Genomic DNA, 57,671 nt, shown 5'->3' with positions numbered 1-57,671 from the left:
GGCGCGAACGACATTCGCGTCGAAGAGCGCCCCAAGCCGGGCATCCTTGGCCAAGAGGGCGTCGGCATCGTCGAGGCCGTCGGCGATTCGGTCAAGAACGTGAAAGTGGGCGACAGGGGCATCATTTCCTGCGTCAGCCGCTGCGGCACCTGCGAGAACTGTCAGAAGCAGTTGTATTCCCGCTGCCGCAACGGTGACGGCTGGATCATGGGCTACATGATGGACGGCACCAAAGCCGAGTACGTGCGCGCACCCTTAGCCGACAACTCGCTGTACCTGCTGCCTGAAAGGCTCAACGAAGACGCGGCGGTGCTGCTCTCCGATACGCTGCCGAGCGCCCACAAGATCGGTTTGCAGAACGGCGACGTCAAGCCCGGCAACACCGTGGCCATCGTCGGTGCCGGGCCAGTGTGCATGGGCTGCCCGCTGACCGCGCAGCTCTATTCGCCGAGCCAGATCATCGTGATCGACATGGACGACAACCGCCTGGAACTGGCCCGCGAACTGGGTGCCACGTACACCGTCAATTCTGCGAAGGACGACACCATCGCACAAATCTTGGCGCTGACCGAGGGGCGAGGCGTGGACTGTGCGATCGAGGCGGTGGGCATGGAGCCGACCTGGAACATCTGCCAGCACGTGGTCAAGGAAGGCGGCCACCTGGCCAACGTCGGGGTGCATGGCAAGCTGGTGAGCTTCGCCATCGAGAAAATCTGGATACACAACCTGACCATCACTACCGGGCTGGTGAACACCAATACCACCGGTATGCTGCTGAAGTCCTGCAGCTCGGGCAAGCTCGCGGTGGAGAAGATGGCTACGCACCGCTTCGGCCGCGATGAGATCGAAAAGGTCTACGACGTCTTCAAGCATGTGGCCGATGAGAAGGCTCTGAATATCATCATTAATTACTGACCCGGGGCGGCGCGGTTGTGTTGCCATGGGGGAGCGAAACTTATGGAAATTGGCATCTACACGTTCGCCGACGTGGGCTTCGGAGAGCCAGGCGTCGGCGCTGCCCAGCGGATTCCCGAGATCATTGAAGAGGTGGTGCTGGCCGACCAGGTCGGCTTGTCCGTCTTCGGGCTTGGGGAGCATCATCGCCCGGAGTTCGGCTCGCCAGCGGCTCCGGTGATCCTGGCCGCCGCCGCCTCGCGAACCCGACAGATTCGTCTAAGCAGCGCGGTCACCGTGCTGAGTTCGGACGATCCGGTGCGGGTATTCGAGCAGTTCACGGCCCTGGATCTGGTCTCCCAGGGTCGCGCCGAGATCATGGCCGGTCGCGGCGCGTTCGTGGAATCGTTCCCGCTGTTCGGCTATGACCTGAACGACTACGAGGCGCTGTTCGAGGAGAAGCTCGAGCTGCTGCTCGCGCTGCGTGAGGACAAGCCCGTCACCTGGTCGGGGCGGTTCCGAAGCCCGCTCGAGAACGTGGTGCTCCATCCGCGCCCGGTGCAACAGCGGCTTCCGGTCTGGCGTGCGGTGGGCGGCACGCCCGAGTCTGTGGTGAAGGCCGCGCAGGCGGGTATCCCGATGGCGTTGGCCATGCTGGGCGGCAAGCTGCGGCAGTTCGCGCCGCAGTTCGAGCTGTACCGGCGCGCGCTGGCGCACTACGGCCATGCACCGCAGCCGGCGGCCATCACCACCCACGGCTTCGTTGCGCCGACGACGCGCGAGGCCGCGGATCTCTACTTTGACGGTGATTCTGCGTTGATGAACCGGGTCGCCGTGGAGCGCGGCATGCCGCCGATGCGCCGGGCTGACTTCGAGCAGAAAATCCAGCCGGACAGCGCCTACCTAGTCGGCGCGCCGGAAGACGTGGCAGCGAAGATCGTGCGGATGCACGAACTGTTTGGCCACCAGCGCACGCTGATCCAGCTCGCAGTGGGCTCCATGCTGCACCAGGACATCATGCAGGCGATCGAATTGTTGGGCACGCGCGTGTTGCCGCTGGTACGCCAGCAAATCTCCAGAAAGTGAGGCCGGCGCTCACGCTGTACGCATTCCAGGCTTCAACTCAACGCTTTGCGAATCTTTGCCACGTTGGGCTAAAGACGCCACTCGCCAGAAGGTTGGAGATGCGACAGTATGCCGCCACGCGATCCCCACTGCCTTCGTCGATGGTGCGAAAAGTCGTCCGCCAGTTTGGCGAAGGCAGGGTCTGGCCTCTGCCCTTGGCCATCGCGGCAAGAACGCTCTCCGTCACCTGATTGCGCAAGACTAACCGCCACGCGGTATCCATCACGCGGATGTCGATCAGCAAGCGTCCTCTAATACGCTATACGATCGGGTGTGTGTTCGATGAAATGAACCTGAACCTCCACGCGCGCCGGGGGGCGGTTGGCCTGCTTCGGGTACAAGCACTGCGTTGGTCAGCAGGTCGTTGGACAAGCACGCTGCCAGATCCAGATGGCCCCTGATTGTGCAGGCGGTCCAGAGGGTACTTCCGCAGAGGTTGTGGAGGGGCGAACGATTGGTAAGACCAACGAAATCGTCGGCGAGGATTGGCGATTCGTTGCGGTGGATGAGACTGCTACTTAAACGAAGCGCCGCGAGGCAAGCGACTTGAATGTCCTGGTATGTAGTCCGGTTCGGATGATCAATCCTTGCAGCCGCAATGGTCTAGACATGCTGCTATCGGTGCTTCGCTGGCTTGAACCCTGTTGATTGTTCAGCAGCGGCTGTAAGTCCATGTTAGTCAGAGACCCTGATCAGCCCCCATTACTTGGCGTTTCTCCTGATCTTGGACTCCTTACAAGCGATTGGAGTGATTTTCGCTTTGATTTTATCCTGACTTATGTCAGCTTTTAGTGCTAAGCCATCTCTGTCAGAGCTGTGGCAAGCGAGCCGAGCATGGGCTGAGTTGCCGCAGCTCACTCCAATACCGCTTCGCATGGTCTGCCAAGGCCAGGCGAACCCAATCATCATATTGCCCTGTGGCGACCAGACCACTGCGTGAGGCCTGCCGTTACTGGCGATAGCTTTTGAGACCATCAATGTTCAAGGGTATATCCGTCAAAATCAGAATCCTGCTTGGCGCCGGGGCATGTCTATTTGCAGTGATCGCAGGTCTACTCACTTACTCGATACAGCATATGGGCCAGACCATATCGATGGTCCATGAGGCGGGTGAGAAAAGCCTAAGGGAAAGTGGTGTTCGAGCACTGAGAGCAAATGCCGATGAGCAGGCGGCAGCAATGCAGGATCGATTTAGTGCTGCACAGCTGTTTGTCAGAACGCTTTCCCATCAGATACTGAGCGCACGTGCACAGGCTCAGACGATGGGCCTTTCGTCTCGGCAGTTAAGGCAGGAACTGGGTCAGCTTGTGAAGCGTCAGGCTGACGGAGCCCCAGAGTTTCTTGGTGTGACATTGGCTTTTGATCGCGATGCACTGGATGCATCAGATCACGAGTCAGTTTCCGTTGAACCGAACATTGGCAATGAGTTGGGGCGTTTCGCAATAACCGCCACTGGGGGGGCGGTTTATACACTGCCGGAAAGTGAGCTGGCTGATGATGGCTCTGCTACCAAGGAGTGGTTCTACTGCGTACGGGATAAAAAGGCATGCCTCGTTGAACCATATGCGTTCACTGCCGATACGGTAACGCTTTTGATGTCGACTGTTGCAATGCCACTGATCGAAGACGGAAACGTAATCGGTGCCGTGGCCGTTGATATTGTCCTCGAGGATTTTCAGGCGCTGGCCGACAAGGCGAGTGCAGAGCTCTATCCTGGCTCGACCTTGAGTTTTATCAGCAGCAGTGGCCTGGTCGCGGCACGAAGCCACGCGCCATCTCTGCTTAGCAAGCCGTTTTCGGAAGTCGACGCAGACTATGAGGTGCTGCTAGGCCAGCGTTCCTTGGTGGAGAAGGAACGCACAATCGGTGGTCAGTCACTACTGACACTGTCCATTCCGTTTATGGCAATGAAAGATAGTAAGGACTGGCATGTTGTCGTTGATGTACCTCGAGATGATTTAATGGCCCCAGCCATGTCGTTGGCTTACGAGTTGGAGCGCTTCAATTCCAAAGGCATGACTCAGCAGCTATTTGTCAGTGTCGTAGTTGCATTGGCAGGCCTTCTTTCGATGTGGTTGCTCGCCAGCTCCATCAGTCGTCCAATTGCACAGGTTGCGGCAAGGCTGAAGGAAATCGCTCATGGTAATGGCGATCTGACTGGAAGACTTAGCGTTGATCGCAACGATGAGTTAGGTGAACTGGTCGGTTGGTTCAATGGCTTCTTGGATAAGCTACAGCCGATAATCAAGAGAGCTGCAGCGTCTGCAGGCGAAACAAGGTTCTCTGCTGAAAGTGCCGCGGCGACTGCTCAGCAAACTAGTGCCGGTATGCGAAACCAGTTACAGGAGGTCGACCAGGTTGCGATTGCTGTGCATGAGATGAGCGCCACATCCCAGGATGTGGCGAGAAATACTGCTCTAGCCGCATCTACTGCCCGCCAGGGCGAGCAGGCAATTGAATCCTGCCGCGAGAAAATCTATACAACAACTGGTTCAATGCAAGCGTTAGTCGAGCAAATGGCTGCTACGACAGCAGATGTAGAGGCTCTAGACCAGAATAGTGTCCGGATCGGTAAAGTTTTGGAGGTGATCCGTGCAGTGGCAGAACAAACAAATTTGTTGGCGCTGAATGCAGCCATTGAGGCTGCAAGAGCTGGGGAAAGTGGCCGAGGCTTTGCCGTGGTTGCTGATGAAGTCCGGCAGTTAGCAAAACGTACACAGGATTCCGTTCTTGAAATCCAGGATGTCATTGAGGCGATCCAGAATGGAAGTCATAACATGGTCAAAACGATGGCCGCACAGAATGATAAAGTTGAGCAGGCCGTAGCGTTTGCGAACACGGCTGTTGCAGCACTTGAATGCGTACGTGAGAGTATCCAGTCCATGACAGATATGAACATTCAAATCGCCAGTGCGGCTGAGCAACAGAACGCTGTTAGTGAGGAGGTTAATAGAAATATATCGGCGATCCGAGGTCTGGCTGATGTCATGGCCATGGAGGCCGATAAGTCTGCTACTGCAAGTCAGTCGCTAAGTGACTTGGCTTTGGAGCAAACGGCGCTGATGCAGAGTTTTAGAGTTTAAAGCATTAGTAGCTTGTTTCTAATTTGGAGGAGAGCTGGGAGGCTCCGAAGCGGTCCTGTATTTTCGACCTACTTCAGCTTACGCCGATTTTTGAAAGCAGCAACTCGATCAAGAATGTCGGGTTGCCCCCTCATTTTTAACACGCTATTTTGAGCTATCCCTTGGAGCCTGTGTTGACTGGAGAGCCTGCATAATATCGCCACGCTATATAACCGTCACGACTCGTTTCTATGCCAATGTGGGCCTTCATGTCGAAGCAGTACTGGTTGCCGGTTATTCGGGGCGCTTACCGTACTGTTCTTGGTTAAACTCGATGCATTGCTCAACCTGGTATCGATGATAGTGTCTTTGCGCAACGACAAAACCAGTCATCAAGGTAAGATATCGATAGCAGGTTGTGCTTCTCTAACGGGCCCGAAGAATCAGGATGGTGCTTTAATCAAGAAGACACTCTAGGCTCAACTAGGAAAACTGGCGCAGAGTTATGGTCTCGTACAGCGTGTCTTCCATAGTAAATTGCTTTAGGTGAAGAAGGTCTGCATCTGATGTGCGCGCAGCACCACTACTAGCGAGCCGTCTGTACCACTTGGAGTGGTACGGCTAAAGCACGGCAAAATTCCCTTCTATGGCAGCACCTGATCAATCTCGATTGGTAACATCCCTTGCGGGTCTGCTTGTGCTTGCCGGTGTTTTCGGCGTTGGTTGCTTCATTGAAAATCGAGCTGCGAGATCGGCGTGCTGCAGTCTATCTGTAAAGTATTTATCAGGGTTTCCGAAAATTCTCGTAGTCGTTTGGTCAATAAAAAAGGTGGAATGTCATGCATTCCACCTTTTTATTGGTGATTATTAGAAGACTTTAGTTGCGCCGAACACTACACCAGCACTGCATGAGTCCTCATAGCCCATGAAGTACAGGCATTCATTGTCTGATAAGGACGTATCTATATAGGTAACGGACCAATCTATGCCAACGAAGCTCTTCTTCAAACTGGCCTTTCTGGTTTGGTAGTTGTCGGATATTTTTCCGCTGGCACCGTAAAGCACGTCGCCAACATTGTGGTACCCATACTCTATATATAGTTTTGTGTCGTAGGGCAGGGGGAAGGTGTATCCTAGGTACTGATAGGTCGCATTAGGTGCTTCCATTGCCCAGTCGTAAACCAAGTTGTATCGAAAGTTCTTATACTCTACTACGCTATAGAACTCGTTCAGCGAATATGTGGAGTTCTTTGGATACATGAAGCGACCCACTGTGGCCGTTACCTTCAGGTCTTCCGTTAACTCTTTGTAAATGCCGATGTAACCACCTTCTTCACGACGAGTCTTGGTACCGAAGTCTACGCTCGACATCCATAGGCCGCCAATTAGACCGCTGTCGTGCATTACAAAAAGCTCGCCTTGCAGAGCGGGATCGCCCCGAGACTGAGAGGCACCATTCGATCTATAGTCCGAAAGCAAATTGACGATCAAATTCGCATTGACGCTATCGCCAATCTGGAATGCATGTGCCGGAATCTGGCACGACAGAGCAACTGCTCCGGCGATAATTGCTGTGCTGTTTTTGAACATGTTATCTCCCGTTTATTTTGTATTAGGTTGGGCAGTTCGTAGCAGGATGAGTATTTATTGTTTGTTTTTATTCGGTTTTCTAGTGGCGAGCTTGTCTACCTCTGCTTTCTAAGGTGTGTGGTGTTTGATTGGTCGGCTTGCCCGGAACGGGCAAGCTTTCGACTAGCTATTCATTGCAGGTGCTGTCTACAACTTTGGGCTAGAGGGAGGTTGCCGGCATTGGCTCAGTGTTCAACGAGTCTTTGCCAGCCAGAGAGATATTTCTATCGAAGTTTCGATATAGAAGAAATATGGCGATTGCCGCGATGTTCAGAATGATTGGCACGACCGTGACAGAGAGCTTGATTCCAACCAGGGCTGAATCTGGTTGAGTAATGGATCCTTCCATGGTTTCGACGAGGCCTGCAATAGAAAATATGGCTCCGGCTGTGAGCGAGCCTAACGCAATTGCAAGCTTTTCGAACGCGATAAACACGCCGCTCAACATGGCCCCTTGTCGTTGGTCGCCATGGCGAATGCAGTCAGCAAGCATGGCATAGGCATAGGCCTGAATTGCGCCCTCTGCAAAACCCATGAAAGCGGCGGCGGAATAAACCGACGTCATGCTGGATGTCTCGTCCAAGAGGAAGTAGAGGCTGGCTGCAATCATCGCTATGACTAGGCAAAGCGAGAACACTGCAAACTTTCCGACTCGCTTGCCTAGTGCTAAAAATAATGGGATCGCCGCCACAGATGCACCGAAGGTAAGGAAGAACATGCCGGCAAGCAGTGACGTGTCTTGAATCAGTATGTAAGTAACATAATAGGCGATGGCAGTACTCATGATTCCGCCTGCAATCATATGCAGGACGTAGGTGATAGTAAGAACAAAAAAAGCCTTATTCGTTAGGAGCGCGCGCCCCATCTGACGCAATGTAATACTTTCAGTGTGCAGAGGGCGCGGTGGCTCTTTTGACTGGAAGAAGGTGATTAGCATGCTGATCGACATAATCGCTGCCAGCGTTATGCCCATCCCGAGATAACCTTCTCTCCCGCCTCCAAATACCTCAACGAGCATGGGGGCGCCTGCGCCTGCAAGTAGGCAACCCAGCATCGAATAGGTGGCTCTATATGAATTAAGCGCTGTGCTGTCGTCGTACCCTGTAGATATTTCGCTATTCAGAGCGCAATAGGGTACGAGAAAGGTGGTATAACACAGGGAGCAGGCTACATAAACAGACGCTATGAACCAAGCTGACAAAGTCGGGTCGGTAAAGGGCGCTGCCCAGATCCCCAGAAACAATGGAAATATGGAGATTGCTGAGAACAGAAGGTATGGCCGTCTCCGCCCCATCTTGGTGTTTGTTCGATCCGACAAGCCGCCGATGAGAGGACTGAAGATTAGATCGAGGAACTTTGGCAACGACGCTGCGATCGTTGCAATTGCAATAGGTACTCCCAAAATATTCGTCATGTAGAACATTAGAAGAATGGCTGGACCAATTCCATAAATTCCGGACGACAAATCTCCAATTGTGTACAGCGGATACTTAACAGCACGCATGCTTTGTGACATTTTCTGGCCCTTCTGCAGTTGGACTCCAGTTTTCTGAAGCCACTATGTTTTTGTTTTAGGCAGCGAAGGTCTTCCGGGTGGGAAGGGTGATATTCTTATTAAAAAGCTCTCAAGGATTGATGTCGCGGCCTTCTATTTGTCCGCGTTGGTTCTTGAGTGGCTGGTGCTTTGCAGCTTGTAGCTGTCTTTTTAATAGCGCCAGTCTCAGCTGGCGTCTATTTGATGCTTAGTAGCTGGCTCTTTCCAGAAGGTTGAAGATCGCGGGTAGTGACTCAGGCTCATCAAGCAGCAGTGGGTGTCCGCGGCCTTGAATTGTTGTAAGAACGGCCTCGCGATGCTGCTCAATCATCCGTTGTGCGCAATTAGCCGCAAAATATTCAGAGGCAACCCCCCTGAGGATGGCGACGGGAGTACCGCGGGTGGCTAGGAACGGGAGCCAAAGGTCAGGGCGCTCCGCAACCATTCTTGGAACGTCGCTCATCGAACCCATATCAAGATCCCGAGCCCATCGACCGGGGGCAGTCTCCGCATAAACACGGCGGGTTAGATTTTCCCACCGCGCGTACGACAGTCCAGGATGAGCTTCTCCAAAATGGAGCTTCATCCGTTCTACCGCTTCATCGAAGCTATAGTCAGCTGCCTCGACATTGCCTGACATCTTCTTGGCTGCAGTCTGGTTAACCTCCGTCCCCTGATCATTCAACACGAGTCCGGTTACCCGGCCGTTGAGTTCAGCAACAAGGTCCATGCCAATCGCCGCACCCAAGGCGGTACCTAAGATGGCAACGCGAGCCAGTTCCAGATGGTCGAGAAGATCAACTACATCCTGCTTGATCAGGTCGTAGTGATACTTGCTGTGATCTGTAAACCGCTCGGAGGAGCCCCGGCCGCGTAGGTCCGGGATGATCACACGTACACCTTGCTCGGCTAAAACTCCACCGAGCTCAGTGAAATCTCGTGAGTTCCGCAAGAAGCCGTGCAAGCAAAGCAACGGCACCAGATTCCGTTCACTACTCGGGCGAAAGTCTCGATAGAAGATCTTCGCTCCTGTCGATGTGATGAAGCTGTTGGTCAGCTCTTTGTCCGAAGGGGCTTGTTGGCTCTGCACGCTAGCTCTCCAGTTGTCATTGTCATCCGTCCGCAATGGTCGGGGATGACCCTAAGCTACTCAAAAGCTGACGTTAGTCAAGAAAATGTTGCGAGTGACTCACTCTGCGGGCATCATCCAATCTCCCAGAATAATCCGGTAAGTACTGTTATGAACGATTGCACCATTGTGATAGGGGCGGGAATTGCAGGCATGGCGGCAGCCAGTAAGCTGCGCAATGCCGGGCGAGATGTTCTTGTGTTGGAGGCTTCGGACCGCGTTGGTGGCCGCATGATCAGCATCTCGCATAACGGTGACTCTGCCGAAGCTGGTGCTCAAGGCATCCACACCGGCTATACGGAAACACTGAAGCTGATAGAGGAATACGGTCTGACTGGCGATCTTGTTCCTCAACTCAATGACCAGGCATGTTACCTGGATCGTTCCGGGCAGCACTTATACCCACAGGGCGGGGTAGGTATGCTCAAAATGCTTGGGTGGAGGGGATCTTTTGACCTAGCACGGTATCTGACAAAGTATATGATCCTCGCGAAAAAGTTCTCTCTCTATGAGACCCATAGAGATATCCCTGAGTACGATAATGTCTCCATCGCTGATGCACTAAAGTGGGCCGGTGATGACTTTCGAGATTTTATGCTCTTGCCTGGCGCTCATGCCATGGTCGGCTCTGATTTGGAACATACGAACCTGTATCACTTCATGAATCTAATGAAGCTTGTGTTGACGACCAAAGTCATGACTCTGCGTGGTGGCAACGCAAGTTTGCCGCAAAAAATTGCTTCGACTTTGGACGTCCGGCTCAACTCTCCCGTCAAGCAGCTGTCATTTCAGCAAGGGAAAGTTTCAGGCGTTGAGCTTGAGAGCGGTGAGCATATTTCTGCGAAGCACATTATTGTGGCATGTCCGATTGGGGCTGCCGCCAAACTGGTCCCGGAACAGCTTGTGCCGACGAGCAATTTCCTCACGTCATTCAAGAATATTCCGCTGAGCCTGGTTTATTTCTTTCTGGATCGTCCCTATGACACCAAGGCTTACGCCTACATGGGGCATGCATACAGAAAGACAACATTCAATATGGCGCTTAATCATACCGTTAAGACGCCTCACTCTGTGCCTAGTGGAAAAGGCCTAATATCTGCATGGCCATGCTACCCGGACTCAGGTGTGATCGATAAGAAAAGTGACGATGAGGTCATATCTAAGGCATTGAAAGATTTGGATATTTTCTTTCCTGGAATGGAAGGAATGATCGCGGAGACGCGTGTACAGCGGCACCGTTGGGGGCTGGGGCGGATTTCCCCTGGGATGCATGCTAAGATCATTACCTTCAAAAAGCAGGTTGAAGACCTGCGTGGCGTTTCGTTCGCCAATAGTGACTATGACGGTGTACACATGGAATCTGGGGTGCGCAGTGGTTTGCGTGCTGCAGGTAGGGTGATTGGCGGGTACTAGAATCCAGCTCTTCACTCAAATTCAATCAGAAATAAAGTGCAGATTTGCAGTGAAGAATAAAGAGCCTCAGGACGACGATCAAATTTTAGCTGTCAGGGAAAAGGCTTCGCATCGAAAAGGGCGCACAGGTAATGTTGTGCGCTCGGCTCGCATCCCAACCCAAGAGCGTAGTAAAAAGCGATATCACGCCATTCTTGATGCGACCATAAAGCTTTTAGAACGTACTAATATTGAAGACATTAGCCTGCACGATATTGCCAAGGCCTGCGGCTTGCCTGCTCCTTCAGTTCATTATCTGTTCAGCACGATGTCCGCGGTCCATCTTGAATTGAGCAATCGCTTTAATGAAGAGATGACACAGCGAGTTGTAGACTACATGCGTTCTGCAAGCGCCTCTCGTGTCAACACGTGGCAGGACTTGGCTCGTTTGACCCTTGTGTATGCGCGGGAGCAATACAATGGTAATCGCGCGCTATCAGAGGTTCTGTTGGCCCCTGTCATGCATCGTTCCGTAAGAGCTATCAGTTTCCAAACCAATACATTCTATGGACGATCGTCACTGGAATTGTTCAACGAACTCTTCGTTATGCCCGATATCCCGAATCTGGATACCTACTTTGTTTTCTCTACGGAGATGATGGAGGGTATGTGGGCAGGTGCTTATGCGCGTTACGGGAAAATCGATGACTTGACGTTCGAAGAGTCAGTTCGCGCATCGATTGCCTACTTGCGCTGTTACTTGCCGGAGACGCTAGCGCGACGTTCATGACTCGCTGGCGCGGGCAGACTGTATGTAGTTAAAGCGGGCATACGCCCATCGCAATTTGATGTTAGTCAGTTATGATGGGCGTTTGCGTACTGTCTTAGGCTTGGCTGTTGACGTTGGATCGCGCTCCTCGTTCGAAGAACTTATCGTATTCCATGTCTGGAACAAAGAGGCCGCCAGTCGTCCAGATAACGTGTATGGAATTTGCGAGATAGGGGAGTAGCTTGTGATGGGCTAGGTATTCGCTTCCCTGGGCGGAGCATGCCAGCCAGTGGGGGCCGTCGAATGCCGCTGCGGCAGAAGGCTCAATGCGAAGGTTTTCGGTGATTGCCGCCGTATGAACGTGTTTGAATAATGTTTCGTCTTCTACGGTGAACACTCCTGACAGGACTGGGCGCATAACAGCGACCGCGCACTCCGAGGCTTGCGGGACTGCCAGCCCATCCGCCTCGGTACGATTATCCAGGCCACGATCATAAACGCTTGGGTTGCTGCCACTTCGATCCATCATCGCGACTAGAAAGCAAGCAGATGCGGTCGGTTCGGCGAAGAAGCAGTGGACGTTGGGGCCAAACACGTGAGCCAGGCCGAACGCTATGCCTCCAGGTGCCCCGCCAACGCCGCATGGTACATAGACAAACAGTGGGTGGTCAGCGTCGATCGTGATGGCTTGCTCGGCTAGTTGCTTCTTGAGAGTCAGTGCTGCAGCGCTATAGCCGGAAAAAAGAGAAAACGAGCTTTCATCATCAACAAAATGGCAATAGGCATCCTTCTCTGCCTCGGCGCGTCCAGCGGCAACAGCCGCAGCATAATCGCCCTCGTGCTCGACTACATTTACTCCGCGGTCGCGCAGCCGCTTTTTCTTCCACTCTTTGGCATCTGCGGACATATGAACCGTTGTCTCAAAGCCAAGCGCTGAGGCAATAACGCCAATGCTAAGGCCCAGGTTTCCCGTTGAGCCGACGGCTACTCGGTATTGCGACAGGAGTTGCTTCCCTGTCGGACTGATCAGGTTACTGGGGTCTGTTGAGGTGATCAGTCCATTTTCTAGGCCAATGTGTTCAGCAAACTCTAGAACCTCGTGGATGCCTCCTCGGGCCTTAATGGAGCCTGCGATAGGCAGGGTGTGATCCGCCTTAATAAAAAGCATGCCGCAGTTCATGGGCAAGCCCAATTCCGACTGAAGGGTTGGCACGCGAAACAATGGCGACTCAATGATGCCATTCGATTTGTCGAGCTCAGGAAATAGGGTTCTCAGTACTGAGCTGAAGCGAAGAAAACGGCTATTGGCGTCATGGATGTCTTTCTCGCCGATCTGTTTTCCCGCCCAGCTATTGCCGGGCAAGGCGGCGGCGGTTCGCCCCGGGTTAATCCAAAGCATTGGTTTTTTGCTGGATGGGTCAGCGCTGTTGTTTACCGACGACGAGCTATTCATGGGTTCTTACCTGGTCACTAATTACAGTGTTGGATGATCGATTGCTTTGTTGTCTAAGCGTTTAGCTGGTCAGGTACTCTGCCGCTTTGGTCGCAATCATCATGATCGGGATGTTGGGATTGCCAGAGACGAGATTTGGCATGACTGAGGCGTCCGCGACGCTCAGGCCCTCGACTCCCCTTACGTTTAGTTGCGGAGTAAGTACGCAGCTCTCGTCATTTCCCATCCGGCAGGTTCCTGCCGGGTGGAATTGTTGGTAGGCATTGTCGCGAATGAACGCATCTATTTCTGTATCGCTATTCAGTGTTGCCGACGGGCAAACCAATGATGTTCGATAAGGCGATAGCTGCTCTGAGGTGAGTATTTCCCAGGCGGTCTTATAGCCACGTCGCAAAATCTCTAGGTCTTCCGGGTGGCTCAGGGAGTTGTAGTAGACCTTGGGCCGATCATTTGGATTTTTGCTGGCAAGACGGATTTCACCTCGGCTCTTTGACGCAAGAAGCTGCACTTTGGCATGCAGGCAGTCCTGATAGGGCTTTTTGATAAGAGGGAACCAGGCGTCAGCCTCGGGTGGCGGGATGTTCAAGTAAATTTGCAGGTCGGGTTGTGCGAGCCCTGTCTGGGTTCTCAAGAAGGCAAGTAGTACGCCGGGTAGTTCGGTCAGGGGGCCGGAGTGGTAGAGTCTTGCCTTGGCCATGTTTATGGCTGCGCGATCCATTCGTAGTGAGTGGTGCAGTGGGCTGTTATTGGCGCGCCCAAACATCATCGAAAAGGCGAGGTGGTCTTGTAGGTGCTGGCCGACAGGGAGATCAACCACGGTATCAATGCCATGGACTGCCAGGTGATCGGCAGGACCGATCCCCGATAACATAAGCAGATGAGGCGTATTGATGGCACCGAGAGCCAGGACTGTATGATTGGAGTGCGCCACCCAGGTTGTTTGCTCTGCTGTGTATTCGACGCCGATGCAACGTTCTCCGTCCATCAGCGCCTTGGTAACAAAACTGCCGGTATGTACCGTCAGGTTATGGCGGTCGAGGACTGGGTGCAGAAATGCTTTGGCAGAGGAGCACCGACTGCCCTTCTTGATGGTGTATTGCAGCGGACCAACTCCTTCAGGGCGCTCGCCATTGTGGTCGTGGGTCAGGGGGTGTCCCAGGCTGCGGCATGCCTCAATCCAAGATGCATTGGCAGGGTCTTCCTGCAAGCTGCCGCGAATGGCTCCGACGGGCCCCTCCTTCCCGCGGAGTTTGGAGGGGCTGCCGTTCCAGCTCTCGATTTGATCGAAGATAGGTTGAACGTCTTTCCAGCTCCATCCCTGCGCTCCGCCTTCACTCCAGCGATCGTAGTCATTGGGATGGCAGCGGGTATGGGCCATGTAATTCACTGACGAGCCGCCACCGATAACCCTTCCATGTGGGATGTAGTTGCGGCGCCCGTTCAGCCCTGGGTCTGGCTCCGAATGATCGTTCCATCGATACATGCCCTTCGCTGCCATGATCTGCAGTCCTGCGGGAAGGTCGATGAGGGGGTCGCTGTCCCAGCCTCCGGCCTCGAGAAGGAGAACTCGGTGATTGGGGTTTTCGGACAGCTTGTTTGCCAGGACGCAGCCTGCAGTCCCCGCTCCGACGATGACATAGTCATACATTGATTGTTGTGCTGCGCTCTGATGAGGCATGCAGGTTCTCCTGTCTGTTATGCGGCCGCACAGACATGTTGGGCTGCTTATTTGTTTGAAGGATGCCGGTTAGACGCCGTGACTCCAGAGGCGGAAGCCTTCAAGGAGGGGAGGGCGTATGGGTAGGCTGCCCTCATAACATGACGTTAGTCAAGTTTTTGGATCTGTTGGATGAGCCAGAAATGGGGCGATCTCGACAGGCAAGGCTTTTTCTTCTCAAAAAATCCCCAAAAAATATGAATGCGACCGTCGTCGAGGTTTTTTTCTTGAGTGATGTGGAATACTGTGATAAATCTGACGTAAGTCAGTTAATGAGGTCGAAAAATGTTTACGTCAGTTGGAGAGATCGTACAGATTGCCTACGTGGTCGCAGATCTTGATGAGGCCATGGCTCAGTGGAACAGCCTCGGGGCGGGGCCATTCTTTGCCGTTCGCCGGCTGGAATATCTTGAGCAGACCTATCGTGGTGAGCCCACCGATTGTGAAATCGCTGCTGCATTTGGATATATGGGGAACATTCAAATTGAGCTGGTGCAGCAGCTTAATGACGCGCCCTCATCCTTTCGTGAATTCCTGAAGAAACACGGCACCGGGCAGCAGCATCTTGGAATCCTTTCCCAGAATATCGCTGGCGATACTGAGCGACTTGAGGCCCAAGGCTTCACTCAGATCCATCGCATGGTATCGACAACAGGTGTTGAAACCGTCCTGTTTGGCACCGACGACCATGGTGGAACAGTTATGGAGTTGATCGAAGACTCGCCAGCTCTGCGAGATGCCTTTAGTCAAATGAAGGCCGCCTCTGCTGAGTGGAGTCCGTCTATGCCTGGCGTGATTGAAGTCTAATAAATAATGACCGCTAGATTAGTTAAGTAAGAGGATTATTCATGACTACGTTAAGAATTGGAGAAGTCGCATACCCTTCTCTAGAAGGCAAGGTATCTGACGAAGAGTGGAGGGTTCGAGTTAATACAGCCGCCATCTTTCGTCTTATCCCAATGATGGGGTGGGATGACTTGTCCATGCAACTGGTCTCCGCCCGTGTTGGCGATGGTTATCTATTTGTACCAAACGGTCCGCTCTTCGAAGAAGTCACTGCTTCCAGTCTGGTGAAAATCAATATAGAGGGTGAAGTGATTTCAGATTCCCCATTTGGAATCGTTAAGTCTACTTGGTACCCGATGAAAGCAGTGCACGAAGTACGTGAAGATGCAAATTACGTAATTCACACGCACGATGACATCATTGCTGCTGTTGCCTGCAATTCCGAGGGGTTGCTCCCCATATCTCAATCCGCGGCATTCGCCTGGGCGGATGGCCTTGCCTACCATGCATACGACGGTGTGGAAACATATGAAGAGAAAATGCCTGGCTTGCAGCAGAGTCTCGGTGCTACTAATAATGCGGCCCTGCTGCAAAATCATGGTCTTTTGACTCTGGGCGTGGAAGCTGGGCATGCATTCATGCGGCACTACAATATTTGGAAAGCCTGCCGCGTACAGATGATGGCACAGTGCGCGCGACACGGAGAATTGATTAAATTCTCACAAGAAATGCTCAATAGCTTTAAACATGAGGTGAGTAGGGTTCAGGAGGGGGATGGCACTACTGATCCGTGGGCCGGCTTACTGCGTAAGCTGATAAAAAAGGATCCATCCTTCATGAACTAGTGTTGCCTTCTGTATCCATAGAGTCCTCCTTTGGGGCATTTGCAGTGCCTGATTACCATTAGGCACTGTTTTTTTGCGTCTCCATGTCGCGGTTATCAACTGTTAGTCCTTTTATGTCTTCAGATCCGATTCGGGTTATTCGAAAACCAAAGCTTTCCTATGCTTTTGTGTCGCTGGTGCTTTGGACTTTTTTCATGGCATCAAGTGCGCCGTCACCTCTCTATCAGTTGTATCAGCATGAGTGGGGGTTTACCTCTATCACGCTTACAGCCATATTTTCGATATACGCAGTCGGCATGCTATCCGCCTTGCTGGTCATAGGTTCTCTATCTGACTACTTAGGGAGAAGACCTGTGATGGCAGTGGCCATGGTACTTGAGGCTGTATCCATGGCGATGTTCATTCATGCCGGAGATGTGACCGACTTGCTGCTGGCCAGATTCATACAAGGAGCTGCTACAGGCATGGCTGCCACGGTGCTGGGCGCGTTCCTCATGGATATCGATACGAAAAGTGCCCCCATCTCGAACAGCGTTGTGCCGCTGGTCGGTACAGGCTGTGGCGTTATGATTTCAAGTCTAATCGTCGACTTAGGTGCGTCGCCTCTTAAACTGATTTTCGCTATATTGTTGGCAGGTTTAGTCCTGCAACTTGTAATAGTTTGGTTTCTTGATGAGCCGGTAACCAGGCGCGTAGGGGGGCTGAAGTCTCTAAGGCCATCTCTGGGCGTGCCGACATCGGCCAGGACCATGTTCCTGGCTATCATGCCGATGAACACTGCTGTTTGGTCGTTGAATGGATTCTTTTTATCTCTGGCCCCCTCTCTGGTTCGTGTAGCCACTGCTTCAAATCATGCGCTGACCGGCGGAACAGTTGTTGGGCTTATGAGTATCTGTGGTGCGCTTTCTGTTCTGCTGCTCAGGCATCGTCCTGCAGAGTTCTCTCTTCGGTTAGGTAGTAAATTGTTGGCAGTCGGTGTCTTGGGGGTCCTGTTTGGTGTCTACTCCGGGCTGACGTTGGCGTTTTATTTGGCTACGATCATTGCAGGATTTGGCGCAGGGGCAAGTTTTATTAGTTTTACGCGAAGCTTGCTGCCGCTGGCATTGCCAACAGAGCGTGCTAGCTTGATATCATCTTATTACGTTGTGAGCCAGATGTCTCTGATTGTCCCGTCAATAGCCGTAGGTGGGTTGATTCAGTTAATAGGCCTTTCTGAGGCCACTTACTATTATGGTGCAGTTGTTCTGTTGCTCCTGTCCGCTTCGTCATGGCTGATGGCAAGGCGGAGTTCGTGAAAGTGGCTACTGCTTATTGATTGGTAGTAGAGGTAGCATTTGGGGGGGGCTGGAGTTTCGTTGTATCCAATGCTGGCGATTAGTAAGTATACTCCGGCAAAGCCGGGGGCTTTAATCTGTTAGCCCCTCAAAGGGGCAAGTAGTGGGCCGCCTGAAGACGGCTGGCGTTACTTGCCGAATTTAAGCTGATTATAGTGCTCATCTTCCTTTTCCTGATTTCGGATGTAAGCACGCCCCATTTCCTCATCCAGCCCAACCGTTGAGGCGAAGTATCCTCTGGCCCAGAAATTTTCACCGGTGAAATTCTTCGTCTTGCCGATGAAGCGCCGGGCTATCGAGATCGCACTCTTTCCCTTGATGTAACCAACCACATACGACACCGAGTGCTTGGGCGGAATACGTGATGCACATGTGGACATGGTCTGGCATCAAATGGCCTTCCACGATCCGACATTCCCGCTGCTTCGCCAACTCATGCAACACCTCACCCAGGTGCTTCCGGATCGCCCCGAAGATGTCCTTCTTGCGCCTCTTCGGAATGAAGACAATGTTTGTACTTACAGACTCACTGTAGTTGTCTACTAACCCCGGACACCGATTTAGGCGAAAATCCTCGCCGTTAGAGAGGTGTCTGATGAGCGAGCAACGACGTACGTTTTCCGCCGAATTCAAGCGAGAGGCTGCTGCCTTGGTGTTGGACCAGGGTTACAGCCATATCGAGGCCTGCCGCTCACTGGGAGTGGTGGATTCGGCATTGCGCCGTTGAGGGAAGCAGCTCGAGGCGGAACGCCAAGGCGTGCCCCCTAAGAGCAAGGCGCTGACGCCCGAGCAGCAGAAGCTCCAGGAGCTGGAAGCCCGGATCAATTGGCTGGAGCGGGAGAAAGAGATATTAAAAATGGCTACCGCTCTCTTGATGTCGGACGAACTCGATCGTACGTGCTGATAATCCAGTTAAGTGAGCAGGAGCCAGTGGAAGTGGTCTGTTCAGCCTTCGATGTGGCGCGGTCTTGCTACTACGCCCACCGTCTTCGATGAGGCCATGTTGATGCTCGCCGCGTTGCGCTACGCAGCCAGGTCAATCAGTTGTTCAGCCAGAGTTGAGGCTCGGCCGGCAGCCGCAGCATCCTCGGCATGCTGCGCGAAGACGGCGTGACAATCGGTCGTTTCCGTGTGCGTCGGTTGATGCGAGAGTTGGGGCTGGTCAGCAAGCAGCCGGGGGCGCACGCCTACAAGCAGGCCACGGTAGAGCGCCCGGATATCCCGAACCGGCTGAACCGCGAGTTCACTGTCCAGCGCGCCAACCAGGTGTGGTGTGGCGACATCACCTATGTCTGGGCGCAAGGTCGCTGGCATTACCTGGCCGAGGTGCTGGATCTGCACACACGGCGGGTGATCGGCTGGGCGTTCTCGGCCAAGCCAGGTGCTGACCTGGTGATCAAGGCACTGGACATGGCCTACGAACAGCGCGGCAAGCCACAGCAGGTGCTGTTTCATTCGGATCAGGGCAGCCCAGTACGCCAGTCGCCTGTTCCGTCAACGACTCTGGCGCTACCGGATGCAGCAGAGCATGATCCGTCGGGGGAATTGTTGGGACAATTCGCCAATGGAGCGCCTGTTCTGCAGCTTGAAGTCAGAGTGGATCCCGTTGACGGGCTACCTGGCGGCGCAGGAGGCGCAGCGGGACATCACTCATTACCTGATGCACCGCTACAACTGGATCAGGCCGCATCAGTACAACGGCGGGCTACCGCCCGCCGTGGCCGAAGAAAAACTCAACCCACTGTCCGGGATCGGTTGACAACTACAATGTAGAGCCTCCAGCCCTCATGCATTGGCCTAGGTCAGTCGCTCGCGATGAGCGCTACGGGCGCGCCAACCTCGATAAAGCGGTAGAGCGATCATAACGGCTATTAGTGCCCAGACTACCCAAGTAATTGGGCTGGAGAAGAGGATGCCAAGCTCTCCGTCAGATATTGACAGGGCACGACGCAGGTTTTGCTCCATCAGTCCGCCGAGTATGAAGCCCAGCAGAACTCCTGATAAAGGAACGTCTAGCTTGCGTAACAGATAGCCGGAGACGCCAATGGCGATCATTAGGAACAGGTCGAAGGTGGTTGCATGCACTGCATACACGCCGATCGATGTAATGATGGCGATTGCTGGTACGAGCGCCCAATAGGGGACTGCAAGGATCTTGGTGAACACCTTTATCAACGGCACATTCATCACAATCAGCATAACGTTGGCGACAAACAGGGAAGCGATCAGTCCCCAGACAATCTCAGGCTGGTTTTTGAACAACAGTGGTCCTGGTGCGATGTTATAGAGGGTCAGCGCTCCGAGCATGACGGCTGTGGTGCCGGAGCCAGGAACACCAAGGGTCAACATTGGAACCATTGATCCACAGGCCGAAGCGCTGTTAGCTGCCTCTGGTGCGGCCAAGCCGCGAAGGTCGCCGTTACCAAATGTGTTGCCTTTGCCTGCTAGGCGTTTTTCCGACATGTAGGCAACAGCACTGGCCAGTGTTGCCCCTGCGCCAGGAAGAATGCCAAAGATGAAACCAAGTGAACCGCTGCGCAGGTTAGTGCCTAGCACAGAGGCTCCTTCCTTGAAATTGAAAAGCATACGCCCGCTTGCTTTTAAGGCTTTTTGTCCATGGTGAGTGCGCTCCAGTAGCACGAGAATTTCGCTCACTGAAAACAAGCCAAGCACCAATACAACGAACTGGATACCGTCGGCTAAACCGAGGCTGCCGAAAGTGAACCGGTAGACGCCAGTATTTGCGTCGATCCCAATACAAGAAAGGAATAAACCAAGACAGGCTGCGATACCTGTTTTTAGTGGTTTGTCACCAGCCATTCCAGCCATGCAAACGATAGCGAACACCATGAGTACGAAGTATTCAGCGGGGCCGAAGGCCACGGCCCATGAGGCTAACAGGGGGGCAAAAATCACTACCCCACAGGTCGCTATCAACCCTCCAGCGAAAGAAGCCCAAGCCGATATAGACAATGCGATGCCAGCCTTACCCTGGCGTGCGAGAGGATATCCATCGAGAGTGGTCATTACTGCGGCCGCGTCACCGGGAATGTTTAGCAAGATCGACGAAATACGTCCTCCATACTCGCAACCGAGATAGACTGCTGCCAACAAAATCAGGGCTGTTTCGGGGGGGAGACCGAGCGCGAAGGCGATTGGTATCAATAACGCCACTCCGTTGATAGGGCCAAGCCCCGGTAGCAGACCTACTACAGTTCCGATGAAGGTTCCGCACAGGGCTGTCGCTAGGTTGTAAGGGCTAAGGGCGACACCGAAGCCTTGCCCTAGGTAACTCAGGGTATCCATGACTCAAAACTCCAGGGAGGAAAGCATGCCTAGCGGCAGTGGTACATCGAGCACTCGGTCGAACAAAAAATAGAGTGTGATCGCCAAAGCAGGGCCTGAGACCACGCTAATAGCCCAACTGCCCGCATACAGACGGGCCATGACGATGGCGAACACAATGCTGCTTGGGATGAAGCCGAGCAATTCAAATGCTGTGGCATAGAGAGTGAACAGAGCGATACAGGTGGCGACTTTGAATATGGCCTTTTTGTCCATTGGTGGCTCAGGCCTGTTGGCAACTGTTGACTTGAGCAACAGGTGTAAAGCGCCTAGAGCGATCAGAGTGAGCAGTAGGATGGGATAGGCTTTGGGGCCGACGGGTTCGTAAGAGTAGGGGGCGTGATAGCTCCAGGCGACACTGATTAGTCCCAGACAGGCGAGCACCAGTACCGCACCAAAAATGCGTTGAGACATGACCTTGCTCTCGTGTAGTGCGGGGGCAGGCAGTGACGCCTGCCCCGATGTAGTAGATTCACCCTGTTGTCAGGGGCTTACTGAACTAGGCCGAACTCCTTGGCGAGTTCTCGATACTGAGCCGTCTGTTGCTTGACGAGGCTATTCAGCTCGTCGCCAGTCATGGCGAACGGATAGAGTTGGCGCTGCTCGCGTAGCTTCGCGAAGTCTTCGGAGGCCAGCAGCTTGTCGAAGGCGTTCTTCCACCACGCATAGGCTTCCTCGCTGACGTTGGGGCCTACGTAGAAACCGCGAACCACTGGCCATGTAACGTCATAGCCCTGTTCCTTGGCAGTGGGAATGCCGGACACCACATCGCCTGGCAGGCGTTCATCGGAGAGCACCGCGAGGATGCGCATGTCGCCACTCTCAATATGAGGGACCGAATCGGCTATGTCGGTGCTGGCCACTTGGATATGGCCTCCCAGCAGTGCCGTGGCCAACTCACCGCCGCCTTCCATTGCCACATTGCGCAGCTTGCCGGGTTCGACACCTGCCGCTCGTGCGATCAATGCAGTTTGCATCCAATCCTGGCCACCAACGCTGCCACTCGTGCCAATGACTACTTTGCCTGGGTCGTTCTTTAGCGCGTTGATCAGGTCATCGAGGCTTTTCAGGGGAGAGTCACTGCGTACGGCAAGCGCACCGTAGGTTTTCCCGAGGCCTACCAGCCATCTGACGGCCGTTTCATCGAATCGCCCATATTTCCCCTGGGACATGCTCAGAAGCGTTCCGCTGGAAAATGCAGTGATGGTCCCGGGTTCTGCATTGCGATTACTGGCCACCGCGTTATAGGCGACCGCGCCACCACCACCTGGCATATAAGTCACGCGCATTGGTGACGACAGTAGCTTGGCGTCGAGCAGGGCGCTTTGCGCCAGTTTGCATGTGAGGTCGAAGCCGCCTCCGGGGGCTGCTGGTGCAATGCATTCCGGTCTGCGCGGTTCATCGGCCAGGGCATGACTTGTCATCAGGCAGGAGGCGGTAAGCAGGACTGCTCGCAGTGATTTCTGCATGGGTGTTCTCCAGTGGGATCTTTATTGTTGGGCGCTGGTCTGGTGGCGCGCCTGCCGTTACCGATCGCCTGATGCCTGGGTGATCGTGATGGCAGTTACGTCCTTGCCTCGTCAGCGTGTCTTTCACTGAGTCGTCACATATCGAGATCGACGGCGGGCCATTGCTCTACGCCTCCGATCTCAATAAGATTACATTTTTAGCATGAAAAATGTAATTTGGATATCCATGAAAAACACAAAAACCTATCCATGTGAATATTTGTCCATCGGCAATGAGCGTTACCGCTTCGTCGATCTACCCGCCATTGCCGGGGATTGCCTGGAGCAATTGCCGGTGGTGCTGCGCCTGATGCTGGAAAACGTGCTGCGCAACATGGCAGGGGAGGAGCGTGACGCGGCGGTGAGCGCGATCTTCGACTGGCTGGGCACAGGCACCAGCGAGGACGAGATCGCATTTCGCCCTGCGCGGGTGCTAATGCACGACACCACCAGCACCCCGGCACTGGTGGATATCGCGGCCATGCGCGATGAACTGGCCGAGGCGGGCGCCGATCCGCGCTTGCTCAATCCGGTGCTGCCGGTGGATGTCTCGGTCGACCATTCCCTGGCAGTGGAGGCCTATGCCCGCGGCGATGCGGCGGACCTCAACATGGCCCACGAGATTCGCCGCAACCGTGAGCGCTACCAGTTTCTGCGCTGGGCCTCGCAGGCGCTCGATGGCGTGCGGATCAACCCGCCCGGCACCGGCATCATGCACACCATCAACCTCGAGCAGCTGGCCACGGTGGTCACGCAAGCGCGTGGTGAGGATGGCGAGACCTGGCTGATGCCGGACATGATGATCGGCACCGACAGCCACACGCCGATGATCAATGGCATCGGCGTACTGGGTTGGGGCGTTGGCGGCCTGGAGGCGCAGACGGTGATGTTCGGCATGCCGACCATGCTGCGCGTGCCGGACGTGATTGGCGTCGAGCTGACCGGCCGGCTGCGTCCGGGGGTGCTGGCTACCGACCTGGCACTGACCGCGACCCATCTGCTGCGTGGCATCGGTGTGTCGGGCGAGTTCGTCGAATACTTCGGCCCCGGCGTGGCGACCCTCACTGCCGGCGAACGCGCGGTGGTGGCCAATATGGCGCCGGAGTACGGCGCCACCACCGGGTATTTCCCGGTAGATGAGCAGACCCTGGATTACCTGCGCCAAACCGGCCGCAGCGAAGAGGCCATCGAGCGCGTGCGCACCTACCTGCAGCGCACCGGCCTGTGGTTCAACCCGCAGGCGCGGCCGCGCTACACCCGCGTGTTGCAGATCGATCTGGACAGCATCCAGATGCATGCCGCCGGCCCGCGTCGGCCGCAGGATCTGCTGGCCTATGGCGAGATTCCGGCCGCGCTGGAAAAGATCGGCTTCAGCCCGTGTGGCGACTCGGCGCTGCCGAGGCACCCGGTGGCCATCGCGGCGATCACCAGCTGCACCAATACCTCCGATCCGGCGCTGCTGATCATGGCTGCGTTGCTGGCACGCAAGGCGCGCAGCTTCGGCTTGCAGGTGCCGGCCTGGGTCAAGACCTCGATGGGCCCCGGTTCGCCGGCGGCGGCTGCCTACTTGCAGCGCGGCGGTTTCCTCGACGATCTGGCTGCCACCGGCTTCGACATCGTCGGCTACGGCTGCACCACCTGCATCGGCAACTCCGGGGGGCTACCGGTGGTGATTGTCGAGCAGGCAGCTGCGGGCGCCATTCACCCGGTGGCGATGCTGTCCGGCAACCGCAACTTTACCGGGCGTATCCATCCGGATCTCGACCTGGGCTTTCTCATGTCGCCGCCGCTGGTGGTGGCCTACGCCCTCGCCGGCGACGCCATGCGCAATTTGGCCAGCGAGCCGGTCAGTCATACTCCAGACGGTGAGCCGGTGTTCCTCGCCCAGCTGTGGCCCAGCCACGCCGAAGTGGCCGAGGCGCTGCAGCAGTCGCTGGATGTCTTGGACTTCAAGCGCTGCTTCGAGCAGGCGCAGGGCAACCCGTACTGGCAACAGCTGATTGTCGGCAATACGCCGCAATTTCCCTGGAGCGAGACCTCGACCATTCTGCGTCGGCCGCCGTTCGCCTCGCTGCGTTACGGCTCGTTGCTCGGCAATTACACCGCAGCGCCGCTGCTGGTGCTCGGTGATGACATCACCACCGACCACATCTCGCCGGCCAGTGCGATTCCGGCGGACAGCCTGGTGGCGGATTTCCTCGTCGAGCGCGGCGATGCCCGTGACGATCTCAACGTGTTCGCCTCGCGTCGTGGCAATTGGGAAGTGATGCTGCGTGCGGCCTTCCACAGCAAGTCACTGGTCAACCGTCTGGCGCCCGGCGCGCCGGTGGCGCATACAGTGCACGCGCCGTCCGGGCAGCTGTTGCCGATCTGGGAAGCCGCGCAGCGCTATCAGGACGACGGCGAGTCGATCGTGCTGGTGGCCGGTGAGCGTTATGGCACCGGCTCGTCGCGCGACTGGGCGGCCAAGGGCCAGCGTCTGCTGGGCATTCGCGCAGTGCTGGCGCTGAGTTTCGAGCGCATTCACCGCTCCAACCTGATCGGCATGGGCGTGCTGCCGCTGCGTCTGCCGGCTGGCAGTGGTCCGGATGCGCTGCAGCTGCAAAGCGGTGACCGTCTGCAGATTCAGGCTTGCGAAATTCAGCCGCGTTGTCCGGTGCCTGTTACCCTGATTCGTCACAATGGCGAGCGCATCGAACTACAGGCTACTGCAGCGGTGGAGACTCAGCTGGAGGTCGAGTTGCTGCGTCAGGGCGGGGTGATTCCGACCATCCTGCGCAAGACCCTGGCCGACGCCGGGCAAGCGCCTGCCGCCTGACAGCCCTCGGGGCGGCTCGCGCCGCCCCTTTATCGAACTGATTGCAGGAGAATTTTCATGAATCCGTCTGAATTCCTGTTGAATGCCTTCGCCCCCGAGGGCCGTTTGCGCGCCTCGATCAATCTGGGTAATCCGATCCTCGCCGGCCGCGATGAGAACGGTCAGCCCTGCGGCGTATCGGTTGATTTGGCCCGTGCGCTGGCCGCGCAGCTCGGCGTCGAGCTGGAGTTGGTGGTGTGGGACGCCGCCGGCAAGTCGGTGGAGGCGGTCGAGGACGAGCGCGCCGACTTCGGCTTTTTCGCCATCGATCCCAAGCGGGCCGAGCGCATCGCCTTCACCGACGCTTACGTGTTGATCGAGGGCAGTTACCTGGTGCGCGAGGATTCGCCGCTGCGTGACAACGCCGAAGTCGATGGCGCCGGCACGCGGGTCACGGTGGGTAAGGGCAGCGCCTACGACCTGTTCCTCACCCGCGCGTTGCAGCAGGCGACTATCGAAAGGGCGCCGACCTCGCCGGCGGTGGTGGAGCATTTCCTCGCTCATGGCCACGAGGTGGCTGCAGGTGTGCGTCAACAACTGGAGGCAGATGCGGCGCTTATAGGGGGGCTGAGACTGCTGCCTGGGCGGTTCATGGTCATTCGCCAGGCCATGGGCGTGCCACGCAGCCGGGGTGAAGAGGCGCTGCGATTTCTTGCCCAGTTCGTCGAAGAGATGAAGGAATCGGGCTTCGTTGCCGAGGCCCTGGCGCGTCACGGCATCCAGGGTGCCTCGGTCGCGCCGGCAAACGGCTGAGCCGTCAGGCGCTTTCTGGCTTGAGAATGTCGTTGATGTCGCTGAGGTTTCTCAGCGTGGCCTGGAGGTGGGTGCGCAGGGCGGCGGATGCCTGCTGGGCCTTTTTCTTTTCCAGCAGATCAAGAATTTCCAGGTGCTGCTCGCAGTGCTCAACGTATCGTGTGCGGTTTTTCATCGAGCGATATGAGAGCAGGCGGCGCACCTTGTTGACTCGCTTGATGGTGTCGATGAAGAAGGGGTTGCCGGAGGCCTCCACCAGGGCTTCATGGAAGCGTACACCGCGATCATGCAACTGGTCGGCGGTGGCGGTTTCTATGCCGCCATTGATCAGCTCCAGTTCGACGGCTCGGCAGCGTTCGATGATGGTCGGCGCCAAGTGATAGCCCGGTTCCAGCAAGGCGGCAGGCTCAAGAGCAAGCCGCATGCGATAGGACTGCAGCAGGCTGTCCGGGGTCGTCAGCATGGAGGAGAACTCCCAGCCGTAGCCCGGCTTTCGAGTCACCCAGCCTTCTGCCGTGATGCGGGCCAGGAGGGTCTGCAACTGGGTGCCTGTCAGCTCGTAGCGTGCCTTAAGGGCCACTTCGGAGACGGTCATGGGCAGCTTACCTGTCAGCAGGTCATCCGCGATGGCGAAGTAGGTCTTGCCAACCACGCTTTGCGCCGGTTCTACAGCCGTGGCGCTATGCGTGCTGGGATCTTGAGCGAGGAAATAGCCTCGGTTTTTCAGGCGTACGACGAAGCCTGTCTGGCAAAGCAGTTGCAGGGCGTCGTTAACGGGCGAGCGAGACACGTTCAAGTGATCGGCAATTTTTTGAGCTGCCAAGTGCGTGCCGATGGGGGCCTGCTGGCGGGCAAGCAACTCGACGATCTTGGGCATGATCAACTGTGCGGTATTCATGGCGGCTGTGGCCTCGGTCAGGCCGGACACTTTAATGGGCACTCGGAGTGCATTCAATCCTGCGCAGGGCCAATGCCAAGGCCATCGCTCGCTGGCAGTGAGCGAAGCGAGCAAAGACTGTGGCGTTCCAGTTGGAACTCGGGGTGCTGCATGCCGCGCAGCCGTGTCGAAGCACTCCTGCCGTTCTCGATTCTCGCTTGGGATACGGGCCCCGTCGTTTACTTTCGGAGGCCTTCGCCTCCGTGGAATCATCGATGCGCTATGACCTGATCACCCTGGATGTTTTCACTGCAGTTGCCGAGGAACGCAACCTGACCCGCGCGGCCGAGCGCTTGCATCTGGCCGTGTCGGCAGTGAGCAAGCGTATCGCCGAGCTGGAGCAGCAGGTCGGCTCGTCGCTGCTACTGCGCTATGCCCGTGGCGTCGAGCTGACCCCGGCGGGGCAGTCGGTGTTGCACTACGCGCGTGAGCTGCGTTTGCTGCTCGGGCAGATGGATGAGGAGCTGGGCAGCTATTCGGCGGGGGTCAAAGGGCATATTCGTATTCATGCCATCACCTCGGCGCTTACTCAGTTTCTTCCCGGCGATCTACAGCGTTTCATCGATAGCTACCCTCAGATCAACTTCGACATCGAGGAGCGGGTGGGCTCGGCGGTCGTGCAGGCGGTGATCGAGGGGCGTGCCGATCTTGGCATCTTTGCTGAGCATACGCGTAACACCAGTCTGGAAACCCGACCTTACCGGCAGGATCAACTGGTGGTCGTGGTGCCGCGTGAGCATGTGTTGAGTCGGCATGCCATGGTGTCTTTCCAGCAGGCGCTGGAACATGAGTTCATCGGTCCGCACCCGGACAGTTCACTGTATAGCCTGTTTGCGCAGCGGCAGGCCGAAGCTGGCATGAGCATGCGGGTGAGGGTGCGGGTCAGCAGTTTCGAGTGCATGTGTCGGCTGGTAGCGGCACGGGTTGGCATTGCCATTCTGCCCAAGGCGGCGATCGTCCAGTACCTGCGACCGATGAAGCTGCAGATGATTCGCCTCGAGGAAAACTGGGCTCGGCGCATGCTGGTCATCGGTGTGCGCAGCATGGATCTGCTTACGCCCACCGTTCGCACGTTGTTCGAGCATCTCGCTGTTCAGGATTGAGTTTCCGAGCGTTCTCCATAGGAGAACGCTGACTTGGCGAAACATCAATTTTCCTCCCCTCGACCGCTCCCTAGGATGAGGCAAAGACAACGCAGGCGAGCGCGCTTCAGACCATGAGCGCTTCTCACGACTCCTGTGCCGTCGTGACGTGTTCGTCAGCAGACCTTCTGCGCATGCCAAGGACAATAAGAGTGCGTGATCACAATGCTCCGCCGGGCGATCCGAAGCGGCGCGAACTGCTTATTCAGGCCGGCAGCCTGGCCAGCGCCTCCGTGCTTGGCAGTCTGCTGCCCGGCACGCTGCAGGCCGCACAACGCCCTCACTATTCAGGAGAACGCCACATGTTCGCGTACGTCGGCAGCCGTACCACGCGGGAGCGCAATGCCCGTGGGGAAGGCATCAGCGTATTCAGGGTCGACCCGGACAGCGGAACTCTCGAACGGGTGCAGGTACTCGGTGATCTGGTCAATCCATCGTTCCTAACCCTAAGTCAGGATGGCCGCTTTCTCTACAGCGTGCATGGCGATCAGCATGAGGTCAGCGCCTTCAGTGTCGACCGTGAAAGCGGCCGTCTGAGTCTGCTCAACCAGCAGAGCACTCAGGGCCAGAACCCGGTGCACCTGGCGCTCGACCCCAGTGGACGTTTCATGGTGGTGACCAACCATATAGGCCACAGCCTGGCGGTGCTGCCGGTGCAGACCGATGGCCGCCTGGGCGAGTTGACCCAGTTGTTGGCAGTCGAGGGTGAGCCTGGCCCACATCGGGTCGAGCAGCCATTCGCCAAGCCGCACCACAACCCCTTCGACCCAACAGGGCGTTTCGTCATCGTGCCGGACAAGGGGCAGGACAAAATTCTCAGCTTCCGCTTCGATAACGGTCGTCTTGTGCCTGCTACACCCGCTTTCGTCGCCACCCGAGACGGCGCCGGCCCGCGCCACTTAGCGTTCCATCCCGCAGGGCGTTGGGCTTATGCGGTCAACGAACTGGACTCGACCGTCACCGCTTATGCCTACGACGCCAGTATGGGCGCTCTGCAACCGTTGCAGGTGTTGTCAACGCTGCCGTCGAGCTTCACCGGCAACAGCCGCGCCGCAGAAATCGCCGTCACAACCGACGGGCGCTTTCTCTACGCCTCCAATCGTGGTTTCGACAGCATTGCGGTGTTCGCCATCGATGCGCAAAGCGGCCTGCTGCGCTTTGTCGACACCATTGCCAGCGGCGGTCGTACGCCGCGTTTCTTCGCGATCACGCCCAATGGTCGCTTCATGTTTGCCCTGAACGAGGACAGCGATTCGATCGTGACCTTCGCCATCGATCCGCAGCGTGGCGTGCTCGACGCCACGGGGGCGTCGGTTCGCTGCGGAAGTCCGGTGTGCATGGTTTTTTCCGCCTGAAGATTGACTCAATAAAAACAAGACTGGCCGCCCGCGCGCGGCCCTGTGAGGCCCTCAATGACAACAACAGCAAGCAGCCGTTTTGAAAAGACGGTGGTGCGCAAGGTCACTCTGCGCATCATTCCTTTCGTTTTCCTGCTCTACATCGTTTCCTATCTGGATCGTGCCAACATCGGCTATGCCGCGCTGCAGATGAATGCCGAGTTGGCGCTGTCGGCTGAGGCCTTCGGCTTCATTTCCGGCATTTTCTTTCTCGGCTACTTCCTCTTCGAGGTACCGAGCAACGTGTTGCTTAACCGTTACGGCGCCCGGGTATGGATCGCCCGCATCTTGGTTACTTGGGGTGCGATTGCCGCCGCGACCGCCTTTGCCGAGACCGCCAACCAACTTTATGTGCTGCGCTTTTTACTGGGCGTGGCCGAGGCTGGTTTCTTCCCCGGCATCATCGTCTACCTGACCTATTGGTTCCGCTCTAAGGAACTGGCGACCACCGTGGCGTTGTTCACCGCCGCTATTCCGGTGTCGTACATCATCGGCGCGCCGCTGAGCACGTGGATTATGGACAACATCAATTGGATGGGCTGGAGCGGCTGGCGCTGGATGCTGTTCCTCGAAGGGATCCCGGCGGTGCTGCTCGGCGTAGTTTGCTACTTCTATCTGACCGACAAGCCGGAACAGGCCAAGTGGCTAACCGATGAGGAGCGCACCTGGCTGCTCAACGAGATGGAGAACGACCGCAAGGCGCGCAAGAACGTCCAACACTTCGGCGCGATGAAGGCCATGACCAACCCGAAGGTGCTGTATCTCTCCTTCATCTACTTCGTCTACCAATGTGGCAGTCTCGGTGTCGGCTACTGGATGCCACAGATCATCAAGAGCTTCTCTGAATCGCTGACCCACACACAGATTGGTCTGATCGCCATGGTGCCGTACATCGTCGCCACCATTGTGATGATTGCTTGGTCGCGCAGCTCCGACCGTCACAATGAACGCAAGCTGCACGCAGCGATCCCGTTGGCGGTTGCGACCGCCGCCATGGTCGGTGCCGGCCTGGTGAGCAGCCCGGTACTGGCCATCGTCATGATCAGCCTGACGCTGGCGGGGCTATACAGCTTCAAATCACCGTTCTGGGCGCTGCCGACGTTGTTCCTCATCCGGTGACGCAGTCACGGTGACTCACGCGAGAAACGCCGAGCCTTGAGTTGGGTACCTGCGGCACTTCTAACGGCCAACACCATGGAGACATCAATGAAACGAGTGCAGTTTGTGCGCTACGGCGGCCCTGAGCACATGTCTTTCGGCAACTATTCCTTACCCGCTCTTGAGCCAGGGCGCGTGAGGGTTCGAGTAAAAGTGGCGGCGTTGAACCCACTGGACTGGAAAATCCGGCGCGGCGCCATGCGTATTGTGACGGGGCGAAAGTTTCCCCAAGGCATGGGTTCGGACTTTGCGGGTGTTGTCGAGGCGGTTGGCGCACAGGTCAAGGATTACAGGGTGGGGGATGAGGTATTCGGCACCCTTGAAATCAAGCGGCAGGGGGCCTTTGCCGAATGGGTCGATGCCGATGCCCGTTTGATCGCACGCAAGCCCGCTGCGCTGTCGTTCAGCGAGGCTGCGTGCCTGCCGATCCCGTCGGCAACGGCCTGGGCCGCTATTGTCGACAAGGCTAAGGTGGGCAGGGGCTCTCGGGTGTTTATCCACGGCGCCAGTGGCGCGGTAGGCCGTTCGGCCATGCAACTGGCGTTGGCGCGTGGTGCTGAGGTCGTCGTGGCGAGTAGCGAGCGTACGCGTGATCAGTTCAGCGGGCTTGGCCTCAAGGCTGTTTGTCTGTATGGGGATAGCGCGGCGTTTGTCGCGAATGGGCCATACGATGCTGTATTCGATACCTTGGGTAGCCTTCCGGTTGCCGAGGGCGTTGCTTTGTTGAACGCCCATGGGTGTTTTCTGGATATCAACCCGACACCCGGACGGATCTTCAGAGGGCTGATTTCTCGGCGCTATACCATGGTTTTCGCCACGGCTGGCTTCAAGAACCTAGCTGAAATTTCCAAGGCTGCCGCTGACGGAAAGTTGCGGCCAAGTATCGGTGAGCAGGTGCCTTTTGGCGAAGCACTGACCGCGATAAGGACTGCAGAACAGGGCGAGCGTCCTGTGGGGCGCGTGGTTCTCATGCTTTCGTGATCCGACGCTGCAGGCCGGGGCGCCAACCTGGTCATCGGCATAAAAAGAAGCCGCCATCGAGGCGGCTTGAGGGGCCAACCGGATAAGGCCGACCAATCAGGTGAGTCGCCGTGTTGGTGGGGCGTGCGTTGATCATTCGCACGTCAGGTTCAACGGACGGTGCCCAAGTACAGGCCACAGGCCAGCGTCGCGAGTCCGGCAAGTATGGCTGTCAGCGATATCCTATCGACCAGTCTGGATTATTGGACGATGACGTCGGCCCGGACGTCTTGTTCCGCAGCGGCACGGCGTTTCAGAACGGAGTCGCCCCCGCTGTTACAGACAAGATGGACATCGTGGCGACCATCGCCGCTTTCATCGCTTCAGGACTTTCTTGGGCCCGGCTCAACAACGCAGTACCCAACCATAAGCTGTAGAGCATATTGGCCAATTGGCCGGTGCTACAGCCTGTCAGCCTGCGCTGGGCAGGTAGCAGCTCGATGTATCGAACCAGGAGTGCCAGGGTTCGCTCCGTGTGCACGGTCAGTGCTGCTTGCATCTCTTCAGGCAGGTACTCCGCTTCGGCGTTCAATTGGGCAATGAGACGAAGTCGGTCGCAGGGCTGCGTGAGCAGCTCCTTTATCCATTGATCAATATGGGAGTCTCCCGGAGAGTCAGCTTCACCATGCATCAGCATACTTAAACCGGAGAAGCAGACGTCGAAGCTCTCCTGCAGCATCTCAAGGCCAAGCCCCTCCTTGGACTTGAAGTGGTAGTAGAAAGCGCCACGGGATGCATTGGCTGTCTGCAGCAACTGATTGATGCTCATGCTGCTGAATCCATATCGGAACATTAGCTGTCGCCCGGCGGCCAAAAAACGGGTTCTGGTCTTCGTGTTACTCATGGCCAGCATCTCGCTCCAACTGACCGCGGTAACGGCGCACGGGCCTGGCAAGGAAGGGGCAAGACGCTCAGTCTCGAACCAGGCCCGGCGTTCTGCTCGGCTCATCGGTGCGACGGTCGGGATGGTCCCGTTCCAGAAACCGGCGCAAGCCCACCTGGGTTTCCGGTTGGTGTATCGAGCGATTGAAACACTCAGCCTCAATCCGCAGTCCTTCAGATAACGGCAGCCCATAGCCGCGAACCGCCGCCTCCTTGTCCGAACGCATGGCTGGCTGGGGTAGGCTGCACAGAAATTTCGCCAGTTCGATGGCCCTGTTCAGCGACCGGCCCTTAGGCACGAGCTCATTGACCAGGCCGATGGCATGCGCCTCGCTGGCGGAGATGACTTTGCCGGTCAGAATCAGTTCCATGGCGCGCCCCATTCCGACAATGCGCGGTAGCCGCTGGCTGCCACCATCGGCTAGGCCGATGTTCCAGCGACGGCAGGTAACCCCGAATGAGGCGTGCTCTTCGGCGATGCGGATATCGGCAAAACACGCCCACTCCAAGCCCCCGGCATATGCCGCGCCATTCACTGCTGCGATCACGGGTTTGTAGATGTCAGTCCAGCGGCTCGGGCCCAGGATACCTGGGCGCTCGCCTCTATCATGGGCCGCTATCTCCTCGGGAGTGGAGGGCACAAGGTCAAAGCCTGCCTCGAGATCTCCGCCTGCACAGAAGGCCTTGTCGCCTGCACCTGTGAGTACGGCTGCCAGCGCACAGGGATCGTCTCGAAAGCGCGTCCAGGCTTCGATTAGCTCCAGGTGCGTGGTGGGGCCAATGCAGTTTCTCTTTTCCGGTCTGTTGAATCGAATCACCCGGATTGGGCCGTGCTCTTCATACTCTATCTCGCTGAACGCCATGTCACTGTTCCTCTTGTTGTTCTATCAGTACCAGAGCACATGCTGCTCCAAGGGAAAACGGAGTCTCGGGTTGTAGACCGCGCGCTCGCCGGGAAGGCCGACTGCCAGCAGCATGATCGGCATTGCGTCTCCAGGGATTGGCAGTACTTTGCGTAAGCGCACCTCGTCGAACCCTTCCATGGGGCAGGTGCTGTAGCCGTAGCTCTGGAAGGCCAGCATGAGGTTCTGGGCCGCTAGGGCCGTGGATTTCACTGCCCACAGCCGCATCTGCTTCACGCTATTCGGCGTCCACATGACCGGCTGCTTGAGGCTCATAAAGCGCAGCATCTGGCGCTTGAGAAATCCTCGCCAACCCATCCACCCCTGGTTGTACTGAAATGGCGCGGTTTTCTTGTAAAACCGCTCGATTGCTGGCGGCACCGAGGGCTCAGGCCAGAACTTGAGAATGTCGGCACACGACTGTTTCCAGGTATCTGGGCGTGCGAGTACGGCAATGATGAGCGGGGCTTTAGCGGCGCTTTGTCCCAGGCATACCGTCCTCAGCTCATGGAGCAAGGTCGGGTTTTGCACCACACAAAAGGACCAGGGTTGCAGATTGCAGGAACTGGGAGCCAGCGCGGCAAGCTCCAGGCAGTGCCTGATCACAGCCTCCGGTACCGGGTCGTCTCGAAAGCGTCGTACTGCGCGCCGACTTTCGATCAGCGAACTGAGGGCTTCAACCGCTTCAGGAGCCTCGCTGACTGAAGTTACGTTGTTCATCTTGAGGCTCCGGCTTGGCGGCAAGGTGAGGGCTGTTCGCTCGGGCTCTGGACCGCGAACCATTCAAGCGCTTCATCCCAGAAAGTGCTGAACGACTCGCGGAAATAGCCCATGTGACCAATGCTTCCTTTCGCCTTATCAAGACTCAGGTTCCGCACCATCAGAGGAGCATTGCTGTACCCCTTGATGAAGGCGTCTCGCGATGCTGGTGGGGCCCAGCGGTCATCGATCGCGTTGGCAAAGATGCAGGGGATTCGGACTTGCGCGTAATTCTTTGCCACTGCGGTCATCTTGGGGTCATCGAAGAGGTGGTGAGGGTATGCACACCAGCGGCGCCAATCGCGGTAAACCCCCAGCGGCAGGTCGTCGCCCATGCCTAGGAGGCTCCAGGCCATGTAGCCCTTGCAGGAGACGATCAGGGGCATGATGAGCGACCACAAGAGACGAACTTTGATGGCTTCGAGCCGAGGCATCCAGCCTATCCAGCCCGCGCCAACTCCAAAGCAATAGGCGGCGGTCACTTTGTGATGGTTAGGAATCAGGCCCAGTGCCTGGCTACCGAAGGAGTGACCGATCCAGTACAGCGGCGTTATCCCGTCATCCACGTACTCAACGGCGGCGGTCAGATCGAGAGAGCCCCAGTCTTGATAGGACATCTTGAAGCTTTTCAATGAGTCCGGCTTGGATCCACCGATGCCGCGGTAATCCAGGGTCAACACGCTGAAGCCGCGTCGGCTCGCATACTCGGCAAATCGGCGGTAAAAGCGCTGCTGGACACCTGTGGCACCCGCGACAATCAAGTTGCCCAGCAGGCAGGACTTGGCCGGATATAGGGTCGCAGCAAGCGGGTAGCCATCCATGGCAGCCAGCTTGATTGGTTGACCTGTCGAAAAATCTGCAGATAGAACAGTCATCAATTTCGTCTCAACGTGTTCATGAACGGCAGGCACTGGCTGCTATGTCTGCCTGCAGGATTTTGCAATGTAGAGGGTGGCTCCCTGGGCGCTTGGGTTTTGCATCTGATGTGGGCTCAACAGACCTTTACTTGTGACAGTTGGGACAGGCGTGCGCCGCAGCGTCTTAGCCGATCTACCAGGATGGGGATAAGGCATTCGGCTTCGGAAAAATAGAGCCGAGCAAGCGCGGGTTTTGAGTCTGAGAACTCTCCAGATGTGATTGCGGCCGTTGCAATCCAAGCCCAGAGATAGCCGAAGAGGATTGTCCCCATAAGCTGCTGACTATCAGCCGTGATCAGGGAGCGAAGATCCCTGGTTAGCTCATATGTCAGTTGAATATGCGATGCCAGGTGCTCCATTTCGTCAACCCAGCGGTTCAGAGTCGAGGCCATTTGCTCTTCGAAGGCAGGGTGCTGTTGGAGCTGGCTTCTGAGCGCTAAAGCCAAACCATTCATCTCAGTCAGCGGGGACGATCTTTCAGCTGTCGAATGGAGGCCCTGCGATCTGGTGGAGCTTTCATAAATAATCTTGCTGAGCGCAGACTCAGTCACCAGTCGTTCCATGCCCCATCTGATCTCGGCGCTGATACTTGAGGCGAGAGGCAGAGCAGCCGCTATGCGTTTGGTTGACTCCTCAAGCACATAGCTTTCGACGATGGGGGCCAATTGCTCCAAGAGCTGCGACGCTTGCCCTCGGTTCTGCAGATCAGAAGCGCCTTCTGCCAGATCCAGAAGCGTACTGACCCATGTGCAGAGCAGCCGTGTGGGTTCAATGAACAGTCGAAGTTGGGCCAAGCTGACTTTGATGTCGATTGAGTTCAGTGCAGGCCTGGCAACGGGTTCCGGATGCACCATCCAACTGAGTTCTGGGACGCGGTAGCAATCCTGAGTAAGCCTCAATGCGTTCTGGTAGGTAGTTTCAGCCAGTCCAACTGCCTGGATCCCGAGTGCAAGTTGTGTTCTGCAGAGTTTCGGCCGGATAACCGCAATACAGCGCTGCAAATCGCCGACTAAATGGCCTTTGGCTCTCTGGAATTGCAGGGTGCAAGTTGAGTCGCTGGCTCCAGTCGTACGGGGGCTAAGAGAGCTAACGGAAACGCCGTTGAGCTCGCCCGACTCAAGATATTTAGGTACCGCGAAAAGGCATAGGGTCGCGGGCTTTGTGTCTGCGCATTCTTGTTCTCTAGCGAGTACGAGATGGACGGTATTCTCGACCATATCCTGAGTGCAATCGACCATGGCAACCTTTGTGCCGCTCAGGAGATAGGTGCCATCCATTTGCAGAGTGGCAGTAGAGCTGACTCGCTCAAGGTTACATCCAGCCTGAGGTTCTCTAAGGCATAGCGTGCCGAGCCATTCGCCGTTCGTGAGCCTGGTGCGATAGGTGGTGCGAACTCGCTCGTCATCAGAGCGTTGAATGCACTCAATGATCTCTTCGCGAGATTTTGCGAGCGAGCTAAACGCCAGATTGGAGGAGGCGAGCATTTCGTTGAAGAAGGTACAGGCTGCTCTGGGAAAGCCCAGGCCGCCTTCTGCACGTTCGCGGGATAGCCGAGGCCAGCCGTTCTCATGAAAGACTCGATAGGTATTTGCCAGGCCTTCCTCGACGGCACTTCGTTCGTGAAGCGTCGGTGGTGAAAGATTCAGCAGCTCTTGTGCAAGCTCGGCTGCCACCTCAAGTGTCGCTCGGATCAGACCCGGGCTGACGTGTCGATGCTCTGGCAGGTGGGAGAGCAGCTTCGGCAAGCGAAGGACTTTGTGTGCCACAAAGTCGAATTCGTCGAGAGGTGCTTGGTAGTGAAACATTGTGTCTATGCCTTGATGTTGAGCGGCCAGGAGGCTTTTTTGCTATGGCACTGCTCTACCTGCGTCTGACAGTGAAGTCATACTTACCATTTGTTTGGTAAAGACACTAAACAAATGGTCGGTAAGCGTCAAATACTCGGCCTAAGGCTTATGAGGGGAAATAATCGGCTTTGATTGGCAAGGGGGAAGAGAGCCTGGAGCCCTATGCTTAGAGACTGCCAGTGGCAGCCTCTAAGCCCGTCACTTACCGTGCTGCAGATTTCAGAACGCAAACGCGTCAGCATCCATTTGCTCGATAACAGTCAGGCCGCCATTGATGATTTCGACATGGCTCTGCGATCGCGGGAGGATGCGCTTGAAGTAGAACTGGGCCGTCTGGATTTTGGCGGTGTAGAAGGCTTCCTCACTCGTACCGGTTTCCAGTTTCTGCTTGGCCACGGAGGCCATCCACGCCCAGAGGTAAGCCATGGTCGCGTACCCTGAGAAGTACATGTAGTCGACCGCAGCGCCACCCACTTCATCCGGATTCATCATGGCATCCACACCGACCTTCATGGTCAGGTCGATCCACTGCTGATTCAACTGCTTGAGCGGATCGGTGAACTCGCTCATGAAGCGGTTGCCTTCATGGGCCTGGCAGAACTTATGGATGATCTTGGTGAAGATCTTGAGAAGCTCACCCTGGCTCTGCAGCACCTTGCGTCCCAGCAGATCCAGGGCCTGGATCTCGGTGGTGCCTTCATACAGGCAGGAGATCCGGGTGTCCCGGACGATCTGCTCCATCCCCCATTCGCGGATGAAGCCATGGCCGCCATAGATCTGCACGCCGTGCTTGGCGGCCTCCGAGCCCATCTCGGTGAGGAACGCCTTGGCGATGGGCGTCAGGATGCTCATCAGATCATCGGCTGCCTTGCGTTGCTCCTCGGTCTCGGCGCCATGGAACAGGTCGATCTGAGTGGCCAGCCAGTAAACCAGCGCCCGGCCACCCTCGGCAAAGGCCTTCTGGGTGAGCAGCATGCTGCGAACGGCCGGATGGACGATGATCGGGTCGGCTTCCCTTTCAGGCATCTTGGCGCCGGACAGGGCACGCATGGCGAGTCGCTCGCGGGCGTAGGACAGCGCTCCCTGGAAGGAGCCCTCGGCAGAGCACACGCCCTGGAGTGCGGTATCCACCCGCGCTGTGTTCATGAAGGTGAACATGCAGTTGAGCCCGCGGTTGGGCGGGCCAATCAGGAAGCCGCGAGCGCCATCGAAGTTCATCACGCAGGTCACAGAAGCCTTGATGCCCATCTTGTGTTCGATGGAGCCGCAAGCCACCGAGTTTCTGTCGCCCAGGCTGCCGTCTGCATTGACGTTGACCTTGGGCACTATGAACAGGGAGATCCCCTTGGTGCCAGCGGGTGCGTCGGGTAGCCGTGCCAGCACGATGTGGACGATGTTGTCCGCCATGTCGTGTTCGCCGGCAGAGATGAAGATCTTGGTGCCACTGATGCTGTAGGATCCATCGGCGTTGGGGGTGGCTTTGGTACGAATCAGCCCGAGGTCGGAGCCTGCATGAGACTCGGTCAGGCACATGGTGCCGGTCCACTCGCCGGTCACGAGCTTGGTCAGGTAGGTCTGCTTTTGCTCGGGTGTCCCGTGCGCATCAACGGTGTTGACGGCGCCCTGAGACAGGCCGAAGTACATCGACCATGACCAGTTGGCCGTGCCGTTCATCTCGCCAGTGGCGATTGCCAGCGAGTGGGGCAGGCCCTGGCCGCCGTATTCGACGGGGGCGGCCAGGGAGCCGAAGCCCAGTTCAACGAACTTGGCATAGGCCTCCTTGAAACCACGGGGCGTGGTGACCTTGCCATCTTCGAAGTGGCAGCCTTCCTCATCCCCCGACCGGTTCAGCGGGGCGATTTCGTTCTCGGAAAAGTCTGCGCTGGCCTCAAGAATCGAGTCCACCAACTCTCTGTTGGTGTCAGCGTAAGCAGGGATTGCGGCGTAGTGCTTCTCGACCTGGAGCAGGTCATGCAGCACGAATTGCATGTCACGAATGGGGGCTTTGTAGGAATACATCGGATAGTCTCGTCGCAAGAGGGTAGGGTGCGCCGCGTTGGACGGCGCACTGTGTGGGCAGATCAGAGCACCTCGAAGATGCCCGCCGCCCCCATGCCGCTACCAATGCACATGGTGACGCACACCAGCTTGGCTCCTCGGCGTTTGCCCTCGATCAGGACATGGCCGGTCAGGCGTTGGCCTGTAACGCCGTAGGGGTGGCCAATCGCGATGGCGCCGCCATTCACGTTCAGCTTGCTATCGGCAATGCCGAGGAAGTCGCGGCAGTAGAGCACCTGTACCGCGAACGCCTCATTGAGCTCCCAGAGATCGATGTCGTCGACGGACAGCCCCAGCTTCTTGAGTACCTTGGGGATGGCAAACACCGGCCCGATCCCCATCTCATCAGGCTCGCAGCCGGCAACGGAGAAGCCGAGAAAGCGGCCCAGCGGGCGCAGATCATGCCGGGTCGCATAGCTTTCGCTCACCAACACGCAGGCGCCGGCGCCATCAGAAAACTGACTGGCGTTACCGGCTGCCACCTGGCCACCGGGCATGGCCGGGCGGATGTTGGCCAAGGCTTCCTTCGTGGTGCCTTCACGGGTGCCTTCGTCGCGGGTCACCGTCACCTGCTTGGTGCGCAAGCCCAGTTTGGGGTCCATCACCCCGGCAGTGACGGTGATGGGGGCGATCTCGTCATCGAACTTGCCGGCCGCCTGCGCTGCGCAGGCTCTCTGCTGGCTCGTGGCACCGTACTCGTCCATCGCTTCACGGCTGATCTTGTAACGCTTTGCCACCTGCTCTGCCGTCTGCAGCATGCTCCAGTAGATCTCCGGCTTGAGTTTGAGCAGATCCGGGTCCAGCAGCATGTGCTGGTTCATCTCGTTCTGCACGCAGGAGATGCTCTCGACGCCGCCGGCCACATAGACATCGGCTTCGCCGGCGATGATGCGCTGGGCGCCCATGGCGATCGCCTGCAGCCCGGAAGAGCAGAAGCGATTCAGGGTGACGCCGGAAACCGATACCGGAAGACCGGCCAGGATGGCGCCTTGGCGAGCCACGTTGATGCCTGTGGCGCCCTCGGGGTTGGCGCAGCCCATGATGACGTCATCGATCTCCGCGCCGTCGATGCCGGCGCGCTCCACGGCATGCTTGATCGCATGAGCGGTCAGGGTGGCGCCATGGGTCATGTTGAAGGCGCCTCTCCAGCTTTTCGCGAGCGGCGTGCGTGCAGTCGATACAATCAGTGCATTACTCATATCACTCTCTCATCCGTTATGTGAGGGCCTGAGCTCTCAAGCCTTGCTGAAGTCTTGGTAGGCGTTTGCCAGTCGCTTCATGAGCGGTGCGACTGTCCAGAACGACGGGTCAGCATTCGGGTTCTGCTGGAACTGCTCGAGCGTGTCGATGACGGAGGGGAGGCCCACTTCACTGGCGTACTGCATCGGGCCGCCGCGCCAGGCCGGGAAGCCATAGCCCAGGATGTAGATCAGGTCGATGTCACTGGCGCGAGAGGCGATCCCTTCTTCCAGGATGCGAGCGCCCTCGTTCACGAGTGCGAAGACCAAGCGGTCGACGATTTCCTGGTTCGAGATCTTGCGCGGCGTGATGCCGATGGCGGCTCGATGCGCATCGAGCATTTCGGCAACTGCCGGGCTGGGGAGCGGGTCGCGACGGCCGGGTACGTAGTCGTACCAGCCTGCACCGGTTTTCACGCCATGTCGGCCGAGCTCGAAGAGGCGGGTGCCCACTTCGCTGTAGCGCAGCTCCGGCCGTTCCTGGGCGCGACGACGACGGATAGCGACACTGATGTCGTTGCCGGCCATGTCCGCTACCCGGTAAGGCCCCATGGCCATCCCGAATTTCTCCATGGCAGTGTCAATCTGTGCGGGGCTGGCGCCCTCGTCGAGCAGATAGCCGGCCTGACGCAGCAACTCTTCGATCATGCGATTGCCGATGAAACCATCGCAGACGCCCGAAACCACCGCGGTTTTGCGAATCTTCGAGGACAGCGCCATGACCGTAGCCAGGACATCGTCGGCGGTACGTTCCCCGCGAACGACCTCAAGCAGCTTCATGATATTGGCTGGGCTGAAGAAGTGCAGACCCACGACATCCTGCGGGCGTCGGGTGAAGGCCGCGATTTTGTTCAGGTCGAGGGTGCTGGTGTTGCTGGCCAGAATTGCGCCGGGCTTGAGCTGCTCATCCAGCTGTTTGAACACCTTCTCCTTGATCGATAATTCCTCGAATACCGCTTCGATCACCAGGTCAGCATCACCGAAGTCCTCGTACTTCAGCGTGGGCGTGAGCAGGGCCATGCGCTGCTCGAATTTGTCCTGCTTGAGACGTCCCTTGGCAACCTGCGACTCATAGTTCTTGCGGATGACTGCTACGCCCTTATCCAGGGCCTCCTGGTTGACCTCCAGAATCGTCACCGGGATGCCGGCATTCAAGAAGTTCATGGCGATGCCACCGCCCATCAGGCCAGCACCGACAACGCCGACGCTATTGATCGGGCGAGTCTTGGTAGTGGCTGGAAGGTCAGGGATCTTGCCGGCACTGCGCTCAGCGAAGAAGACGTGCTTCAGCGCGTGGAACTCGGCGGTCTCCAGCAGGGCCATGAAGAACTCGCGCTCAACAACCATGCCGTCGTCGAACTTCTTGGTTGCCGCCGCCTCAACGCAGTTGATGCAGTATTTGGCCGCGTTGCCGTTCGCCGTGGCCGACACCATGTTGCGCACGAACTGGAAGTAGGCCTGGGGTTGAGGGTGGGAGCAGGGCAGGTCGCGAATCTTCGGTGGGGTGATGTTGGCCTTGCTCTTGGCGAACTCGATAGCGTCATTGAGCAACGACTCTTGGGCGGAACCTACCCAATCCAAGAGCTTCTGGCCGGGAATAGCGGCCAGTATCTCGGTGGGAATGGGCTCGCCGCTGACAATCATGTTGAGCGCGGTTTCGACGCCCAGTGCACGCGGCAGGCGCTGCGTCCCCCCGGCTCCGGGGAGAAGGCCGAGCTTCACCTCGGGAAATGCGAACAGGCAACCCGGGGCGGCCACACGGTAATGGCAGCCTAGAGCCAGTTCGAACCCCCCACCCATACATACGGAGTGAATGGCGGCAATCACTGGCTTGCGGGAGCGCTCCAGCGCGCTGATTACCGTCCAGGCGGTGGGTTCGGTAGCCGCCTCGGGAGTGCCAAACTCATACAGGTCGGCGCCGCCGCAGAATGCTTTCCCTTCACCGATCAAGACGATAGCCGTGACATCGGGATTCTCATTGGCTTGGAGCAGCGACTCCATAACACCTTTGCGCAGACCAAACGAAAGTGCGTTCACTGGAGGACTTTGCAGTGTGATGACTGCCACACTGCCTTGAACTTCGTATTGCGTGCTCATGCAAGTAATTCCTTTCTTCGAGGCAAAAGAAAACCTCACTCCATGAGTGCTGCTCACGAAGTGGTTTGCGCGGTTTGGGTTAGCGGAGGACGGCGCCTACAACTAGCGCTAAGAGTCCGGCCGGAACTGCTACTGCAGAAATTCGATCCACTGTCCGTGAATGGCGGAGAACGTCTTTACGGGAATCCTTGTCAGCGGCGAACTTCCGCAGCGTGATGGGAACCAGGCAAATAATGTTTCCGGTAACGGCGATCAGGCCCAGGCCAATTTTTGTCCAATAGAGTGGGGACGACTGGCTGGGGTCGATCAGAAGTAGTCCGGTGACGAGGGCCAGTATGAATGCCGGCATCTCAAAGAACATATCGATTTTGAAGTGTTGCTGCGCAACAGCGTAGCGGTGAGCCTCATTGAGAGCACGGCCCTGCTCAATGATGAACTCTACGCCTAGCACGCCTAGCCAGAATGCAATCGCAAATATGTGCAGTTTAAGAATAACGGCCATATCCATTCTTATAATCCTTTGGAGGGCTTCTGGTGCTCAGGAGGGATTAACGGGGGCCGCACCGGCGACCCCCGTCGTTACTTCAGCGTCCCTTGAAGACCGCAGGGCGGCGCTGCATGAACGACATGACGCCTTCGCGTGCGTCTTCAGTCTTCATCAGCCGTTGGATTTCCGGTACGAGTTCTGCGGTTGCTGCTTCGGCACCTTGCTCCAGGGCCAGGCGGGCATTGCGGATGGTGGCAGCGACGCCCAGCGGGGCCTGGGCGGCGACCGTCTCTGCAATTTCCAGTGCACGAGCGAGCACCTGATCGACCGGCACCAGTTCCTGGGCCATGCCGATGCGATAGGCGGTTGCCGCATCCAGTTCATCGCCGGTCAGCAGGTAGCGCATGGCATTGCCCCAGCCGGAGGCTGCCACCCAGCGCTGGTTGGCACCGCCGAACGGGAAGATGCCGCGTTTGATTTCGATCTGTGCCAGGCGCGCGTTTTCACCGATGACCACTATGTCGGCTGCCAGCATCAGCTCAATACCGAGGGTCAGGCATAGGCCCTGTACCGCGCAGATGATCGGCTTGCTGCAGCGCTTGCCGTGAATGCCCACCGGGTCGTAAGCACCTTCCGGCAGGATTCCCCCCTTGCCCATGGCAGGCGCGACATCCATGAGATCCAGGCCGGCGGTGAAAGAGTCGCCGTGAGCAAAAATCACCGCAGCACGCAGATCGGGATTCTCTTCGTATTCCCCAACTGCAGCCGAAAGCTCCCGTAGCATCTTTAGGTTGAACGCATTCTTCTTGTCGGGGCGGTTCAGGCCAATGAGGAAGACGTTACCCCGAATCTCGCGAGTAATGGTTACGTCTGTGTTGGCAGTGGTGGTCATGTTGAGTCCTCAATCAAGGGCAGGATGTTGTGCGTTCGAGTGGATACAACGCCGGTGCGTGTGCCGTTGTTCGCCACCTGTCTGGCCATGCCTTTTTGAGGGATGCCGGAGCCGTGGCGGGGTGAGGTGGTGCCTCATATTTTTCACAGCGACTTACCAAACGTTTGGTTTGGTACGCTACGCTAGTCATCTGAGCAATGCAAGCAGCTCAGCCGAAGCCCGCGCAGTACTTGGGCTCCACCTGAGGGGAGGCTACGAAATGTCCGCGTTCAACTGGGTTGAGGATCTGTCAGACGAGATTCAGAAGGCCTTCTTGGAGCAAGCTCGAGAGCGAGTGCTACCTGACGGCGCGATCGTCTATAGGCAGGGCGATCAGGTTCGAGAGGTGTTCCAGATCGTTTCCGGCGAGATCAGGCAGTGCGTATTCACCGAGGATGGGCAGGAGGTGCTTTTTTACATCTACAAGCCAGGAGATTTGGTCTGCGACAGTGCTGTCGATGAGAATGAGCCCTACGCCGCAACGATCACGACCCGGGGGGAGACTCGACTCAGGGTCTGGTCGACGAAAGAGCTGAGGTCGTTTCGGGCGCGCTTCCCTGAGGTGGAGTCTGCGCTCTCTGTTCAGATGAGCCGACGGCTGCGTGGGGCTGTCAGGCTCATCGGTGAGCTGCTCACGCAAAGCGTAGCTTCTCGCATTGCATCAAGGCTGCTCTGGTTGCATGAGCTGGAGAGAGGGATGGCACTCAGCATCTCGCAAGCAGATTTGGGGCTGATGGTTGGGGCAACGCGGCAAAGCGTGAACCTGGTTCTCAAAGACATGAGAAAGCATAAGGTGATCGAAGCAAACTATGGGCAAATTCTCGTAACCAATGCTGCTGGATTGTCCTCCTATGCGGCTAAATCCCACCGGTTGGGCCGCAGTGCGTAGCGCTGATGAATTCTCCTGAAATGTCATGAAGCAGACGTTGTTGCTAGGGGAAATTGCCTAGTATCGCGGGTTATTGGCGCCTCCAATAACAACTTTGCGCCTATCAGGAGACATAGAATGCCGGTGCTGAAACTGTCAGAAATTTCCCGCCTCACATCGAGCGATGACGCTGAACATATTTCCCTTGTGTTCGGGGGTCGTAAGACGACGGCGAGAGAGTTGGATGATCGGGTAAATCAAGTTGCCAATGGGTTGATCGCTCTGGGTGTAGTGCCTCAAGAGCGAGTGGCCATACTCGATTTGAACAGTGACCAGTTCTACGAGCTATGGCTTGGCACCAGTCGTGCTGCAGCCGTTCTAGTGCCCCTCAATTCACGCGTCTCGGCGAAAGAGGCCGCGCAAATTCTGGCTGACTGTCGGCCTCGAGTTCTGTTCATTGGCTCCATGTATCTGGAGATGCTTGAGGCAATTAGGTCGGAGCTGCCATCTCTTGAGCATGTCATTGTAACCGGTGAGCAATATGCGAGCTGGCGCGATGCCCAGTCTGACCTCGAGCATGCTCCGGATACGACGGAAAAAGATGTGTGCCTGCAGATCTATACCAGCGGAACGACAGGCGCATCCAAGGGTGTGCAAATCACCAGTGAAAACCTGTTTAAGACTGCTATGGGGGCCTTTGCTACCGGTGAACCCCATCCTTGTCGCACCATCGGTTCGAGCGACGCAGCCTTGTTGTGCATGCCGCACGGCCACATCGCGGCCTCCATCCTGGGCGTGTTGGGGCTGGCCCGAGGCACCCGCCTCGTCATCGTGAATCAGTTCATCCCGTTAGAAATTGCAGCGCTGATTGATCGTGAGCAGATCACTTTCACTATTCTCGTTCCCGTCATGGTGCGTGCACTGATTAGCGCACTCGACTCGAGCGGCACCTCCTGCCAGAGCCTGAGAAACATTGTCTACGGCGCTGCGCCTATGCCCTCTAGCCTGCTGAAGGTGGCGATGGCACGTCTTCCCCACGTGGACTTCGGCCAGATCTATGGCCTGACCGAGACGGCCGGCCCGATTTCCTACTTGTCCCCAGAGGATCATCGGACGATTGCGCGAGGCGATACGGAGCTGGCTCTTTCCTGTGGCCGAGCCACTGCTGGCGTTGAGCTGGGGATAGTGGGTGACGATGGACTGCCTCTCGATGCTGGCGAGGTTGGCGAGATCATCTGTAGAAGTGAGCAGGTCATGGTCGGCTATTGGGCTCGCCCGAACGAGACCAGCGACGTGATCAAGGGGGGATGGCTCTACACCGGTGACATGGGCTACATGGATACGTGCGGATATCTGTACATCCATGATCGCAAGCGCGACATGATCATCACGGGCGGCGAAAATGTGTATCCCGCCGAGATCGAAAACCTGCTGTATGAGCACCCCGCAGTCGCCGATGTCGCAGTCTTTGGTGTTCCAGACGAACAGTGGGGGGAGGCAGTCAAGGCTGTTGTTGTAGTGAAGCAGGGCGCCCAGGTTACGGCCGACGAGCTCATCGCCTTTGCGAAAGGAAAGGTCGCTGGATTCAAGGTGCCTAAATCCGTCGATTTTGCGGATAACCTTCCACGCAATACCACGGGCAAGGTTCTGCGTAGGCTCGTTCGTGAGCCGTACTGGAAATCCCAAGGTCGAGATGTGGCCTGATACAGCTGGGGCGCGGCGGTAGGCCGCGCCCCGTTTGGTGGGCAAATTAATGACCGAATGTTCGGTTATTGTGGAAGCTGCTATACCCACATACAATCGAGGGCAGAGAATAGGATCAGGACATGCCGCGTGCGCCCGCCAAAAATTTCTCGCGATGAGCTGTTGCAGCGAAGCGCGAACACCTTCAAGCGACTGGGTTACCACGGAACCACCATGGATGCCCTGGCCGCAGCTTGTGGGCTGACCAAAGCCTCCTTCTATCACCATTATGCGAGCAAGGACTCGTTGCTGTTGGATGTGCTGGCGTGGTCGCACGAGCGCTCCAAACAAGCACTGTTCGCCATTGCATACGATGAAAAGCTAACGCCCAGGGAGCGCTTCCTGAAGATGGGACGGCGGGCTGAGAAGCTCTTCCGGGACGACTCTATCGGCTGCTTGATGGGCGTTGTCGCCATTGATGCGGCGTATGGAAAGGTCGAACTCATGGAGCCGATTCGACGCTTCCTGGATGATTGGAGAGACGCGCTCTTCAACCTCTACAGACATGGTCGCGGGGAGGCTGAAGCTCTTGGCATGGCCCGTCAGCTGGTTTCAGATTTTGAGGGTGCCATTCTCCTTTCTCGCATCTACGGCGATACGAGCTACATCGATGCGGTGACAAAGAGAGGCGCTCTTCCGATTGAGGACTCTAGTCAGGTTGCGTGATTTATTGCCTTGACCGTCAACGAGCGGAACAACCTCTGTATCACCGCCTGCTTTCTCTAGGGTCTGTTCCCGTTTCACATGGGAAGCCAAAGGAAGGCACAGCCATAATAGCCAAGACGCTTTCGTAATTTCTCTTGAGTTTGTCGAACCGTGATGTCAGCGCCCGGCAATACTTCAGCCCGGCAACGGCGTTTTCCACCAGATGTTGGTTGCGGTAAAGCCCTCTATCCAGATCCACGTTTTCTTTCTCAGAGGTGCGCTTTCTTGGAATCACTACCTGGCTTCCCTGTTGGACGATTTGCTCTCGGATTGCTTCGCTGTCATGGCCTTTATCAGCAATGATGCTTTCGGCGTCGGGCACCTTGGTGATCAACAAGGATGCCTGGGTGCAGTCGTTGACCTGGCCTCCCGTGACTTCAAGCACGACGGGTAGCCAGCAGGTATCTACAGCCAAGTCTGGTAAGGCTTGGCATAGCTGCCATCAATGAAACCCATTCCATGCCCGGTTCGGCCACCAGCGCCTGAAAAACCTTGAGCCACTTAGCAGGCACGGATTAGGCATTTAAGCGCTTGTAAATCCTGCTCCAGCTTTCAAATGCCCTGGGCAAGTTCCTTCAGAGGCATCCTGTGCGCATGCCATACAACGAACCACTGGGACAGTGGAATCTAGAGAGCGCGCGGCGGGCGAGATCTTGGCTAGGGTGGCACTCCGTGTTCGATACGTCCTATTAGGTCTAAGATTTCACAGCGTCCGTAACGCAATTGCAGGAGTTCCAGTGGGCATTTCATGCCCGCTGTCCTTGCTGGCGATGTCATCCAGCGTGAAGTCGCGATCGCGTTGAAAGCGAAGAGTTTGAGCGCTGCCTCCAGTACTCCTGCCATAGACTCCCCCAACCAGATCCACTCGTTCAGTTCTCCTTGCGTTCCCCCTTGTGTCTCATGGGCCTGGCAACGAGTGCTGAGCCAGCCATTACGCTCCCGGATGCACCCTAGGGCGCCGCATAGCTCGCAGATGGACTCCGACAGCCTTTCCACTAGATCAACTACAGCTTCGACGTAGTCATCCCCACCGTGATAGTAGAAACGCAGCCCCCCAAACTTCTCTTTCACCTGCGATACAACGACCTGCTCTGAGTCCCGATTATTGGAGTGCGTCTGGATCAGTTCGCAGGTTGCGTAAATCAGAGGGAACCAACCGTCCTGGCATTCGAAGCCGAACAACGGAATGCCTCCTGCCCCCTCCGTGGACAGTAGCCTTGGGTAGCAGGAGCACAGGTAGGACTCCAACTGTTCATTCATATGCGTTTCTCATTCCTGGCTCCGATGGTTCGTTGAGGCCTCAGAACCAAGAGTCTTCAAGCGCAAAACCGTGAGATTCGAATACCTCGTTAATTGCGCCGCAGGTGCGTTCACAGCGGTGCAGTTCGCAATCGGTAAAGGATGCTGTAAGGGCCAGTAGCCAGGTCAGTTCATGCAGGTAAATCTCGCGTGGATCGCAATGCCAAACCTGCACTATCGAGATGCTTGGGTCTTGGAAGTGGAAATCGTCGACCAGTTGCAGCGTTCTCTCTCTAATGCGCCAGTCGCTGAGGCTGATGGCATAGGTTTTCTGCAAGTCGTCCGCCAGCATACTGATTTCGCTTAGGGCGCTTACACCGGCCAGCGGAAGACCCGAGGCGTCGAAGTCCCGCACATAGAAATCCCGGATTCTGGGGTTCGAGATGCAGTTTCTGACCTCGGTCAGGGAGATGCTACCGGTTGCTTCGCGTAGATTGGATATCAGCCGATCGGCGATTCCGGGTTCGTTGATCATCTGTAGCTGCACCATTGGTATCAGCCTTCCCATTTCGGTTCTCCTGGTGCGAATTTGGCCGTCCGTGATCCGAGGACGGCATTCGGTGACCGCGTTTGGCTATACGATTCCAAATGCGGAAAGGTAGGGCCGAATTCGGACGTTAGGTGTCCAAATTTGGAAAAGAAAGGCCGAAGTGGGAAACACTCTCGAGGAGAGTGGTGTTCATTAAAGCGAAGAATCTGAGGGGAAATTACCGAATTTCCGTCGAAAACGACCAAGTTTCCTCGGCCATGTTTTTTTCGGTTTTCTTTATGAGATACTTTTTATCGAGCTGCGGATTTGCGAGCAAAGGCGTTGTACGTCACTTCGTTCCTCCCAACGCGGCTCGCTTTTTCGGTGCTTCGCTTGAAAAAGAAAGGCGTACTTAATACGTCAATAGCATTGACATAAAAATAATAACAAGGTGCTCATCATGGACAGAAAAACAGCGAGGCTGTGCCTCCGAATCACCCCCTCCGACAAGAAGGCCATCGTCGCGAAGGCTCGTAATCTTCATCTCAGCACGGCCGATTGGCTGATTCGCTCCGCCCTGGACCGCGAAATCATCCCACCGAGGTCAGTGTGGGATGCTCAATCGATCAATCAGCTCTCACGTATTGGCAATAACCTCAATCAGTTGGCCCACTGGGCCAACTGCGGAGTGCATATGGATGAGGAGGCTCTGCGTGAAATAGCGGTCGAGTTACGAGCTTTGCGGAGACTTTTGGATGATTTTTAAAGTTCGCAAGCATCGTTCGAAGCAGCATTTGCGCAACCTCGTCCGGTATCTTCTGTCTCGTAAGGGCAAATCGAATGAGCGGGTTTTGCGACACGAATCGCTCCTCGCATTACCCATGCTGCCTGGTGAAACCCCGCTCGGCTACGCCAAGCAATGGGCTTCCGAGCTGTGGTCATTCAGCGCCCAAGAGCGTGTCGGAAAAAAGCCTCCCGAAGATTATTTTGTTCACTCGGTTATGAGTTTTTTCCCAGGTAACGCTGAACATGAGGCGGATCAACTGACTGCCGAGCAGGCGGTTGAGCTTGCGAAAGAGGCGATGGCCGAGGTGGCTCCGGGAGAGCGGCAAGTTTTGTACGTTGTCCACGGCGATAAAGCGCATTTGCACGTCCATATCGTTTTCTCAACCGTCGAGCTTGGGGGGCGCATCTGGAACCCTCGGATGGATTTCCGCTTGTGGGAGGCTTCGGCTGCTCGATTGGAAGTAAAACACGGCCTGTACCAAGTCACGGTCGGGCGAGCGGGAGGGGAGCCCGCTCGGAGAAAATCGCCGTCTTCCAATGAGCTGAATATGGTTCTACGTACTGGACAGCCTTCTGATCGGATGCTGTTGCAACAGGCGCTCGATGCAGCGCTAGCAGGCAAGCCCTCATTTCCAAAGTTTTGGCAGCGTTTGCTTTATGCCGGTGTGACCCCCATGCCCCGTATCGCCAGTACAGGACGAGTTTCCGGAATTTCGTTTCGCTATGGTACGGGGCAACCAATGAAAGGTAGTGATCTGGGGAAAGGTTACTCCTGGAGCTCGATCGCCAAACAGTTGCACTTTGCTGGCTCTCAGCATCTTCATTTGCTTCGACCTTATGCTGCTGAGCAGCAGGTCGAGAGCGGAGAAGCTCAAATTGTCCCCAGTCCTGAAGAGCCACCTGCCTCAACTATCGAAACGCCGTACAGGCTCTCCCAGTTCATTGCGAAACCCACTGTCGACCGCATCGACTGGGTCTGGCGGAACCGCCCGAAACGGACTGCATTCGTCGAGGCACCTAAGGTTTTTCTAACAACGTCCTCTCACCAGGCGGTTTATCAGGCCATCGCTGAGCGGGCTCAGGCTCGAGGGGCTAAACAAATGGTCGTCAGAGGCAGCGAGGCGTTTCGAAGGCGGCTTTGGTACGAGTTATCGCTGCGAGGTATTTCGACCGAGGGCTACGTGCCGACAGAGGCAGATAAATTGAGATTGGAGTGGTTAGAGAATGAGCAAGCTGAAAATGGCCGAGGAAATCAGCCAGAGAGAAGCAAGACATCGAACGGAGGAGATGGCCCTGGCGTTGGCGACAACGCTCGACAGAATGCGCCAAGCGAAAGTATCGACAAGCGAAGAATTGGCGGAAGTCATGTATCCCTTGCTTCAAGCGATGACGTCTCTGGCGCTGGAGAACCAAGTGCTGCTCAAGGAAATGCGGCTGCTGATGAGCAACGAAATGAAGCAGGCGAGAGACGAAATGGCGGAGATGCGTACATTGATGAGGGATCTCAAGAGCTTGCTCGTCGACGCGAAAACCAGCCGCGGGTGATTTCATACCCATGCCCCACACCATACCTGAGGCGAGCGACTCGTTTAGGTGACGCTGCGCAATGGCGCCAAGGCATTCAGCCTGCGTTAGTTAGACAAGAGTGGCGATCAGCCCTAGATATGCTGTGGGAGCTGGAGCGTCGTTTTACGCATTGGTGCGTTACTTTCGGCATCCCCGGGGAGGATCCCATTGGTGAATTGACGCGTAGTGACGAGCTCTCACCCAACTGGTCGAACTTGCAAGTGCTCAATAGTCAGGGCGCCAATGTGCAGCTGTCTCTCACTTCGCGTGGCAGTTGGCTGCATCTAAACGGGGTGACTGAGCGTGATCTGGTGCGGCTACGAAGCGAGGGTATCGAACCGACCGTCCTGTTTGCTATTGGCGGTGTGACTGAAGTCTATGTGCATGTGAATTACGGTATCGAAAATCGGCTGGTCATGAGGCGTTTAGCCGAGCAAGTCCAGGTAGGGCTCGATGCTGTCGTGCAACCGCATATCGGTGCGGTGACATTTCCGCTCCCTGGGTTTGATTGTTGGCAGGGCGGACGCTTGAAGAATTTCAGCAATGTCCGTCTCAACTCAGCAACGATAGGTGCGCAACTGTCCGTGCAGTTAAGCGCGCTGAAAAGGGAGGTTGGATGCACACGATCGTTAGTTCCACCCGTTACACATGATGCTGAATTGCCAACATCTGCAGCTCAAGTAGTCCAGCGGAAGGAAAATTCGATGTCGGAGAATTCGCCTCGCCCGGGTGGATACTGAGCGAGGCGAGGTTCTTAGCGGGGACGCGATACCGGCGGCTTCCGTTTCTCCTTGTGACAGTGCGGCTTACGGCGCTGCAGTTGTTGGTATTTCTCCCATGAGACATGGGAGAGGTCGACGTCAGGGTTGATTTGCGCGATTTTCTCCATACGGAGAGGCAGAGCGAAATGTTCACCATAATTGATCGTAACGTCATCCTTGGTGCCATGCCCAATGAGTTTCTTGATCATCATCTCTTGCACGCCAAGCTTGTTGCGCAGCGTGTGGACGAATGTGTGACGGAAGCTATAGAGGCACGCGCCTTGCCCTTTATAAAGGCCGCATGCCGCCAAATATCCGTAGTCCTTTGCGCCTTGACCGCTGAACCAGCGAGACGCTGTCCGCGCAAAACCATGCTTTCTGTCATAGGGGAGCTCGGGAAATAGCGGGCGATATCGTCCGCCTTCGTTGCGACGCATCTCAACGAAATCTAGAAAGCCGATTTCTACTAGCTTGGGATGGATGGGGATATCTCTAGCGCTAAATCGGTTCTTAAGTCGCTGCTCTGGCCCTTCATCAGTTACACGCATGACCGGTATGTTGTCTACTTTGAAAACATCGCCTGCGTAGAGCTGGCATATCTCACCTGGGCGTGCACCGGTGAAAAGGCCCAGCAGCGGAAGCCAGAAACAGTAGCTGAAAGGTGTCCATTGGAATTTCTCATTGGCGTTGGTGGTGTAGATACGGCTATTGAAAATGCCTTCCAACTCCGGAGGGGTAAACGTCCTGTAGTGCGACTCAGTGGTTGAAAGGTTGGGTAACATGACCTCGTGCAGAGGCAGGCGCCTGGGCAACCATTTTGATTCGTCGCAGAAGGTGATGAACTTCTTCAAGAGATTGAAGTAGCGATGGATGGTTTCGCCACAGATGACATCATCTGGCGAGATTTCTGTGAGCAAGGGACTATCAGGCGGTAGTAGCTCCAGCGTGTTCTTTTTCTTGAACTCGAGAGACTCTTTCAGCTTTGTAAGATCTTGCAAGCTAAGTGAGCTAACAGCTCGGTCTCTCCCGAGGAGGTCTATGATCTGCTGTAGTTGGGATCTATTCTTGTAGGCAGTGCCGTGCTTCCAAGCACCGTTTACCAAAAACGCACGGTGCATTCGTTCTGCAGCTTGTTGGAGAGATAGCGAAGGAGGGGAAGACTCCTGAGGCAGCGAGGCCAGTGGGGCTCCGAGGATGGCCTGCAGCTCGTCCGGACTATTCAGCAGCTGTTGGAGTTTGGTCGCGATGACCGCAGAGTTAAAACTGGGGTATTGCGGTAGGTTAAGCGTTACGAAGTTTGTACATTGCATCTAAGCTCCAGGGTGCTCCATAGTGGGGCCATCGGGAGACATGTTTGATGGCCGGGCCTAGGTCTTGCCAGGCTTGAGCTCGAATATAGTGCTGGTTTTTAAGCTGTCAATATGTTCCGGTTGAAAATATTACTATTTTTATGTTGACGTCTTTACAGCCTCCGACTGGTAAGTGCTGTAGCGGTGTCAATACTTAATATATAAAAAATCCTAGTGCTACATGCGGCATAAAAAAGGCACCTCGCGAGGTGCCTTGTGGCGGATCGGGACTGGCTTACTGAAGCCAGCTTTCAACGGCATCAGCGCCAAACTCTTGCTTCCAGAGCTTCAATACTTTGTGGTTGCCGCCTTTCGTCTCAACAACTTCACCGGTCTTGGGGTTCTTGTAGATTTTCACTTTACGTTCGCGGCGCAGACTACTGCTTTCGGCTGCGGCGGGGCGTCCGAGACGCTGCGGATCCAGCAGCGCGATCACTTCTCTGAGGCCGACTCCGTACTGAGCCATGAGCTGACGCAGCTTGTTCTCGAACTCAATTTCGCGCTTCAGGCCATCATTATTCTTCATGGCGTCGAGTTGCTTAAGCTGTGCGGCGAGCTGAGTTTCTAGGGCTTTAAATTCTGCAAGTTTTGACATGTGATGGACTCGTATGGAGGGCGTGTATAAATCTTAATCGACGATTGTAAAAAATACGACCTATTGAGCTACCGCTGACCCAGAAAGACTCCGGTCAAAGATGCTACGCACACATTTCACATCGAGTTATGTTGCTTATGTACATGCCCGGTTCGCGGTGGACGTCCTTGATACGCTCAGGGTGGTAGTGATCCTTGATGCAGTCAGCCGCAATATCCTCATGGATGACATAGCAGGGGGGCGAGTCAATGCCGAGGTGCTTACCTGTCACGTTCTGCCCCCAAGCGGACAAAATCATGGTCGCGACTTCAGTTATCTGTCTGGGGCGGATAAGGGAAAAAGGGATGTCCACTTCCAGAACGGTGGGCACGCCAATCTCGCGAAGTCTCCAGCGGTAATCCTCTCCATATCGGTCAAAGCGGGTTAGCCTGGCAGCCAACGACATCAGGTATTCGCTGCCATTGATGGAGTAGTGTCCGAAGTCATCAAGCATTTTGCGATCGTCCCCGGTCAGCCAGATTTTCCCTCTCTCACTGGTGCTCCGGCGGCCCAGCTCATCGATAGCTTTCTGGAGTTGATTGGGATCGACGTCGTGGAACAGCTCTCGAAATCGAGCTTGAATTCGGTCTGGCTGATGTCCTTGCAGGCCATGCTCGTAGTAAGAACGGGTGTTCTCAGGGCGGCAGCCATGGAACGCTTTCGCATGGCTGTAATAGCTCGTCAGCACTTCACAGAAAGCAGGTACGAGATCTTCGTGATTAGGCAGCCAAGACAGGTCGTCTGACCAGCATCTGGGCCGTTTTCGCTCAAGGCGTCGGCGCAGGGTAGGATCTAACAGCTCACCTGCGTAGAAACGAATCGAGCCGAGCCAGCTGCGACGATTACGCCAGTCAAGTGTCCGTTGTTTCATCTGTTTTCCTTGAGTAAGGCCGGAGCCATGGGGGCTCGTTACAGGCAATCCAGAGCGCTGAACGCCTTTGTAGCTTGCATATCGGCGCGATACATCTCCCAGCATTCCCAAAACGTTGCAATCTAAAACCAGCCCACTGAAACACGAGACCATTGGTCGAACTGCTTTGTGAACGAGTATGTGATAGCGTTTTGCCAATCGGGTGGCCGTCACCCTATCGAGGCAAGCAAGCAGGGATGTTATGGCAGAGGTTTCGCGTCCGTCGAACAAGGGTGGGCCTGCAGCAAGGCAAGGCTTCAAGTATCAAGATCACGTTGCTGCGTCATTCATCTTGAAGATGCTTGCTGACAGCAATTACGTTCAGGTTGAGTGCGAAACGGCGGATGATATCGTCGCGGTCTACTACCAGAGCGAGACGCTGGTCAATGAGTACATCCAGGTCAAAACCACGGAAGATGACAAGAAGTGGAATCTGGATCAGGGCACTAAGCTAGACAACCGCAAACCAAACACGTCGCTGTTTCAAAAGTCACTCCTGTGCGACAGACGCCCTGGGGCTGCTCGATTTCGCATCGTCTCCAAGCGCGATGTTGCTAATGTCTTGAGATGCTTCACCGTCGAGCTGGACACGCGGGCTCTTCCCGACGAGGCCACGTCGCGTGGCGCCAAGCTCGCAAAAAAATTTCCCAAGACCCTCTCTGACCAAAAACGCGATTTCAATTACTGGGCAGACAACTTTGTCTGGCAGGTAGGCGGTGCCATGGGCTCCATAGAAGCCATGAACATGAAGCTGCTTTTCGAGCTTGCCGAGCAACATGGCGTGAGCCCAAATCACAGCCAGTGCAAAAAGATCTACGCGGAGTTCCTGGAGTGGGCCGACGAGGCGGCGACCGCAAACGTGATCACTGACGCCGCCAATAAGGTCATCGCGCGAGAGCATGCATATAACCGCCTGGAGGCGCTATTCCAAGCTGCAGAACGAGATTCGGCATCCTACGCCAAACCCTACCGGACAAAGCCGGAACCGTTCTTGGTGGAGTTCCACGCAGCCACTGAGGCGAGCCTTTTGAGATCGCTTACTGGTTTTGACGTTCAGTACGATTTTGAGGAGTGGCAGTGCAGTGAGTTCGCCGAGCACTTGGTGCAATGGCTTCCAGAGTTCTGCCTGCGTGCTAGCGAAATCGCCAATTTCCAGGTCCACCATTCCAGAGAAGTGCTGGCTAAGTCGGTCGGTAAAATCAATGAGGCCTCGCTGCCGCGCGAGAGACTTCTTGCCGAGGTGATCCTTCACTCGATTTTGCGCAGCAAACACAGCAGCCAACCGATCGCATGCAAGGTCTTCTTCGAGGAACATGGGAAGCTTTCTGAGTTCGGTAATGCCCATGTCGTGCAGGAGCGCGGACGCCCTGATGAGCTATGGCTTGGCCTGTCGAGGATGATCTTTACGGGAAAAATGGACGAGAGCCTCGAGGAGATCAGCAGGGTGCTTGACGCCACCATTTCCAAGACCGTGCTGATCGCTGAGAGAAACATCATCGTCACACTACGAGAGCCTCAGCACCATCGGCCAACCGCCGAAAAATTCAATGCTGTACTCAGTTGCAACGCCAGAGCGGAAGACCTTCTGAAGGTGCTGTGCTTCCCTATTCTCCTTGCCTATGACAGCAACACATTGGCCGGTGGCTATCTGGCCCAGTACATCACCAACCTCAAGACCGAGGTCACCGAACACTACACCGCACTGACTGAGAAGCTCTCTTCGAAAATCGATCAGGTTCGCGTAGTGGTCTACCTGGTTCCCATTCAGAGCGCTGTGGAGCTGATCAAAGAGTTCGATTCGATTTGTGGGGCGCACGCCTGATGAGCTACGAGAATGTCAAAAGACAACTGGAGGCGCTGACCGCAGACAGCGGCTCAAGGATCGAGCTACTTTCAGAGCTCAGTTTGATCGTCAATAAATCTGACCCTGAATGGGAGGGACGGGATCTGGTAATCCGTGCCTTGGATAAGCTTGCATTGTTTGACCAGGTCGAGCAGTCCTTGCTGTTCAGTCTGGTGCGCGCCGTCGGACTATTTCCCTACATATCCAAGTATCTGGATGTGATCTCGTACTCCGACCGGCTCGCCGTTGAAATGCACCGTGTCGAAGGAGTTGAAAAGGGGTTGGTGTTTCATCGGCTACAGGCTCATGTCTTCAGCCTGCTGATGCAAGGTAGAAACGTTGTTCTGAGCGCTTCGACTAGCGCTGGGAAGAGCCTCGTAATTGATGCTGTCCTTGCACAAAGAGACTTCCGAAAGGTCGTGGTGATCGTGCCCACCATAGCCTTGATTGATGAGACAAGGCGCAGACTGACTAGACGCTTTCGATCACGCTGCAACGTCATCACACACCAGAGCCAAGAGGCCGCACCTGGCGTCACCAACGTCTATCTGCTTACTCAAGAGAGGGTTCTTCAGCGTGATGACTTGGATGATGTCGATTTCGTTGTTATCGACGAATTCTACAAGCTAGATCTCGCCAGCGATGGTCATGAAAACGATCGAGCAATCGACCTGAGCTTAGCCTTCCACAAGCTGGCGAAGCAGAAGGCGCAATTCTATCTCCTAGGGCCGCACATCCAGAATATTCAAGGGCTAGATGTGTAAACCCAGCACGTTGTTCAGTGGAAGCGGCGCTCTGCTGATCGGGGGCAGGTATCCGAGGCTGGCGTGCAGT

The 57,671-nt window shown here is 56.2% G+C and carries 45 protein-coding genes and 5 pseudogenes (1 of these 50 running past the window's edge); 24 read left to right on the top strand and 26 right to left on the bottom strand.

Annotated features, from left to right (window positions below; genetic code table 11):
* The 3 genes and pseudogenes from VC352_RS25580 to VC352_RS21000 form a co-directional block, all read left to right on the top strand.
* Nucleotides 1–246, top strand: a pseudogene (locus VC352_RS25580) (alcohol dehydrogenase catalytic domain-containing protein) (its annotated part extends 15 nt beyond the left edge of the window); the annotation flags it as partial.
* Complete coding sequence (locus VC352_RS21005) at nt 220–915, top strand: zinc-binding dehydrogenase (RefSeq protein WP_416340220.1); 696 nt, start codon at nt 220–222, stop codon at nt 913–915. The pseudogene VC352_RS25580 and the gene VC352_RS21005, both read left to right, overlap by 27 nt.
* Before the next feature lie 42 nt (nt 916–957).
* A complete protein-coding gene (locus VC352_RS21000) occupies nt 958–1,980 on the top strand; it encodes an LLM class flavin-dependent oxidoreductase (RefSeq protein WP_322981448.1) in 1,023 nt (340 codons plus the stop codon).
* 37 nt (nt 1,981–2,017) lie between these two features.
* Here the strand turns inward: VC352_RS21000 and VC352_RS20995 are convergent, their stop codons facing one another.
* Nucleotides 2,018–2,263 (bottom strand): hypothetical protein, encoded by a 246-nt coding sequence (locus VC352_RS20995; RefSeq protein ID WP_322981447.1) that lies wholly within the window; start codon nt 2,261–2,263, stop codon nt 2,018–2,020.
* Nucleotides 2,264–2,996: 733 nt separating this feature from the next.
* Between VC352_RS20995 and VC352_RS25575 the strand changes: the two are divergent.
* Both VC352_RS25575 and VC352_RS25570 read left to right on the top strand, forming a co-directional pair.
* A pseudogene (locus VC352_RS25575) lies at nt 2,997–4,244 on the top strand (HAMP domain-containing protein); the annotation flags it as partial.
* Between the two features lie 102 nt (nt 4,245–4,346).
* Nucleotides 4,347–5,102: a methyl-accepting chemotaxis protein gene (locus tag VC352_RS25570; RefSeq protein WP_416340219.1), complete on the top strand. Its 756-nt coding sequence runs from the start codon at nt 4,347–4,349 to the stop codon at nt 5,100–5,102.
* Nucleotides 5,103–5,948: 846 nt separating this feature from the next.
* On the opposite strand, the gene VC352_RS20985 is transcribed toward VC352_RS25570, so the two are convergent.
* The 3 genes from VC352_RS20985 to VC352_RS20975 form a co-directional block, all read right to left on the bottom strand.
* Nucleotides 5,949–6,671 (bottom strand): TorF family putative porin, encoded by a 723-nt coding sequence (locus tag VC352_RS20985; RefSeq protein ID WP_322981445.1) that lies wholly within the window; start codon nt 6,669–6,671, stop codon nt 5,949–5,951.
* A gap of 199 nt (nt 6,672–6,870) precedes the next feature.
* On the bottom strand, nt 6,871–8,214 hold the full coding sequence (locus tag VC352_RS20980; protein WP_322981444.1) for an MFS transporter: 1,344 nt from the start codon (nt 8,212–8,214) through the stop codon (nt 6,871–6,873).
* A 238-nt stretch (nt 8,215–8,452) separates the two neighbouring features.
* The gene (locus tag VC352_RS20975; RefSeq protein WP_322981443.1) at nt 8,453–9,334 is read right to left on the bottom strand and encodes an alpha/beta hydrolase; all 882 of its coding nucleotides are present in this window, start codon (nt 9,332–9,334) and stop codon (nt 8,453–8,455) included.
* Between the two features lie 150 nt (nt 9,335–9,484).
* Here VC352_RS20975 and VC352_RS20970 point away from each other — a divergent pair, with 150 nt between their 5' ends.
* Both VC352_RS20970 and VC352_RS20965 read left to right on the top strand, forming a co-directional pair.
* Nucleotides 9,485–10,786 carry an NAD(P)/FAD-dependent oxidoreductase gene (locus tag VC352_RS20970; protein ID WP_322981442.1) on the top strand — a complete coding sequence of 434 codons (1,302 nt, stop codon included), beginning with the start codon at nt 9,485–9,487 and terminating at the stop codon, nt 10,784–10,786.
* 49 nt (nt 10,787–10,835) lie between these two features.
* Nucleotides 10,836–11,555: a TetR/AcrR family transcriptional regulator gene (locus tag VC352_RS20965; protein WP_322981441.1), complete on the top strand. Its 720-nt coding sequence runs from the start codon at nt 10,836–10,838 to the stop codon at nt 11,553–11,555.
* Nucleotides 11,556–11,649: 94 nt separating this feature from the next.
* On the opposite strand, the gene VC352_RS20960 is transcribed toward VC352_RS20965, so the two are convergent.
* Both VC352_RS20960 and VC352_RS20955 read right to left on the bottom strand, forming a co-directional pair.
* Nucleotides 11,650–12,987 (bottom strand): D-serine ammonia-lyase, encoded by a 1,338-nt coding sequence (locus VC352_RS20960; RefSeq protein ID WP_322981440.1) that lies wholly within the window; start codon nt 12,985–12,987, stop codon nt 11,650–11,652.
* Nucleotides 12,988–13,048: 61 nt separating this feature from the next.
* On the bottom strand, nt 13,049–14,665 hold the full coding sequence (locus VC352_RS20955; protein WP_322981439.1) for a GMC family oxidoreductase: 1,617 nt from the start codon (nt 14,663–14,665) through the stop codon (nt 13,049–13,051).
* A 324-nt stretch (nt 14,666–14,989) separates the two neighbouring features.
* On the opposite strand from VC352_RS20955, the gene VC352_RS20950 reads away from it, so the two are divergent.
* From VC352_RS20950 to VC352_RS20940, 3 genes are all read left to right on the top strand, one after another.
* Entirely contained in the window at nt 14,990–15,511 is a 522-nt protein-coding gene (locus tag VC352_RS20950; RefSeq protein WP_322981438.1) for a VOC family protein, read from the top strand.
* 41 nt (nt 15,512–15,552) lie between these two features.
* Nucleotides 15,553–16,335, top strand: coding sequence for a class II aldolase/adducin family protein (locus VC352_RS20945; protein ID WP_322981437.1), 783 nt, complete (start codon nt 15,553–15,555; stop codon nt 16,333–16,335).
* Nucleotides 16,336–16,418: 83 nt separating this feature from the next.
* Nucleotides 16,419–17,630, top strand: a complete 1,212-nt coding sequence (locus VC352_RS20940; protein ID WP_322981436.1) for an MFS transporter — start codon at nt 16,419–16,421, stop codon at nt 17,628–17,630.
* A 167-nt stretch (nt 17,631–17,797) separates the two neighbouring features.
* Here the strand turns inward: VC352_RS20940 and tnpA are convergent.
* Nucleotides 17,798–18,179: pseudogene (tnpA, locus tag VC352_RS20935) on the bottom strand (IS200/IS605 family transposase).
* 85 nt (nt 18,180–18,264) lie between these two features.
* Here tnpA and VC352_RS20930 point away from each other — a divergent pair.
* Nucleotides 18,265–19,428 (top strand): annotated as a pseudogene (locus tag VC352_RS20930) (IS3 family transposase).
* Nucleotides 19,429–19,466: 38 nt separating this feature from the next.
* Here VC352_RS20930 and VC352_RS20925 read toward each other — a convergent pair.
* The 3 genes from VC352_RS20925 to VC352_RS20915 form a co-directional block, all read right to left on the bottom strand.
* Nucleotides 19,467–20,975, bottom strand: coding sequence for a tripartite tricarboxylate transporter permease (locus VC352_RS20925; protein WP_322981435.1), 1,509 nt, complete (start codon nt 20,973–20,975; stop codon nt 19,467–19,469).
* Nucleotides 20,976–20,978: 3 nt separating this feature from the next.
* Nucleotides 20,979–21,428, bottom strand: a complete 450-nt coding sequence (locus VC352_RS20920; RefSeq protein WP_322981434.1) for a tripartite tricarboxylate transporter TctB family protein — start codon at nt 21,426–21,428, stop codon at nt 20,979–20,981.
* 77 nt (nt 21,429–21,505) lie between these two features.
* A complete protein-coding gene (locus tag VC352_RS20915; protein WP_322981433.1) occupies nt 21,506–22,483 on the bottom strand; it encodes a tripartite tricarboxylate transporter substrate binding protein in 978 nt (325 codons plus the stop codon).
* Between the two features lie 226 nt (nt 22,484–22,709).
* Here VC352_RS20915 and acnA point away from each other — a divergent pair, with 226 nt between their 5' ends.
* Together acnA and VC352_RS20905 are read left to right on the top strand one after the other, a co-directional pair.
* A complete protein-coding gene (acnA, locus tag VC352_RS20910; protein WP_322981432.1) occupies nt 22,710–25,340 on the top strand; it encodes an aconitate hydratase AcnA in 2,631 nt (876 codons plus the stop codon).
* Between the two features lie 57 nt (nt 25,341–25,397).
* Nucleotides 25,398–26,132 (top strand): ABC transporter substrate-binding protein, encoded by a 735-nt coding sequence (locus tag VC352_RS20905; RefSeq protein ID WP_322981431.1) that lies wholly within the window; start codon nt 25,398–25,400, stop codon nt 26,130–26,132.
* 4 nt (nt 26,133–26,136) lie between these two features.
* Here the strand turns inward: VC352_RS20905 and VC352_RS20900 are convergent, their stop codons facing one another.
* A complete protein-coding gene (locus tag VC352_RS20900; RefSeq protein ID WP_322981430.1) occupies nt 26,137–27,060 on the bottom strand; it encodes a GntR family transcriptional regulator in 924 nt (307 codons plus the stop codon).
* Nucleotides 27,061–27,284: 224 nt separating this feature from the next.
* Between VC352_RS20900 and VC352_RS20895 the strand changes: the two genes are divergently transcribed.
* The 4 genes from VC352_RS20895 to VC352_RS20880 all read left to right on the top strand — a co-directional run bounded on the left by VC352_RS20895 (nt 27,285) and on the right by VC352_RS20880 (nt 31,747).
* Complete coding sequence (locus tag VC352_RS20895; protein ID WP_322981429.1) at nt 27,285–28,172, top strand: LysR family transcriptional regulator; 888 nt, start codon at nt 27,285–27,287, stop codon at nt 28,170–28,172.
* A 341-nt stretch (nt 28,173–28,513) separates the two neighbouring features.
* Entirely contained in the window at nt 28,514–29,566 is a 1,053-nt protein-coding gene (locus VC352_RS20890; protein ID WP_322981503.1) for a lactonase family protein, read from the top strand.
* A gap of 93 nt (nt 29,567–29,659) precedes the next feature.
* Nucleotides 29,660–30,727, top strand: coding sequence for an MFS transporter (locus VC352_RS20885; RefSeq protein WP_322981428.1), 1,068 nt, complete (start codon nt 29,660–29,662; stop codon nt 30,725–30,727).
* Nucleotides 30,728–30,814: 87 nt separating this feature from the next.
* On the top strand, nt 30,815–31,747 hold the full coding sequence (locus tag VC352_RS20880; protein WP_322981427.1) for an NAD(P)-dependent alcohol dehydrogenase: 933 nt from the start codon (nt 30,815–30,817) through the stop codon (nt 31,745–31,747).
* Between the two features lie 292 nt (nt 31,748–32,039).
* Here VC352_RS20880 and VC352_RS20875 read toward each other — a convergent pair whose 3' ends face one another.
* The 10 genes from VC352_RS20875 to VC352_RS20830 form a co-directional block, all read right to left on the bottom strand.
* The gene (locus tag VC352_RS20875; RefSeq protein WP_322981426.1) at nt 32,040–32,630 is read right to left on the bottom strand and encodes a TetR/AcrR family transcriptional regulator; all 591 of its coding nucleotides are present in this window, start codon (nt 32,628–32,630) and stop codon (nt 32,040–32,042) included.
* 67 nt (nt 32,631–32,697) lie between these two features.
* Nucleotides 32,698–33,531, bottom strand: coding sequence for an enoyl-CoA hydratase/isomerase family protein (locus VC352_RS20870; RefSeq protein ID WP_322981425.1), 834 nt, complete (start codon nt 33,529–33,531; stop codon nt 32,698–32,700).
* A gap of 24 nt (nt 33,532–33,555) precedes the next feature.
* A complete protein-coding gene (locus tag VC352_RS20865; RefSeq protein ID WP_322981424.1) occupies nt 33,556–34,290 on the bottom strand; it encodes a nitroreductase family protein in 735 nt (244 codons plus the stop codon).
* A complete protein-coding gene (locus tag VC352_RS20860) occupies nt 34,287–35,204 on the bottom strand; it encodes an alpha/beta fold hydrolase (RefSeq protein WP_322981423.1) in 918 nt (305 codons plus the stop codon). Before VC352_RS20860 ends, VC352_RS20865 begins: the two co-directional genes overlap by 4 nt.
* A 116-nt stretch (nt 35,205–35,320) precedes the next feature.
* Complete coding sequence (locus VC352_RS20855; RefSeq protein ID WP_322981422.1) at nt 35,321–37,051, bottom strand: hypothetical protein; 1,731 nt, start codon at nt 37,049–37,051, stop codon at nt 35,321–35,323.
* Nucleotides 37,052–37,312: 261 nt separating this feature from the next.
* Complete coding sequence (locus VC352_RS20850; RefSeq protein WP_322981421.1) at nt 37,313–39,112, bottom strand: acyl-CoA dehydrogenase C-terminal domain-containing protein; 1,800 nt, start codon at nt 39,110–39,112, stop codon at nt 37,313–37,315.
* Between the two features lie 62 nt (nt 39,113–39,174).
* Nucleotides 39,175–40,350 (bottom strand): acetyl-CoA C-acyltransferase, encoded by a 1,176-nt coding sequence (locus tag VC352_RS20845; RefSeq protein WP_322981420.1) that lies wholly within the window; start codon nt 40,348–40,350, stop codon nt 39,175–39,177.
* 36 nt (nt 40,351–40,386) lie between these two features.
* Nucleotides 40,387–42,486 carry a 3-hydroxyacyl-CoA dehydrogenase NAD-binding domain-containing protein gene (locus VC352_RS20840; protein ID WP_322981419.1) on the bottom strand — a complete coding sequence of 700 codons (2,100 nt, stop codon included), beginning with the start codon at nt 42,484–42,486 and terminating at the stop codon, nt 40,387–40,389.
* A 79-nt stretch (nt 42,487–42,565) separates the two neighbouring features.
* On the bottom strand, nt 42,566–42,994 hold the full coding sequence (locus VC352_RS20835) for a hypothetical protein (protein ID WP_322981418.1): 429 nt from the start codon (nt 42,992–42,994) through the stop codon (nt 42,566–42,568).
* A gap of 76 nt (nt 42,995–43,070) precedes the next feature.
* Nucleotides 43,071–43,865, bottom strand: a complete 795-nt coding sequence (locus tag VC352_RS20830) for a crotonase/enoyl-CoA hydratase family protein (protein WP_322981417.1) — start codon at nt 43,863–43,865, stop codon at nt 43,071–43,073.
* Nucleotides 43,866–44,124: 259 nt separating this feature from the next.
* Here VC352_RS20830 and VC352_RS20825 point away from each other — a divergent pair, with 259 nt between their 5' ends.
* The 3 genes from VC352_RS20825 (at nt 44,125) to VC352_RS20815 (ending at nt 47,181) form a co-directional block, all read left to right on the top strand.
* Nucleotides 44,125–44,793: a Crp/Fnr family transcriptional regulator gene (locus VC352_RS20825; protein ID WP_322981416.1), complete on the top strand. Its 669-nt coding sequence runs from the start codon at nt 44,125–44,127 to the stop codon at nt 44,791–44,793.
* Nucleotides 44,794–44,910: 117 nt separating this feature from the next.
* Complete coding sequence (locus tag VC352_RS20820) at nt 44,911–46,476, top strand: long-chain-fatty-acid--CoA ligase (RefSeq protein ID WP_322981415.1); 1,566 nt, start codon at nt 44,911–44,913, stop codon at nt 46,474–46,476.
* Nucleotides 46,477–46,605: 129 nt separating this feature from the next.
* The gene (locus VC352_RS20815) at nt 46,606–47,181 is read left to right on the top strand and encodes a TetR/AcrR family transcriptional regulator (RefSeq protein WP_322981414.1); all 576 of its coding nucleotides are present in this window, start codon (nt 46,606–46,608) and stop codon (nt 47,179–47,181) included.
* A gap of 74 nt (nt 47,182–47,255) precedes the next feature.
* Here VC352_RS20815 and VC352_RS20810 read toward each other — a convergent pair.
* Both VC352_RS20810 and VC352_RS20805 read right to left on the bottom strand, forming a co-directional pair.
* Nucleotides 47,256–47,831, bottom strand: a pseudogene (locus VC352_RS20810) (transposase); the annotation flags it as partial.
* Nucleotides 47,832–48,520: 689 nt separating this feature from the next.
* Nucleotides 48,521–48,994 (bottom strand): hypothetical protein, encoded by a 474-nt coding sequence (locus tag VC352_RS20805; RefSeq protein ID WP_322981413.1) that lies wholly within the window; start codon nt 48,992–48,994, stop codon nt 48,521–48,523.
* Between the two features lie 454 nt (nt 48,995–49,448).
* On the opposite strand from VC352_RS20805, the gene VC352_RS20800 reads away from it, so the two are divergent.
* Nucleotides 49,449–49,754, top strand: a complete 306-nt coding sequence (locus tag VC352_RS20800) for a MobC family plasmid mobilization relaxosome protein (protein ID WP_322981412.1) — start codon at nt 49,449–49,451, stop codon at nt 49,752–49,754.
* Nucleotides 49,744–52,080, top strand: coding sequence for a relaxase/mobilization nuclease domain-containing protein (locus VC352_RS20795; RefSeq protein ID WP_322981411.1), 2,337 nt, complete (start codon nt 49,744–49,746; stop codon nt 52,078–52,080). Before VC352_RS20800 ends, VC352_RS20795 begins: the two co-directional genes overlap by 11 nt.
* 14 nt (nt 52,081–52,094) lie before the next feature.
* On the opposite strand, the gene VC352_RS20790 is transcribed toward VC352_RS20795, so the two are convergent.
* The 3 genes from VC352_RS20790 to VC352_RS20780 form a co-directional block, all read right to left on the bottom strand.
* Complete coding sequence (locus tag VC352_RS20790; RefSeq protein ID WP_322981410.1) at nt 52,095–53,411, bottom strand: site-specific integrase; 1,317 nt, start codon at nt 53,409–53,411, stop codon at nt 52,095–52,097.
* A 274-nt stretch (nt 53,412–53,685) separates the two neighbouring features.
* Nucleotides 53,686–54,045, bottom strand: coding sequence for a histone-like nucleoid-structuring protein, MvaT/MvaU family (locus VC352_RS20785; protein WP_322981409.1), 360 nt, complete (start codon nt 54,043–54,045; stop codon nt 53,686–53,688).
* Nucleotides 54,046–54,148: 103 nt separating this feature from the next.
* Entirely contained in the window at nt 54,149–54,955 is an 807-nt protein-coding gene (locus VC352_RS20780) for a hypothetical protein (RefSeq protein WP_322981408.1), read from the bottom strand.
* Nucleotides 54,956–55,196: 241 nt separating this feature from the next.
* Here VC352_RS20780 and VC352_RS20775 point away from each other — a divergent pair, with 241 nt between their 5' ends.
* Together VC352_RS20775 and VC352_RS20770 are read left to right on the top strand one after the other, a co-directional pair.
* Nucleotides 55,197–56,816: a dsDNA nuclease domain-containing protein gene (locus tag VC352_RS20775; RefSeq protein ID WP_322981407.1), complete on the top strand. Its 1,620-nt coding sequence runs from the start codon at nt 55,197–55,199 to the stop codon at nt 56,814–56,816.
* Nucleotides 56,816–57,601: a DEAD/DEAH box helicase gene (locus tag VC352_RS20770; RefSeq protein ID WP_322981406.1), complete on the top strand. Its 786-nt coding sequence runs from the start codon at nt 56,816–56,818 to the stop codon at nt 57,599–57,601. Before VC352_RS20775 ends, VC352_RS20770 begins: the two co-directional genes overlap by 1 nt.
* Nucleotides 57,602–57,671 lie beyond the last annotated feature (70 nt).

It is taken from the genome of Pseudomonas sp. C11 (assembly GCF_034683865.1).
Lineage (GTDB): Bacteria > Pseudomonadota > Gammaproteobacteria > Pseudomonadales > Pseudomonadaceae > Aquipseudomonas.
Note: the sequence above shows the minus strand (reverse complement) of the source record. Positions and strands in the feature narration are given on the sequence as shown.

Bases quoted from the DNA above. Each gene is read 5' to 3' on its own strand.
- VC352_RS21005 (WP_416340220.1), top strand. From the start codon at position 220: ATGGACGGCACCAAAGCCGAGTACGTGCGCGCACCCTTAGCCGACAAC.
- VC352_RS21000 (WP_322981448.1), top strand. From the start codon at position 958: ATGGAAATTGGCATCTACACGTTCGCCGACGTGGGCTTCGGAGAGCCA.
- VC352_RS25570 (WP_416340219.1), top strand. From the start codon at position 4,347: ATGCGAAACCAGTTACAGGAGGTCGACCAGGTTGCGATTGCTGTGCAT.
- VC352_RS20985 (WP_322981445.1), bottom strand. From the start codon at position 6,671: ATGTTCAAAAACAGCACAGCAATTATCGCCGGAGCAGTTGCTCTGTCG.
- VC352_RS20980 (WP_322981444.1), bottom strand. From the start codon at position 8,214: ATGCGTGCTGTTAAGTATCCGCTGTACACAATTGGAGATTTGTCGTCC.
- VC352_RS20970 (WP_322981442.1), top strand. From the start codon at position 9,485: ATGAACGATTGCACCATTGTGATAGGGGCGGGAATTGCAGGCATGGCG.
- VC352_RS20960 (WP_322981440.1), bottom strand. From the start codon at position 12,987: ATGAATAGCTCGTCGTCGGTAAACAACAGCGCTGACCCATCCAGCAAA.
- VC352_RS20955 (WP_322981439.1), bottom strand. From the start codon at position 14,665: ATGCCTCATCAGAGCGCAGCACAACAATCAATGTATGACTATGTCATC.
- VC352_RS20950 (WP_322981438.1), top strand. From the start codon at position 14,990: ATGTTTACGTCAGTTGGAGAGATCGTACAGATTGCCTACGTGGTCGCA.
- VC352_RS20945 (WP_322981437.1), top strand. From the start codon at position 15,553: ATGACTACGTTAAGAATTGGAGAAGTCGCATACCCTTCTCTAGAAGGC.
- VC352_RS20940 (WP_322981436.1), top strand. From the start codon at position 16,419: ATGTCGCGGTTATCAACTGTTAGTCCTTTTATGTCTTCAGATCCGATT.
- VC352_RS20925 (WP_322981435.1), bottom strand. From the start codon at position 20,975: ATGGATACCCTGAGTTACCTAGGGCAAGGCTTCGGTGTCGCCCTTAGC.
- VC352_RS20920 (WP_322981434.1), bottom strand. From the start codon at position 21,428: ATGTCTCAACGCATTTTTGGTGCGGTACTGGTGCTCGCCTGTCTGGGA.
- VC352_RS20915 (WP_322981433.1), bottom strand. From the start codon at position 22,483: ATGCAGAAATCACTGCGAGCAGTCCTGCTTACCGCCTCCTGCCTGATG.
- acnA (WP_322981432.1), top strand. From the start codon at position 22,710: ATGAAAAACACAAAAACCTATCCATGTGAATATTTGTCCATCGGCAAT.
- VC352_RS20905 (WP_322981431.1), top strand. From the start codon at position 25,398: ATGAATCCGTCTGAATTCCTGTTGAATGCCTTCGCCCCCGAGGGCCGT.
- VC352_RS20895 (WP_322981429.1), top strand. From the start codon at position 27,285: ATGCGCTATGACCTGATCACCCTGGATGTTTTCACTGCAGTTGCCGAG.
- VC352_RS20890 (WP_322981503.1), top strand. From the start codon at position 28,514: ATGTTCGCGTACGTCGGCAGCCGTACCACGCGGGAGCGCAATGCCCGT.
- VC352_RS20880 (WP_322981427.1), top strand. From the start codon at position 30,815: ATGAAACGAGTGCAGTTTGTGCGCTACGGCGGCCCTGAGCACATGTCT.
- VC352_RS20875 (WP_322981426.1), bottom strand. From the start codon at position 32,630: ATGAGTAACACGAAGACCAGAACCCGTTTTTTGGCCGCCGGGCGACAG.
- VC352_RS20870 (WP_322981425.1), bottom strand. From the start codon at position 33,531: ATGGCGTTCAGCGAGATAGAGTATGAAGAGCACGGCCCAATCCGGGTG.
- VC352_RS20865 (WP_322981424.1), bottom strand. From the start codon at position 34,290: ATGAACAACGTAACTTCAGTCAGCGAGGCTCCTGAAGCGGTTGAAGCC.
- VC352_RS20860 (WP_322981423.1), bottom strand. From the start codon at position 35,204: ATGACTGTTCTATCTGCAGATTTTTCGACAGGTCAACCAATCAAGCTG.
- VC352_RS20855 (WP_322981422.1), bottom strand. From the start codon at position 37,051: ATGTTTCACTACCAAGCACCTCTCGACGAATTCGACTTTGTGGCACAC.
- VC352_RS20850 (WP_322981421.1), bottom strand. From the start codon at position 39,112: ATGTATTCCTACAAAGCCCCCATTCGTGACATGCAATTCGTGCTGCAT.
- VC352_RS20845 (WP_322981420.1), bottom strand. From the start codon at position 40,350: ATGAGTAATGCACTGATTGTATCGACTGCACGCACGCCGCTCGCGAAA.
- VC352_RS20840 (WP_322981419.1), bottom strand. From the start codon at position 42,486: ATGAGCACGCAATACGAAGTTCAAGGCAGTGTGGCAGTCATCACACTG.
- VC352_RS20835 (WP_322981418.1), bottom strand. From the start codon at position 42,994: ATGGATATGGCCGTTATTCTTAAACTGCACATATTTGCGATTGCATTC.
- VC352_RS20830 (WP_322981417.1), bottom strand. From the start codon at position 43,865: ATGACCACCACTGCCAACACAGACGTAACCATTACTCGCGAGATTCGG.
- VC352_RS20825 (WP_322981416.1), top strand. From the start codon at position 44,125: ATGTCCGCGTTCAACTGGGTTGAGGATCTGTCAGACGAGATTCAGAAG.
- VC352_RS20820 (WP_322981415.1), top strand. From the start codon at position 44,911: ATGCCGGTGCTGAAACTGTCAGAAATTTCCCGCCTCACATCGAGCGAT.
- VC352_RS20805 (WP_322981413.1), bottom strand. From the start codon at position 48,994: ATGATCAACGAACCCGGAATCGCCGATCGGCTGATATCCAATCTACGC.
- VC352_RS20800 (WP_322981412.1), top strand. From the start codon at position 49,449: ATGGACAGAAAAACAGCGAGGCTGTGCCTCCGAATCACCCCCTCCGAC.
- VC352_RS20795 (WP_322981411.1), top strand. From the start codon at position 49,744: ATGATTTTTAAAGTTCGCAAGCATCGTTCGAAGCAGCATTTGCGCAAC.
- VC352_RS20790 (WP_322981410.1), bottom strand. From the start codon at position 53,411: ATGCAATGTACAAACTTCGTAACGCTTAACCTACCGCAATACCCCAGT.
- VC352_RS20785 (WP_322981409.1), bottom strand. From the start codon at position 54,045: ATGTCAAAACTTGCAGAATTTAAAGCCCTAGAAACTCAGCTCGCCGCA.
- VC352_RS20780 (WP_322981408.1), bottom strand. From the start codon at position 54,955: ATGAAACAACGGACACTTGACTGGCGTAATCGTCGCAGCTGGCTCGGC.
- VC352_RS20775 (WP_322981407.1), top strand. From the start codon at position 55,197: ATGGCAGAGGTTTCGCGTCCGTCGAACAAGGGTGGGCCTGCAGCAAGG.
- VC352_RS20770 (WP_322981406.1), top strand. From the start codon at position 56,816: ATGAGCTACGAGAATGTCAAAAGACAACTGGAGGCGCTGACCGCAGAC.